At 54.1% G+C, this 57,671-nt stretch carries 51 protein-coding genes, 2 tRNA genes and 1 other annotated feature (2 of these 54 cut by a window edge); of the genes, 24 read left to right on the top strand and 29 right to left on the bottom strand.

From position 1 onward, the window contains the following. Window positions 1–1,453, top strand: partial view of a recombinase family protein gene (locus GKG36_RS04730; protein ID WP_005927564.1) — the 3' portion only. The gene continues 56 nt to the left of window position 1, outside the view; 1,453 of the gene's 1,509 nt are visible here — the last part of the coding sequence; its start codon lies beyond the left edge, outside the window; it ends in the stop codon at window positions 1,451–1,453. A gap of 75 nt (window positions 1,454–1,528) precedes the next feature. On the opposite strand, the gene GKG36_RS04725 is transcribed toward GKG36_RS04730, so the two are convergent. From GKG36_RS04725 to GKG36_RS04695, 7 genes are all read right to left on the bottom strand, one after another. Continuing rightward, complete coding sequence (locus tag GKG36_RS04725) at window positions 1,529–2,281, bottom strand: DUF4866 domain-containing protein (protein ID WP_154259461.1); 753 nt, start codon at window positions 2,279–2,281, stop codon at window positions 1,529–1,531. A gap of 74 nt (window positions 2,282–2,355) precedes the next feature. Next, window positions 2,356–2,517: a hypothetical protein gene (locus tag GKG36_RS04720; RefSeq protein ID WP_154259459.1), complete on the bottom strand. Its 162-nt coding sequence runs from the start codon at window positions 2,515–2,517 to the stop codon at window positions 2,356–2,358. A 159-nt stretch (window positions 2,518–2,676) separates the two neighbouring features. Beyond that, entirely contained in the window at window positions 2,677–3,933 is a 1,257-nt protein-coding gene (locus GKG36_RS04715; RefSeq protein WP_154259457.1) for an AAA family ATPase, read from the bottom strand. A gap of 14 nt (window positions 3,934–3,947) precedes the next feature. Further along, entirely contained in the window at window positions 3,948–4,592 is a 645-nt protein-coding gene (locus GKG36_RS04710; protein ID WP_154259455.1) for a relaxase/mobilization nuclease domain-containing protein, read from the bottom strand. Next, entirely contained in the window at window positions 4,567–4,806 is a 240-nt protein-coding gene (locus GKG36_RS04705) for an antitoxin (RefSeq protein ID WP_242963100.1), read from the bottom strand. Before GKG36_RS04705 ends, GKG36_RS04710 begins: the two co-directional genes overlap by 26 nt. A gap of 370 nt (window positions 4,807–5,176) precedes the next feature. After that, window positions 5,177–5,374 carry a helix-turn-helix domain-containing protein gene (locus GKG36_RS04700; RefSeq protein ID WP_097779353.1) on the bottom strand — a complete coding sequence of 66 codons (198 nt, stop codon included), beginning with the start codon at window positions 5,372–5,374 and terminating at the stop codon, window positions 5,177–5,179. A 197-nt stretch (window positions 5,375–5,571) separates the two neighbouring features. Beyond that, complete coding sequence (locus tag GKG36_RS04695; RefSeq protein ID WP_154259451.1) at window positions 5,572–7,461, bottom strand: hypothetical protein; 1,890 nt, start codon at window positions 7,459–7,461, stop codon at window positions 5,572–5,574. Between the two features lie 235 nt (window positions 7,462–7,696). Here GKG36_RS04695 and GKG36_RS04690 point away from each other — a divergent pair, with 235 nt between their 5' ends. From GKG36_RS04690 to GKG36_RS04660, 6 genes are all read left to right on the top strand, one after another. Next, window positions 7,697–9,481, top strand: coding sequence for a hypothetical protein (locus GKG36_RS04690; RefSeq protein WP_154259449.1), 1,785 nt, complete (start codon window positions 7,697–7,699; stop codon window positions 9,479–9,481). 23 nt (window positions 9,482–9,504) lie between these two features. Beyond that, complete coding sequence (locus GKG36_RS04685; protein WP_154259447.1) at window positions 9,505–10,617, top strand: ATP-binding protein; 1,113 nt, start codon at window positions 9,505–9,507, stop codon at window positions 10,615–10,617. A gap of 106 nt (window positions 10,618–10,723) precedes the next feature. Continuing rightward, window positions 10,724–11,011: a hypothetical protein gene (locus GKG36_RS04680; protein ID WP_154259446.1), complete on the top strand. Its 288-nt coding sequence runs from the start codon at window positions 10,724–10,726 to the stop codon at window positions 11,009–11,011. 407 nt (window positions 11,012–11,418) lie between these two features. Continuing rightward, window positions 11,419–12,699, top strand: a complete 1,281-nt coding sequence (locus GKG36_RS04670; protein ID WP_173012886.1) for a zinc-ribbon domain-containing protein — start codon at window positions 11,419–11,421, stop codon at window positions 12,697–12,699. 304 nt (window positions 12,700–13,003) lie between these two features. Continuing rightward, window positions 13,004–14,107 (top strand): ATP-binding protein, encoded by a 1,104-nt coding sequence (locus GKG36_RS04665; protein ID WP_154259444.1) that lies wholly within the window; start codon window positions 13,004–13,006, stop codon window positions 14,105–14,107. Then, entirely contained in the window at window positions 14,097–14,603 is a 507-nt protein-coding gene (locus GKG36_RS04660) for a hypothetical protein (protein WP_154259442.1), read from the top strand. The genes GKG36_RS04665 and GKG36_RS04660 overlap by 11 nt, the downstream gene beginning before the upstream one ends. A gap of 342 nt (window positions 14,604–14,945) precedes the next feature. Here GKG36_RS04660 and GKG36_RS04655 read toward each other — a convergent pair whose 3' ends face one another. The 5 genes from GKG36_RS04655 to GKG36_RS04635 all read right to left on the bottom strand — a co-directional run bounded on the left by GKG36_RS04655 (window position 14,946) and on the right by GKG36_RS04635 (window position 18,380). After that, on the bottom strand, window positions 14,946–15,629 hold the full coding sequence (locus GKG36_RS04655; RefSeq protein ID WP_154259440.1) for a helix-turn-helix transcriptional regulator: 684 nt from the start codon (window positions 15,627–15,629) through the stop codon (window positions 14,946–14,948). Continuing rightward, window positions 15,610–16,149, bottom strand: a complete 540-nt coding sequence (locus GKG36_RS04650) for a DUF3990 domain-containing protein (RefSeq protein WP_173012895.1) — start codon at window positions 16,147–16,149, stop codon at window positions 15,610–15,612. Before GKG36_RS04650 ends, GKG36_RS04655 begins: the two co-directional genes overlap by 20 nt. Before the next feature lie 16 nt (window positions 16,150–16,165). Beyond that, window positions 16,166–17,305, bottom strand: coding sequence for an XRE family transcriptional regulator (locus GKG36_RS04645; RefSeq protein WP_243145072.1), 1,140 nt, complete (start codon window positions 17,303–17,305; stop codon window positions 16,166–16,168). Window positions 17,306–17,634: 329 nt separating this feature from the next. After that, window positions 17,635–17,710: transfer RNA gene (locus GKG36_RS04640), tRNA-Val, on the bottom strand. 67 nt (window positions 17,711–17,777) lie between these two features. Continuing rightward, the gene (locus GKG36_RS04635; RefSeq protein ID WP_154259434.1) at window positions 17,778–18,380 is read right to left on the bottom strand and encodes a TetR/AcrR family transcriptional regulator; all 603 of its coding nucleotides are present in this window, start codon (window positions 18,378–18,380) and stop codon (window positions 17,778–17,780) included. 249 nt (window positions 18,381–18,629) lie between these two features. Here GKG36_RS04635 and GKG36_RS04630 point away from each other — a divergent pair, with 249 nt between their 5' ends. Together GKG36_RS04630 and GKG36_RS04625 are read left to right on the top strand one after the other, a co-directional pair. Beyond that, window positions 18,630–20,729: an MMPL family transporter gene (locus GKG36_RS04630; RefSeq protein ID WP_154259433.1), complete on the top strand. Its 2,100-nt coding sequence runs from the start codon at window positions 18,630–18,632 to the stop codon at window positions 20,727–20,729. A gap of 7 nt (window positions 20,730–20,736) precedes the next feature. Next, window positions 20,737–22,647 (top strand): hypothetical protein, encoded by a 1,911-nt coding sequence (locus GKG36_RS04625; RefSeq protein WP_154259432.1) that lies wholly within the window; start codon window positions 20,737–20,739, stop codon window positions 22,645–22,647. A 280-nt stretch (window positions 22,648–22,927) separates the two neighbouring features. On the opposite strand, the gene GKG36_RS04620 is transcribed toward GKG36_RS04625, so the two are convergent. Together GKG36_RS04620 and GKG36_RS04615 are read right to left on the bottom strand one after the other, a co-directional pair. Beyond that, complete coding sequence (locus GKG36_RS04620; protein ID WP_154256270.1) at window positions 22,928–24,073, bottom strand: glycoside hydrolase family 88 protein; 1,146 nt, start codon at window positions 24,071–24,073, stop codon at window positions 22,928–22,930. Window positions 24,074–24,077: 4 nt separating this feature from the next. Then, the gene (locus GKG36_RS04615; RefSeq protein WP_154259431.1) at window positions 24,078–25,634 is read right to left on the bottom strand and encodes a glycoside hydrolase family 28 protein; all 1,557 of its coding nucleotides are present in this window, start codon (window positions 25,632–25,634) and stop codon (window positions 24,078–24,080) included. 215 nt (window positions 25,635–25,849) lie between these two features. On the opposite strand from GKG36_RS04615, the gene GKG36_RS04610 reads away from it, so the two are divergent. After that, on the top strand, window positions 25,850–26,668 hold the full coding sequence (locus GKG36_RS04610) for an AraC family transcriptional regulator (RefSeq protein ID WP_097773809.1): 819 nt from the start codon (window positions 25,850–25,852) through the stop codon (window positions 26,666–26,668). 84 nt (window positions 26,669–26,752) lie between these two features. Here the strand turns inward: GKG36_RS04610 and GKG36_RS04605 are convergent, their stop codons facing one another. The 5 genes from GKG36_RS04605 to GKG36_RS04585 form a co-directional block, all read right to left on the bottom strand. After that, on the bottom strand, window positions 26,753–27,610 hold the full coding sequence (locus tag GKG36_RS04605; RefSeq protein WP_097773851.1) for a carbohydrate ABC transporter permease: 858 nt from the start codon (window positions 27,608–27,610) through the stop codon (window positions 26,753–26,755). 10 nt (window positions 27,611–27,620) lie between these two features. Then, a complete protein-coding gene (locus GKG36_RS04600; RefSeq protein WP_154259430.1) occupies window positions 27,621–28,550 on the bottom strand; it encodes a sugar ABC transporter permease in 930 nt (309 codons plus the stop codon). Between the two features lie 204 nt (window positions 28,551–28,754). Further along, window positions 28,755–30,146: an ABC transporter substrate-binding protein gene (locus tag GKG36_RS04595; protein ID WP_154259429.1), complete on the bottom strand. Its 1,392-nt coding sequence runs from the start codon at window positions 30,144–30,146 to the stop codon at window positions 28,755–28,757. 601 nt (window positions 30,147–30,747) lie between these two features. Next, on the bottom strand, window positions 30,748–31,365 hold the full coding sequence (locus GKG36_RS04590; RefSeq protein ID WP_154259427.1) for a thymidine kinase: 618 nt from the start codon (window positions 31,363–31,365) through the stop codon (window positions 30,748–30,750). Window positions 31,366–31,615: 250 nt separating this feature from the next. Beyond that, on the bottom strand, window positions 31,616–32,257 hold the full coding sequence (locus tag GKG36_RS04585; RefSeq protein ID WP_005942917.1) for a redox-sensing transcriptional repressor Rex: 642 nt from the start codon (window positions 32,255–32,257) through the stop codon (window positions 31,616–31,618). 261 nt (window positions 32,258–32,518) lie between these two features. Between GKG36_RS04585 and GKG36_RS04580 the strand changes: the two genes are divergently transcribed. The 6 genes from GKG36_RS04580 to GKG36_RS04555 all read left to right on the top strand — a co-directional run bounded on the left by GKG36_RS04580 (window position 32,519) and on the right by GKG36_RS04555 (window position 42,778). Beyond that, a complete protein-coding gene (locus GKG36_RS04580) occupies window positions 32,519–33,199 on the top strand; it encodes an ATP-dependent Clp protease proteolytic subunit (protein WP_097780808.1) in 681 nt (226 codons plus the stop codon). A gap of 102 nt (window positions 33,200–33,301) precedes the next feature. Further along, complete coding sequence (locus GKG36_RS04575) at window positions 33,302–36,232, top strand: DNA translocase FtsK (protein ID WP_154259425.1); 2,931 nt, start codon at window positions 33,302–33,304, stop codon at window positions 36,230–36,232. A gap of 14 nt (window positions 36,233–36,246) precedes the next feature. Next, on the top strand, window positions 36,247–38,313 hold the full coding sequence (locus tag GKG36_RS04570) for a YgiQ family radical SAM protein (protein ID WP_097777240.1): 2,067 nt from the start codon (window positions 36,247–36,249) through the stop codon (window positions 38,311–38,313). Beyond that, entirely contained in the window at window positions 38,286–39,434 is a 1,149-nt protein-coding gene (locus GKG36_RS04565) for an MBL fold metallo-hydrolase (RefSeq protein WP_173012885.1), read from the top strand. Before GKG36_RS04570 ends, GKG36_RS04565 begins: the two co-directional genes overlap by 28 nt. A gap of 232 nt (window positions 39,435–39,666) precedes the next feature. Then, the gene (locus GKG36_RS04560; protein ID WP_097773801.1) at window positions 39,667–40,353 is read left to right on the top strand and encodes a methionine synthase; all 687 of its coding nucleotides are present in this window, start codon (window positions 39,667–39,669) and stop codon (window positions 40,351–40,353) included. After that, window positions 40,340–42,778, top strand: coding sequence for a homocysteine S-methyltransferase family protein (locus tag GKG36_RS04555; RefSeq protein ID WP_173012884.1), 2,439 nt, complete (start codon window positions 40,340–40,342; stop codon window positions 42,776–42,778). The genes GKG36_RS04560 and GKG36_RS04555 overlap by 14 nt, the downstream gene beginning before the upstream one ends. Window positions 42,779–43,424: 646 nt before the next feature. Here the strand turns inward: GKG36_RS04555 and GKG36_RS04550 are convergent. Together GKG36_RS04550 and GKG36_RS04545 are read right to left on the bottom strand one after the other, a co-directional pair. Then, entirely contained in the window at window positions 43,425–43,973 is a 549-nt protein-coding gene (locus GKG36_RS04550; RefSeq protein WP_154259423.1) for a phosphatase PAP2 family protein, read from the bottom strand. 212 nt (window positions 43,974–44,185) lie between these two features. Further along, window positions 44,186–45,145 carry a carbohydrate kinase gene (locus GKG36_RS04545; protein WP_154259421.1) on the bottom strand — a complete coding sequence of 320 codons (960 nt, stop codon included), beginning with the start codon at window positions 45,143–45,145 and terminating at the stop codon, window positions 44,186–44,188. A 205-nt stretch (window positions 45,146–45,350) separates the two neighbouring features. Here GKG36_RS04545 and GKG36_RS04540 point away from each other — a divergent pair, with 205 nt between their 5' ends. After that, window positions 45,351–46,652, top strand: a complete 1,302-nt coding sequence (locus GKG36_RS04540; RefSeq protein ID WP_154259420.1) for an MATE family efflux transporter — start codon at window positions 45,351–45,353, stop codon at window positions 46,650–46,652. Between the two features lie 3 nt (window positions 46,653–46,655). On the opposite strand, the gene GKG36_RS04535 is transcribed toward GKG36_RS04540, so the two are convergent. Continuing rightward, complete coding sequence (locus GKG36_RS04535) at window positions 46,656–47,501, bottom strand: AraC family transcriptional regulator (RefSeq protein WP_005942868.1); 846 nt, start codon at window positions 47,499–47,501, stop codon at window positions 46,656–46,658. 124 nt (window positions 47,502–47,625) lie between these two features. Here GKG36_RS04535 and ugpC point away from each other — a divergent pair, with 124 nt between their 5' ends. Next, a complete protein-coding gene (gene ugpC / locus GKG36_RS04530) occupies window positions 47,626–48,741 on the top strand; it encodes a sn-glycerol-3-phosphate ABC transporter ATP-binding protein UgpC (protein WP_120079914.1) in 1,116 nt (371 codons plus the stop codon). A 116-nt stretch (window positions 48,742–48,857) separates the two neighbouring features. On the opposite strand, the gene GKG36_RS04525 is transcribed toward ugpC, so the two are convergent. Genes GKG36_RS04525 through GKG36_RS04510 form a run of 4 tightly spaced genes read right to left on the bottom strand, consistent with a single transcriptional unit; the run spans window position 48,858 to window position 51,365 of the window. After that, the gene (locus GKG36_RS04525) at window positions 48,858–49,757 is read right to left on the bottom strand and encodes a LysR family transcriptional regulator (RefSeq protein ID WP_154259418.1); all 900 of its coding nucleotides are present in this window, start codon (window positions 49,755–49,757) and stop codon (window positions 48,858–48,860) included. A gap of 12 nt (window positions 49,758–49,769) precedes the next feature. Beyond that, window positions 49,770–50,468, bottom strand: a complete 699-nt coding sequence (gene tsaA, locus GKG36_RS04520) for a tRNA (N6-threonylcarbamoyladenosine(37)-N6)-methyltransferase TrmO (RefSeq protein ID WP_154259416.1) — start codon at window positions 50,466–50,468, stop codon at window positions 49,770–49,772. A gap of 12 nt (window positions 50,469–50,480) precedes the next feature. After that, window positions 50,481–50,699, bottom strand: coding sequence for a hypothetical protein (locus tag GKG36_RS04515; RefSeq protein WP_005942855.1), 219 nt, complete (start codon window positions 50,697–50,699; stop codon window positions 50,481–50,483). A 48-nt stretch (window positions 50,700–50,747) separates the two neighbouring features. Further along, window positions 50,748–51,365 (bottom strand): LexA family transcriptional regulator, encoded by a 618-nt coding sequence (locus tag GKG36_RS04510; protein ID WP_005942852.1) that lies wholly within the window; start codon window positions 51,363–51,365, stop codon window positions 50,748–50,750. Between the two features lie 196 nt (window positions 51,366–51,561). On the opposite strand from GKG36_RS04510, the gene GKG36_RS14805 reads away from it, so the two are divergent. Together GKG36_RS14805 and GKG36_RS04500 are read left to right on the top strand one after the other, a co-directional pair. Next, the gene (locus tag GKG36_RS14805) at window positions 51,562–51,924 is read left to right on the top strand and encodes a helix-turn-helix transcriptional regulator (RefSeq protein ID WP_005942847.1); all 363 of its coding nucleotides are present in this window, start codon (window positions 51,562–51,564) and stop codon (window positions 51,922–51,924) included. After that, the gene (locus GKG36_RS04500; protein ID WP_005942844.1) at window positions 51,896–52,132 is read left to right on the top strand and encodes a hypothetical protein; all 237 of its coding nucleotides are present in this window, start codon (window positions 51,896–51,898) and stop codon (window positions 52,130–52,132) included. The genes GKG36_RS14805 and GKG36_RS04500 overlap by 29 nt, the downstream gene beginning before the upstream one ends. 55 nt (window positions 52,133–52,187) lie before the next feature. Here GKG36_RS04500 and GKG36_RS04495 read toward each other — a convergent pair whose 3' ends face one another. Continuing rightward, window positions 52,188–52,355 (bottom strand): FeoB-associated Cys-rich membrane protein, encoded by a 168-nt coding sequence (locus GKG36_RS04495; protein ID WP_044953787.1) that lies wholly within the window; start codon window positions 52,353–52,355, stop codon window positions 52,188–52,190. Window positions 52,356–52,534: 179 nt separating this feature from the next. On the opposite strand from GKG36_RS04495, the gene GKG36_RS04490 reads away from it, so the two are divergent. After that, window positions 52,535–52,611, top strand: a tRNA-Val gene (locus tag GKG36_RS04490). Between the two features lie 248 nt (window positions 52,612–52,859). Here the strand turns inward: GKG36_RS04490 and GKG36_RS14935 are convergent. Next, complete coding sequence (locus GKG36_RS14935) at window positions 52,860–52,994, bottom strand: hypothetical protein (protein WP_279237633.1); 135 nt, start codon at window positions 52,992–52,994, stop codon at window positions 52,860–52,862. 110 nt (window positions 52,995–53,104) lie between these two features. Continuing rightward, window positions 53,105–53,986 (bottom strand): LysR family transcriptional regulator, encoded by an 882-nt coding sequence (locus GKG36_RS04485; protein WP_154259414.1) that lies wholly within the window; start codon window positions 53,984–53,986, stop codon window positions 53,105–53,107. Between the two features lie 165 nt (window positions 53,987–54,151). On the opposite strand from GKG36_RS04485, the gene GKG36_RS04480 reads away from it, so the two are divergent. From GKG36_RS04480 to GKG36_RS04470, 3 genes are all read left to right on the top strand, one after another. Next, entirely contained in the window at window positions 54,152–56,167 is a 2,016-nt protein-coding gene (locus GKG36_RS04480; RefSeq protein WP_154259412.1) for an FAD-dependent oxidoreductase, read from the top strand. Between the two features lie 74 nt (window positions 56,168–56,241). Further along, window positions 56,242–56,511, top strand: coding sequence for a hypothetical protein (locus tag GKG36_RS04475; protein WP_154259410.1), 270 nt, complete (start codon window positions 56,242–56,244; stop codon window positions 56,509–56,511). 254 nt (window positions 56,512–56,765) lie between these two features. After that, window positions 56,766–57,021: a binding site (T-box leader), on the top strand. A gap of 80 nt (window positions 57,022–57,101) precedes the next feature. Next, window positions 57,102–57,671 carry the 5' portion of a bile acid:sodium symporter family protein gene (locus GKG36_RS04470; RefSeq protein WP_097777253.1) on the top strand. 375 nt of this gene lie beyond the right edge of the window, so the window shows 570 of its 945 coding nt (coding positions 1–570); it begins with the start codon at window positions 57,102–57,104; its stop codon lies beyond the right edge, outside the window.

The raw sequence follows: 57,671 nt of genomic DNA, 5'->3' as shown, positions 1-57,671 counted from the left end.
CAGTATCAGCATTGAAAGTCAGATTGACTTTTGCAAGTATGAATTGAAAGGTGGGAGCTGCCGGGTATTCAAGGACAAAGGCTATTCCGGTAAAAATACGGATAGGCCGGAGTTTCAAAAGCTGTTGGGCGAGATCCGCAAGGGAAAGGTCAGGCGGGTCATCGTGTATAAACTGGACCGTATAAGCCGCTCTATTCTGGACTTTGCAACGATGATGGAGCTGTTTCAAGAGTATGATGTGGAGTTTGTATCATCCACAGAAAAGTTTGATACTTCGACCCCGATGGGCCGGGCCATGCTGAATATCTGCATTGTATTCGCCCAGCTTGAACGGGAGACAATTCAGAAGCGTGTCACAGACGCCTACTATTCCCGGTGTCTGAAAGGTTTCCACATGAGCGGACAGGCACCATACGGTTATCAGTTAGAGCCTACTGTGGTAGAGGGTATCCGTACAAAGAAAATGGTTGCCGACCCCGTAGCCGCCGACCATGTTCGGCTGATGTTTGAAATGTACGCTGAACCGGAAACCTCCTTCGGAGATATTACCCGATACTTCGAGGAACATGACATAAAAATTTATGGAAAATCCATGTTCCGTACATTTCTTTCCCAGCTTTTAAGAAACCCCGTTTACGCACAGGCCGATTTGGAGCTGTACGAATTTTTCAAGAGTCAGGGTGCAGCGATTGTCAATGACGCTTCTGACTTTGCCGGAACAAACGGCTGCTATCTCTATCAGGGGCGGGATGTGAAGGAGGACAAGGACAGGTGCTTAAAAGACCAGATACTTGTTATCGCTCCCCATGAAGCACTCATTTCCTCTGACACATGGCTGAAATGCCGGAAAAAACTTATGGCAAATACCACCTTCCAGCAGGGACGGAAACCGAAGAACACTTGGCTGGCCGGAAAAATCAAATGCGGGCATTGTGGGTATGCTCTGAAAGCCACCCATGTACCAAACAGCACCGGATATTTCCGCTGTACCAAACGGACGGAAAACAAAGGCTGTCCGGGCTGTGGGAAAATCCGCAAAGAAGAATTTGAGCAATTCATTTTCTCGGCCATGCAGGAGAAATTCAAAGACTTTCAGATACTCCACGGCAGGGAGGAAAAAGTCAATCCGAAACTGACAGCCTATCAAGTGGAACTGGCACAGGTGGAGGCAGAAATTGAAAAGCTGCTGGACACGCTGACCGGAGCCAATGCGACCTTGCTTGCCTACGCTAACAAAAAAATTGAAGAACTGGACACCCGACGCCAGACCATTTCAAAGGCAATCGCCGAATTGAGTGTTGAAACCATATCGCCCCAGCAGATAAAGAAGTTATCCTATTATCTCGACAACTGGGACAGCATAGATTTTGACGACAAAAGAAAAGCCGCCGATGGTTTGATCTCTACGATCAAGGCCACCAGCGACCGTGTTCAGATAGAGTGGAAAATCTGACATTTCCGCTCTATCGCCCCTCATTTCTATTTTATCTTGTTTGTACCCCTTGTACACCGATGTTTTACAGGGCGTTTACTCGCCGTAAACGATCTTGGTGGCAGTTTCCACATGGCGTTCCAGCCGGTCGGCAAAGTGTTCCAGCGGCAGAAAAACGCCAAGTTCATCGTAGCGGGTTCCGCCGTCCTTGAGCGTATCCTGTCCATAGTAGACCACGGAACGGGGCAGTGCGTGCTGCAGCTTCATCTGGATATCCCAGACGGTGGAGTAGGCCTCCGCTTCCGTTACCTTCTGCTTCACGGTGTCCGGCAGTTCGTAGATCAGCAGCAGCCCCAAATGCTGGTTGTAGTGGTACTCCACCACATCCATCGATCCTTCGTCGTAGCCGTGATACTTGCAGTAGCCGCTGGCAAGGTACATTTTTACCTTTTCCTGCTTCTGGAACACCCGGATGAACCGGTCGTATACTTTGCTGCTCACGGCAAATTCGTTGTTCGGCAAAAGAACGCCGGCATCATCCGTCAGGATCACCGGGTTCGGCTGACCATCGGCGTTGAATTTGAACGGGATCAGGGCAGCGTTCCGTAGCAGGTCAAACATACTGTGCTGGCAGATCGCCATCAGAAAGGCAGACAGATCCTTGTTCTCGTAGGCATTGAACAGTGCTGCGGCAAACTGCTGTGCACTCACGGCCGGCGCATCCAGTACGTCTGCCATGTCCAGCGAGTCGTTGAAGGTATCCATCAGGCGGTGGCAGGCTTCTGGATTTTTCAGGATCTCCCCGAACAGTGCCTCTGCCTTTTCTTCTCTTGGAAATATCGTTGCCATCAAAAAGACCCTCTTTCTGTTTATTTCCAGCTACCTATTATAGATTCATAATGCCCAGCTGTGAAATACTGCTTTCATATTGCTGCTATATGCAGAACACTTTTTACACATTTTCCAAGTGCCTGTACAATGGACGCTGCAATCATGAAATTGCACGAGGGAAATGTTTTTCCTTCTGCTCGCATTGCGAGTATCTGTGGTTCTAATTCTTTGATTTTGGTATATTTTCTGGACATAACAAAACCTCCTCGTGTAGTTCTATTATCCTACACGGGGAGGTCTTTTGTCTATTGTCTACTTTTTACGGACCGGTTCAGCCTTTTGGCTAAATAACTCTGGTCTTTTTTGTTGGGGCGTGTGCAACAGCCCCGTGTTATCATTTTGAATAATAGGTTTTAGATACAAGATTCCCGAATTTTTGCAAGATCACTGTTCAGAAGCGTTTCATGTTCCAGAAGACCATGCTGCACAGCAAGCAGAAATTCCTTATTATTATGAAGAATCTTATAGGCTCTGCGGTAAAGTTCTTCCAGTTTTGCTGATTTGATGGCTTCATTATAAGAAAGTCTCTGCTCGGACATTCTGTTGTCCCCTGATTCAATTCCTACGAAGCCACCACCTGCAAAGTGACACTGCCAAATATCCATGAGCTTATCTGCTTGCTCTATATCGGCCGATGCCTGAATATCCATAACACCATAGATCAGAGACACACCCGCTCTGCCTGCCAATGTTTTGGTCACTTCATCCAGAAATTCCTCCTCATTTTGTGCATAAGTAGCACAGCCATTTGCCATACCACCGATTACACCTTGGCTTCCGCGAACCGTGACAATTCCAATGCTTCCGGGGTGAAGAACTTCTCCGACCACTGCATGGGCTGCTTCATGTACTGCAATCTTCTGCAACTCTGAGGAGTCAGTTTCCTTATCCGTTTTTTGGAGTTTATATACCACCTGAAGAAGAGCTTCTGTGATATCTTCCTTCTGGATGTGCTCATGACCTTGATAGACACTGTTCAGCGCAGCAAGGTTCATTACCGTTTCCAGTGTAGCACAGCTTACCTTGGGCATAGCCTTGACGATATCTGAAATCAGTACATCCTCTGCCAAATCTTTATCCCTGAGATAGTAGCTGACAATGTTCTCTGCATTCTCTCCAATCGGAGGTTGCAGATAGATCACATAATCAAATCTACCCGGTCTCAACAGGGATGGTGGCATATACCTTGTATCGTTAGTAGTAGCAATCACAAAAAGATCTGTATCCTTTGCATCATCAATACAGGCTTGCAGACAAGCCCATTCCGGCGCATAGGGAGAATTCGATTCTACATAGAGGTTCAAATCTTCTAGGAGCAGTATACTAGGTGCTTCCTCCTTTGCCATAGCAAATACAGTCCTTAATTCATCCAGAAAACTGTTTTCCTGACTGGTTTTACGAAAAACAAAGGGCTTCCGTTCGGACTCTTCCATCAGGATAGATGCCAGCAGACTTTTTCCAAGACCAGGATCAGATTCCATCAGCAGCCCTCTTGGAATAGAAATGCCCTTTCTTTTATAAACCTCCGGTCTTTTTAGAATATCCAGAATCTGACGCAGAATCTCTTTCGTAGATTCGTAGCCGATAACTTTTTCATCAAACTTATCCATTGTATTCTCCCTTCTTATTTGCGCTTTGATTTTTTGTTCTGATTCATTTGACCTTTTGCTGTCAGAGAAATGCTTCCGTATCGAACGATATCATCGCCATACAATGCAGCTTCTCTTGACTGTCTCATTTGGATATTATTTTGAAGCATCTCGTCAAACTCAGATTTCCATTGATTTGTTACCGTTACAAGCATATTCCACTCAGATTCCCATTGAATATGAAACATATTCTGTGTTTGAAACGATACTGCACAAACTACAAAATGAATATGTACATTAAATCTATCCGCATGAATTCCATAGGCTGTAATATAACCTTTCTTCGCATAGATACTTGCTATTCTTTCTGCTAGAGATACTACATCCTGTGGCAAAATACAATCTGTTGCTGCGAAGGAAACAATGCGGTGTTTTGCAAACTGCGGAATACCTTTATGTCTTCTCCTGACTTCAAAAAGCATCAGATGATAAACTGAACTCGGATCACACAAATATTCATTGGGAATCATCGCTGGCTGACAACCTGCTAAGGTATTTGTTACAGTATTCGCTCTTTGACTATCTTCTGCTGTTTTATCTAATCTAAGAATATAATGCAGTAACCGTTTTAAATCTTCCAAAGTTTCATACTTCTCATTTTTGAGTTCGATATAACACATATCTATGAACCTCCTCTTTTATCCCTTCCAGATCTTTTTCACTCGCATAATATCCAATATTAGATATAATTTCATCAACAAGGTCTGCATCTATTTTGGTAAAATAGATTGCGCTCTTAAATACTTCTGTGGCATTTTTACCAGTTTCATTCATTCTCTGTTGTAAATGAACTTTATCTTCATCTGTTAATCGTATACTAAAGATATTTCCCATTATAATCACCTTCTTTCTATCTATAGATTTCATAAAGATAAATTAATATCATTGAAAATATAGATGAGAATTTATAGAATAAAATATTATTTATGACGGCATCCGCCTCCCCCTCCTAGCAAGAATAGCCAAATGTATATACACTACACATTCGGCTGCTCTTGTGCGACTGTTTGTACTACAACTATTCCATTCAGCCGCTTTATCCTAATGTTAGTGTCATTAATAAAGATTAACTTTCACCTTCCTTCTGCTCTATACATTATTTAGCATTAACATTGGATTACCCGTATGTACATCACTCCATCAAGCACTACTTTCAGGCAATAGAAAACCCACATGGAACATCATCCATGTGGGCTTTTTCATGTTACCACCCAACTGATTTCAGGTGGGATTCTTGTATAATATATTCCTGTACCGCTCTCTTAGGAATCCTCCAAGATCGGCCGATCCTCATGGCCTTTATCTTTCCAGACTTCAAAAGCTTATAGGTAGTGTTCATACCGCATCCCAGCATATCAGCAACTTCTTCTGGAGTGATCAGAGTGTCATAGCAATCAAACATAACGGCAAATCCTCCTTTGGTGGGTTACTATAATGTTGCCGAAGGTCAAATCACACCAGATACAGAAAAAGGGCGACCACTTGCGTGATCGCCCTGAATTTATGTCAAAATACTATTATGTGTCTCTTGTTCCTACACTTTCAAAAAAATTTTGCTTGAAAATTCCCATTTTCTTGATATTAGGGAGCATTTAACGCTCAAATTTTTTCAGAAGTGTAGGATGCAATACGCTTTTCTGCTTGTACAGCTTCATATTTAAGCAGTTTTCCACCATCCGTAAGTTCTGGTTCCCATTCCCAATAATACATATAATCATTGCCCTTGATACAGTTTTTTATTTTTCCTAATCTTATTGTCCATCTTATCTTGGCTCTTCCGAAGTCATTTGACCCAGCCATAAGTAGTTTCATTATAACCTTATAGTCCACTTCTGTGTCTAATGATTCGCTTTCTACCTCCGGAATTTCAACTCCATTTTTCTCCATCCAGTTTTTCATCAGCTGCGGATTTTTCCATCCACAAATAGCCTCTATACGACCCGATTTCCAAACACGCTCATATCGAAAATCTTTTACCCTAATACTCTTCTTTGTTTTTCCAAATACTTTTAAAAGCCTTTCCCAATTGTCGTCCACTCCAAGTGGCTTTAGCCTAAGCGTTTTTTCCTCTACTTGAAGTAATTCTTGTTCTTTGAGTGCCTCAGTAAATTTATCTTGTTCTTCCTTTTGGTTCTCACTATTCTGTACAATAATAAATCCATTGTGCAATTTACTTACTATACTTTCGATAGGGCCATTCAGTTCATATTTGGTCGGAGGTACTTCATCAGCACAATAATATTGCGGTATCACATCAAAATCAAAATCAGGGGCTTTGTATAAAATATCCCGGTTTAAAAAGCACATATAAATAGCCGAAATTGCATCATCCGAAATACGTGGTTTCACCTCTTCCGAAATAAGAAATGTTTTTTCTTTTTTATCTAAGAAAGAAAAGTAATAGTCCCAGTATTCATCAATATAGTTACCGAGAATTCTCTCCGCCTCTTGTATTGCCTGCCAATAGGTCGCGCTCCCTTTTTTGAACTTTAAATTTTCATATGCATATTCCACAAGAGCAACCGCTACCATATTTAAATATCGGCCATACTGGCACATGAATGCAGCGCCTTCATATTTTTCAATGATTTCGTCCAAATAGAATGCCATTGGATAGCAAGATTTATGTATAATCAATCTTGCAGTTCTTTGATCTATTTTTTCTTTTCCTATACGGTTTAATTTTTCGCAGTGATATATATTCTCACGTGCAAAATATAAGACAACGGTTTCGCTATGATTTCCTTTTTGAGAAAGATCTACTTTACTCATTTTTTCAATAGCTACACATAAGTCCTCGCATCTATCTTTCAATCGGCTTTTTTTCTGTTTTTCTAGGCTTCCTGTGTCTGATTCATCAAATATTTCTTTTTCTTTTTCTGCCAGTCTTAAAACATTCCAACTTACGCTGTCACGATTTTCTTCCACAATATGCTTTGTTGCAGCGCTAAACAACGGCGTCAAAAATTCCTTTACTTTCTCGTTTTTCTTCATTGTGGGAATAAACTGGTACGGGCATATCAAGTTAAATGGAAATTCTTCCGTATGATTCATTTTTATCTGTTCCACTTTTTTTGTTTTGCTCGCCAAGGCACGCACTCGTCTTTGATATGTCTCGTACCCTTCCCCATCTTCATCCCAATCAAAAATTTTCTTTTTAAATTCTGAAGCCGATATATTTCGTGCTGTTAAATACCTCAATGACATCATCACACATCCAATTGCATTGGCTTGAAGTATCTTGGGCGGATTGCTATCGCTTTTACAATGCATTCTAAAATAATGCAGCATTGGCCAGTTTCCCTTTTCCATATCTTTCAAAATCGCTTTGACCGCATTGACTTCATTGTTTTCTTCATGACTTAAAGTCAATTCCAACGGTAATTCTTTCGCATACAATCGAAAGCTAAAACGCTTGCATCTTTCCAGCTCATCGCGAGTTTCCTCCAGTTGCTTTTGATTTTCAAACAATACCATTTTCTCAATCATTTCATCTCTCCAAAAGTCGGCCTTTTACATCATTTTGATACTTTTCTCATTTTCGGTCACGAAAGCTCAAATTTGTTTTTCTTCAAAAGTGCTAAAATTTAATTAGAAAGATCACAGTATCTTTCCCTCCAGTCTGCACCTTGACAACCGCATAGCGGGCAGTTGACCCCGAGACCGACCGGACAAACTGCCTGCCGTCCGCCAACTCACCTCATAAGATAAGAAAGGATACTTTATGAATGCTTCAAACACTAGCGGCATGATCAATGCTCTTCAGAATCTTGATGGAACACCCTATAATCCGCCAGAAGAAGTCAGTTCGACTCTTCCTAAAAGAAATTGGACACAAACAGTTACCACAACGCAGGATGTTACACAACGTCCAACTTACTCACAACGTCCAATTTACTATAATAGTCCTGTACCGCCATCTACTCCCTCGCACCAATCACAACAGCCATCATCCTCTCAATGCAATCCTCTTGATGCAAACGCTCAAGAGCTTCAAGCGGCATGGGAGAGTGACGCACAAAAAGCCTACAGACAGAAGGCACTCAGTTTCGAAAACTTTGGCTTAACTACTGATCCTCAGGGCCATCTAGTCCTCTTGTACAGTAACAGCATCCATACTATTGAAAAGCCTTTTAGTGCTTGCCGAAATCTTCGGGCACAAAAAATTGTAGAGCATAGCACCCAAAAAGAATACATCAAATATACGTTTGATACTCCTACCGGAGAACACAAAGAAGTTATAGTTGATGCAGCCTGTAATGCCGTTCATCGCTATACTTTGCTGCAAGACCACGGTTTTGTAACTACAGCAAATTTTTCACGCGCCATTTGCGCGGAGTTGATGGCTCGTTATACCGCACCTATGCTCAATTCTGTTCCTCCGCTGATAAAGTACTCTCCCGGCTGGTATTCTTCTAAAAACTCATGGGGTTTTCAAGAAAGTAACTGGGTTGATCTTAACACGGTGCTTTTTAGCTTTACTCTCCCGTCCACATCTGACATGGTGATGTATCAGTTGCTATCGCTATATGCCGTCCTACAGGGACGTTTATCTCCCGAGTTATGGATCAGACGCCCGTTCTGTGTACTGACGCATAACCGGCATCTACACACAGATTTGAACCTTGACGAATCATCTCGCGTATTTAAAAAAGAGTTAGAAAGCTTGATCGACCGCCCTCTTGTATGGATTCGCGCTGAAAACATCAACTTCAATGAGTCTTCCAGTGCCTATAGTCGGGACAAAAACTATCAAGCGCTGATGAATTCTATGCAAAGCGATCAGAGACACCCCGTATATATCGTGGTGTCTCAAGACTTAACACCTCGGCAGCGAATATTTTGTTTACCAGTACAAAATTTCTCTGACCACTGCGTTAGAACCAATTCGCTCAATTCAATTGGAGATCTGATAAAGCTGATTATCGGGAACTCCGATGCATTTGAAGCTCAAATCGATAAAGTTTACACAGAATTTTTTGACGAACTCGGAGAAGACTGCCCCGTTCGACAGGAAATTTCCGTACTAGCCGCGATTGCTGCTGTCGTACAGTGGTATTTTTCTATCAGAGACCCCAGTCAAAAAGGGGTAGTTGCACGTTCCCATAATGAATGCCTTACCCTATATATTCAATACTGGGAGAGGTTCAATGGAGATAGTATCAACAGTTTATTCCGGAATGCACTCTATGCAGCCCGGCGAAGTGATATGATTTGTTTTCGTCCACTCGAAGATGTCGATAGCAGTTTTGACTGTCAGAAGGAGATTCTATATGATGATACCTATTATTATACATCGACTGCCCTTTTGAAGAAAATCATTAAGGTGCAGCTGCGATCCTATATGCCGTCCGACGTGCTCAATCGTCTGAAAACTGCCGGGGTTCTTTCGGGATCAGTCCCCAAAACGCTCACCTTTGCACCAAATGAATCAAAGGATTTTCGCTTTCGAACACTTCTGAGAAGTAGCCTACATCAACCCGGAAGTCGTGACCTTGTTGAAATCTAAAAATAAAAAGGAGTTTGATTATTATGTCTATGCTATCGCAAACCTACATAGGAAAGTACTATGAGGGCAGCCAAGAACTATCCGTTTCCACAAAAAGTATCCCCGGACAGGATAACGATTCTTATGTCATCCTCGGTGAATCCGGCTACGGAAAGAGTGTTGCTGCCCAAAGTATCGTGCTGCAAAAGGCTTATCAGGGACATCGCATCCTCGACCTCAACATTCATAACACCTCTTCATCCGAGCACATCTTTCCAATTCTCAGAAAGGCATTTGAACAACTGTCCTCAAAAATTGATGCATACAACACGCCAATTCCAACAACGCTCTTCAATCCACTACGCTATGCGGATGGAACTACGGAATCATCAGCAGATTTGAGTTATACGCTTTCCAATATTATAACCAAGTATATCAAATTGAGCCGCACGGAAACAGCTGCTTTTTCCGATAGTTTGGAATATGTAATCTCAAACCTCGACGATAATCCGGATATCTTTCCAGCAATTCTTAAAACCCTTGACGAATTTGACACGAAAGCATCAAGAAGTGCATCTGCTCATCTTGCACCGCTCCTGCGGCACAATGTCTTCCGAAATCAACCGATTAAACGCCATTCTGGAATCGAAATTATCAACCTAAGCAAATTTCCACCCCTCTTCCAGAAAGTGATTGCTGACTTGCTTCTGTTCGATGAATTTCGCACTGCATCACAGGGAGGACAACCGCCACGCTACATCTACATAGATGAGATGCAGAACCTCTCCATCGACAAGGACTGTTATCTTGGCAAAATCCTGACAGAAGGAAGAAAATACTCTCTGAATGTGATCCTTGCCAGCCAGAGTATCCGTGAGTTTAACGCGTCCGAAAGAACAATGCTCTGCCAAGCAAACCACAAACTTCTCTTTCACCCTGCTCTCCTAGAAGTAAAGTATTATGCCGAGCTTCTCGCATCTCCACAGCATCGGGCTGAGATTTCTGACCTTTTACGGAATCTGGAGGTTGGGCAGTGCGTTTTTCAAGGCCCTATCTATATTGGAGAAGACTCCAAACCAACTCGCGCTCCTATTTGTGTGAACATCAGTCATCTGGAAGATATTGCATCGGCTTCATTGTCGAAATCGAGCACCTGATTCCATTGCCAGCATTCAAAGGCAGAAATTTATAACCAAGTGTTCTTGTAATATAAGTAAAGCTTTAAATGCTTCGCTTGTCAATCATTTTTAAGGAGGATTTGTCATGAACATCCCAGATGGATTTTTTAACGATCCTGTCTCCCTAGAGTATTCTGATCTGCTATCAACTATGAGGCCCGCCATCTATTTTACAGCGCCTCCATGTTGCCACTCCGGCGATTGTGGATACATCGATTGTAGTGCTATCACGCTGCGTGACCAGAGTCTATTTTTTAACTGTGGCTATGTCAGCCCCCCTTTAAACGCCCAATATGAGGTGGTACAACCTGATTTACATTCTTTGGAGCGTTATGACTTCTCAAAAATGCCAGATCTTCCCTGGTACCCTTAATCGCCCTTTAAGAGTCCTATATCTGAGAAAGATATTCTTACTTTGAAGCCGCCTGTGCTTTCCATCATTTTACGAAAGGAGAGAAAAATTATGGTTAATAAGCCGCAGGATTTTCTTACACTAACAGGTGCTGCACGTCGTGCACGGAGCGAAGGGTATGATATAACATACCACAGTCTCCGCAATCTCGTAGCCGCCGGTTACATAAGTCACGTACCGAACGGATCACGTATCTACATCTTTTACCCAAATTTGGTAAATTTCATCCAGAATGGTCTCACAGCTGAACAGAGCCTGGAGTACCAGCTCTCCCGCGCCCGTAACTAATTCGACCATCCGCCCTCGGCATCCTCCAAATGCCGGGGGCATTTTTGAAGCAAGTTCAAAGCAATAGGAGGTTCAATTCTATGTTCTGTGAAAATTGCGGTCATCAAATCTCAGATACCGCTAAATTCTGCTCTGCCTGCGGTCATCCCGTTGGCACAGCGCCATCCCCCGGTGCAGTAGCTCCACCTGCCGTTCCAGCCAAACGAGAATCGCCCCGGCTGAAAGCCTCGTCTGGCAATGGCAGCATCACACGAATGTCCGGAACACGCCGGAAGCCATGGCTGCTCCGAATGCCAATCCCTGATCCTCACACCGGAATTACAGTCATGAAGGCTGTTGGCACCTACGTCACCCGTGAAGAAGCAGAAGCTGTCCGCGCAGAGATGATGAAGCGTCCGGCTACACCCTATCAGGACTCTACCCTGCAGGACTGCTTCCGGATGTTCAAAGAGTCCCGTGAATATAAGGGCCGGTCCGATAAGGCTCGCGAGCTCTATGACATTGCGTGGAAATATCTCCGTCCGCTGTGGCACTTCAAAATTGCCGCCCTCTATGCGCAGGACTTTCAAAACATCTTAGACAAGATGGCCGATAACGGCCTGTCTCAAAGTATGTTGGAAAAAGAGCGTACTCTTATCAGTAAGCTGTATCGCACAGCCATTGGCTGGCGTGTCGTGGATGCCAACCTTGCATCTGTCCTGAAAGTCGAAGGACGCAAATCTCCGGAACGCGAGATTTTCACGGACGAACAGGTGACGCTGATCCTGAGCCAAAAGAACACGCCCACCGGGCAGATGGTAATTGCTCTTCTGGCCTGCGGAGTGCGTATCTATGAGCTGCTGCACTTCAAACACGAAGATTTTCACCGCACGGAATCCGGTGCTTATCTGATCGGCGGCTGCAAGACCGAGGCCGGACGCAACCGCATCATTCCCATTCTCGACTTTGGCATTCCGGTTTTTGAACATGCGTATGCCACCTCTGTGGAAAATGGTCCGCTCTTTCCCAATGGAAAAGGCGGTTTCTGGAATGAGAAGAACTGGCGTAATCGCAAGTTCTATCCTTTCCTGGAGGAAATCGGCATCCAGCCGAATCCTTACGACGAAAATGGTAAGCGCAAACCGGAGTTTGCCGGGAAGCTTGCCACCTATACGCCCTACACCACCCGCCATACCTACGCCAGCCTTTGTGACCGCGCAGGCGTCAACAAGGATATCCTGAAACGCGCTGTCGGGCACACGCCCAAATCCAAAACGTTAGATGAAGTCTATCTCCATCCGAAAGCGACCCAGATGATCGAAGCATTTGATAAGGCCAATCAGCTGGTCAATGATGAAGTTCTGACCACAACGAAGGCATAACAACTTCAAAGAGAAAAGCTGCCGATCCGTGAGAATCTTTCTCTCATGGATGGCAGCTTTCTTTTTTGCACAATTCACTTTCGAGTACTCTGCTTCATTCTTGCTTACCTTTGCGCCCGATCCAGAACAGTAATCACCGTTTACAGGCACCATTTGCAGGTAACCTAGAAAACAGAATAATAGCACTCCGATGCCGACAAATCTGTTTTCGACACTATATTCGACGATTAATCCGTTGCAATCACAGGTCATCCGTGGTATCATTAGTTCGTAGGATTCAATGTAATGGAAAGCTGGTGTTCAAATGATTGTTTTAAACCTTACTTTAGATCGCATTTACGGATTCAATGATTTCAATATCAATTTTACCTATCCAAAGAAAATCGTTAATTCCATCATCGAAGCTGAACATTTGGCTGGTAGAGAACGCTTTCGTTATAAAAAGGCCGTTATTTTGATGGGGGCAAATGCAACCGGAAAAACCAGTCTCGGTAAAGCTCTTCTCCGTATTTTCGGATACATTTCCTCTGGGAATTCTTCGCTTTTATATGATATGGTTTCCGGTGAACATGGAACTTTTTGTATCGATTTTGTCAACGGCGATTATCGCTTGCAGCGCATCTATGCCACTATTATTCCTGCTAAAACTACAGTAAATATTCGCTATGAAACCGCTGACATTGGCACCATGGACTCTTACGAGAAGTGCATTGACAAGCTGACTGATCATACTACTGAAGCTACGCAAACACCCACATCCCTAAAAAATTGTGTTGGCAGCTTCCAATATCGTTTTGCCTATCCCGAAATCGAAAAATCGCTTAAGCTGACAACAGACAACAAAAAAATTCTTCTAAAAACTCTTCAAGCCGTAATTGGCACGCTTGATCCCACACTTCAAGATGTCCAACTATCTAAGGATTTAAAAGACACTTTTATTATTCGCCGCAATGACACTGAAATCATTATTCAGGAAGGAAAACTGCTAAACCGTGATGTTCTATCCAGCGGAACGGCCGAGGGCATTGATGTTGCCATGTTCCTAGCCTCTATGGTTGCAAAAGAAGGCAGCTTCTATTATTGCGATGAACACTTTTCTTATATTCAGAGCGATATCGAAAAGCGTATCTTCGGCATCATGTTAAACCAGCTTTCTAATGATGAGCAATTGATTTTTACCACTCATAATACGGATATGCTTGATTTGAATCTGCCAAAGCATAGCTATATTTTCTTAAGAAAGCAGTTGGAGAATAATGATTATAAAGTTTCTGCCATCTCCGCATCTGATGTCTTGAAGCGCAACACAGATTCCTTACGCAATGCAGTAGAAAACGATGTGTTCTCTTCTCTGCCTCAGGATTCCCTATTGGATGAACTGGAAATGAGGTGGGCTAATGAACAGTAAGTGCATCTACTATGTTGAAGGCCCCTGTGAACAACAGCTGATTGCCGCGTTAAAAGAGAGTCCTGCAAAACTCGTTCCCGGAAAAGTAAAGGTCTTTAATGTTGTTCAAAACCTAATTCCAAAATCGCAAATGCTTTCTATACAAACTGGCACCATTGTGATATTGGTTTTTGATACGGATGTTCCTGTCACAGCTAATCTCCAGAAAAATCTAGAATTACTTCGTCGCTACTGCGGAAAGCTGCGAATCGTCTTCTTGCCACAGGTCTTAAACCTAGAAGATGAACTTACTCGCTGTACAGATGTAAAATCCGTTACAGAACTTACCAAGAGTAACAGTATCAGAAACTTTAAAACCGACTTTTGTAAACTAAAAGTCAAGGATTGTCGTGCTATGTTGGAGCGACATGGTCTTGATGTCACAAAGCTCTGGACAACAACTGTTCCCTCTGCATTTTCTTTTATTGAAGGCAATAGCAACCAAGCCAAATTGTAAGGAAGTGTTTCACACAAGTTCGACAGGTCGCTCTGCTTCCCAGAACGACCGCCCTATCTGCGCTTTCCTTTCCTTCACGACTGCATTGTTTCCAAGAATGAACCCGAAAAATGTACGATTATGACATCAATGGGAAAAGCATCAATAGAAATCCGCCGTAATCATAACAACTTCAAAGAGAAAAGCTGCCAATCCGTGAGAATCTTTCTCTCATGGATGGCAGCTTTCTTTTTTGTTTGCACAATCTGTGTCAGGTCTCATCGCTTCATTCTTATTTATTGCAATTCAACTTTTTAATGCAACGGCAACAGCGTTGAATTGCATATCGCAAATATGCTGTTTTCATGTTGCACTACTTTCTTGCCTTGCGATAAAATTCAGCGGTGGAACTTTCTCCATCAGATCCTCCACGTTGCAATTCAGCGCACGCGCAAGGCGAAGCAGCGTTTCTGCTTGTGCTTTGTTGATGTCCTTCTGTCGCTGTTCGTACTGCTGGATGGTACGCACAGGCACATCAGCCTGTCCTGCCAGTTCCGATTGGCTCAATCCGGCCAATGTGCGCATGGCTTTCAGGTTTGTTTCCGGCTTTGCCGCACGGTACAACTCGTTCATCTTGTCTACAAACTGCCGTACATCCATCTCGTGGTAGGGCGTATACAGCAGCCGCACTTTCGTGATAGACACTGCCTGTTCAATCTCTGCAAAACGCAGACTGGTCAGCCACTGGTAATAGGCAAGAGCCCAACCTGTCCAGTATTCCGGGCTGCGGTCGTAGGCATACGAGGGTTTCTGCATAGGCACGGCTTCGCCCGCCTGCTCCAGTACAGCGCGGGCAAGTTCTACACCGGACAAGCCCACCAACACAGAACAATCCCCCTGTTCAAACCGAAAAGCCATCTTACTGATAAGAAACCACTGCCATGCCGTCTCCAACGGATAATGCAGATCGTTGACAAGATAATCCAACATCCGGGCAAGATTTTTCTGTGCAGCAGAAAGATAGCTTTTATCGTAAGCGTGGATCATTGGGCTTCATCTCCTCGTCGAGAATCGTGGTAATATAAAGGTCTCCCCTCTGACGGCGGTTGCGCTCCACGTCAAGATATTGGCGGCGGGCTGTCTGGTCACGGAAGGCCTTTTTCTTATACCATTCTTTAGAGTCTGCGGTCTCATAGCCGAGAAATTCCAGCTGTTCAAAGGCCGCTTTGCTTTTCAGCACGAACTGCTGCCCCAGCTTGCCCAAGCGCATGGCATTGCACAACTGGCGGTAAGAGATTGCGCCGTTGATAAAATCGGATGCAAAGGAAAAATAGCTGTCATCTGCCCTGTAGCCAATGATGATATCTGCAGACTTATAGTCGAGGTGAAAAGTGTTTATCAGGTATTCTTTGGCTTCTGCGGCCAGCGGGGCAGAAGTATCGAATTCGCGGTTCTCCAAAAGAATCGTCAGCCAATGCAGCATCGTGTAACCGGGAGCGTTCAAATCCAGAATGGTCAAACCGTCGCATTCGATTTTATACCGGTTAGCGTAGCCATTGTGGTCGATGCCAACGCCCCACTTTTCACCCTAAAAGTACTCTTGCTCTGCGCTGTACCTCTTTTTCGATCATCTTCAAGCGATTTGGCGGCAGATTATAACGTGTCGCTCTGCGGTCAAAATGGAAATCCAGCAGCTTATGGAGCATCGCACGGTGACGAGGTTTCATTGCGCTCTTTGCAGCTGCAAAGAAATCATCATATGCAAGCGGAAGCAGTGTGCGGGCATATTCATCAAATGCTTTCTGGTTGTCCCAAAGATCCGTTCCGCCCAGACTGAACAGCGAGTTTCCGTGGTCAAACAGCGGAGCGGGTGCCGCAATCGTGTTGGTCTTATTATCCACCAACACACCAAAATTTCCATAGTGGCGGTCTGTATTGCAGATGATTGCATCAAAGACCAGCATATCTTCCAGCGCATCCACAAAGTTCTGACCTAACGTCTGATAATACGCAAAAATTGCTTTTATTCCGCCTTTGGACACAAGCTGTCCGATGGGAATATAAGAATACTCTTTGCTGGTGAACAGCTCACACTTGGAACAAAGCGTCTTTTTCAGGTCTTTCGTCAGAGTGTAGCGAATCGCATTCACGCCCATCACCTGTGCAACTTGATAAGCGTACAGTTCCGAGTATGGTTCAAACCCCAGATTGCTGAACCCTGACGTGCCACCTTTATAAAGATAGATTTTTCCGTTTTGCCTGCGCCAGCATTTGGGCAGCATCCCGTTGGTCGAGAACTCCGGGCAGGACGCAAGCGAAGTTCGTATGCTGCTGCCATATCCTGTAAAGGCAATTGCGGCCAGCACCTGACTGAATCGGTTATCGTAAAGATTTACTTTTTCAAAAGTATCCCCGGAACCCTCTGCATCTACCCAAAAGCAATCATTGAGTGAAAGTCCTTTGCAGACGGTGATAATTCCCAGCGGACGATTCAAAGAAAGCCCCACCTTAGAGAGCAGAGCATCTACATACGCTCGGTTCTTCGGAATTGTGCGATGCCGCAGCCAGCGTTCTACACCATCTTCTGATACAGTCAGGTTCAAAGGTAAAAAGGAACGGTTTTCTTCGTAGACCTTTATAATATGGAGGTCAGTATCTGCACTGTCCATGTTTGCTTCAAAGGTAAGCAGTGGCAAATCAAAATGCCTGATGGTGTAGCGCACAGCGATTTCTCCTTTCATCCATGATCTTTTTCTTTATTATACGGCATCAGAATCCGAATGAAAAGCACCGTCGTCATTCTGTACAAAATTCAAGGATAAAATTTTACACCCCAAAATCTGCAAAAATCGGGTTTTCAGAGCCATTTTGCCGTTCCTCTCCGAATTTTGCTACAGATCTGCTACAAACTTGCTACAAACGACTGAAAAGGGGGCCTCCCACACGTTTCATTATCAATATGCAAAAGTGAATCCGCTTCACTTTTGCATATCAAAAAGCACGTAGATACAAGAAAAAGCCGCTTATCTTTTCAGATAAACGGCCTTGCATTTGGTGGACGGTACAGGACTCGAACCTGTGACCTCCTGCACGTCAAGCAGATGCTCTACCAGCTGAGCTAACCGTCCATAAGTCATATCGACTTGAATAGTTTACCACAGCCTGTGCAAAAAAGCAATACTTTTCTGTGATTTTTTATTTTTCCGCCTTCAGCGACCTGCGGACGATATCGTACAGCACCGGCTTCATGGCTTCAATATCATCGGGTTTGCCCTCCAGCACGCTGGAATAGCACACCGACATGCACATGCTGCCCAGTGCCGTGATGCGCTGGTAGATCTCCCGCTCGGTGCGGCCGGCCATTTCCGGGCTGGTCAGCACCACATTCAGCAGCTTGCGCATCAGCGGCTCGGCTTCGCGGCTGGCTTCGATCTGGTCCAGCCCCGGCCATATGAAGTTGTGCTCCAGAAACTTGAGCACCAGCGTATCCTTCCGTAGTGCTTCGATGATGTGGTCGATCACCGCCACCATCTTGTCCGGGAAGTTTTCGAGCTCTGTCTGCTTTTCCACCGCTTCGCACGCGTTGCTCAGCAGCTGGTAGCTCACCCGGCCCAGCAGCGCCTGCATCACCGCACCTTTATCCTGAAAATACAGATAAAAGGTGCCCTTGGCCACCTTGGCCCGGCTGGTGATATCCTCTACGCTGGTTTTTGCGGCACCTCGCTCCAGAAACAGATCATAGGCTGCCTCCAGCAGTGCCCGGCGCTTCTCCTGCTTTTTGCCCTCCACGGTACCCATATTCCCTGACGATTCCTCTTTTCCGCTCGGTTTCATTCGCTCATTTGTGTTGTCTCAATCATTTTAGCAGTCCTTTCCCGATAGTGCAAGTCAAAAAAGCTATACAATTTCAGGCAGTTGATAAGAAAACTGACTTCTGGTCATTTTTGTACTTGACACCCGGTTTGTCATGGTTATAATAGTGTTTGCTTGGAAATGACCACCAGTCATTTTACTAAGATTTTTAACCATTTTCTATGGAGGGTTCTCATGAAAAAGATCGCACAGGGCATTGTGCGGCTGCGCAAGCTGATCCTGACAGTAGCATTCCTGCTGTTGATCCCTTCCGCAATCGGCGCAATTGCTACCCGCATCAACTATGACATCCTCACCTACCTGCCGCAGGATCTGGACTCCATGATCGGCGAGGTAGCCCTTGAGGACGATTTCCATCTGGCCTCCACCGGTATGATCACGGTAGAAGGCTTACCCACAAACGAACTGATCGCCATGAAGAAGAACATCGAGGCTGTTCCCGGCGTGACCCAGACCTTCTGGCTCAGCGATGTGATCGACCCCAGCATCCCCACCGAGATGCTGCCCGCCGATGTGCAGCAGTTCATGTTCGGCAAGAACGATTCCACCATGCTGATCGTCCGCTTTGACGCCCCCAGCGCCAGCGACGAGACCATGGAAGCCGTCGCTCAGATCGAAAAGCTGCTGCGCAAGGACTGCTTCTTCGGCGGTATGAGCGTTATCCTGCAGGACACCAAGGCACTGGTCAATCAGGAAATGCCCATGTACATCCTGATCGCCGTGGGTGCCAGCCTTCTGGTGCTGTTCCTTTCGCTGGAAAGCACCATCACCCCGCTGCTGTTCATGCTGGGTCTTTTGTTCCCCATTGCGTACAACTTCGGCACCAACATCTTTCTGGGCCAGATCAGCTACATCACCGAAGCGCTGGCCACCGTGCTGCAGCTGGGTGTCACGATGGACTTCTCCATCTTCCTGCTGCACCGCTATCAGGAAGAGAAGGAGCTGCGCTCTTCCAACGAGGAGGCCATGACCAGCGCCATCTGCAAGACCATGACTTCCATCTCTGCTTCCAGCCTGACCACCATTGCAGGCTTCCTTGCACTGTGTGCCATGCGCCTGACGCTGGGCCGCGATATCGGCCTTGTCATGGCAAAGGGCGTTGCCCTCGGTGTCATCTGCACCGTGGTCATCCTGCCCTCCCTGATCCTTACCTTTGATAAATGGGTGGAAAAGTACAAGCACCGCACCGTGATCCCCAAGCTGAAAAAGCTCAGCTACTTTGTCTCCAATCACTCGGTGCCCATCGTGGTTATCTTTATCCTCATCCTCATCCCCTTTGCCATCGCGCAGAACAAGACCGAGGTCTACTACACTCTGTTCGACTCCCTGCCGCAGGACCTGACCGGCATCGTGGGCACCAACAAGCTGGGCGAGGACTTCGGCATGACCACCAGCCACTTCATTCTGGTGCATGACGATCTGACCGCCACCGAGGTGAGCGACCTGTGCGATGAACTCAAGGACGTGGATGGCATTACGCAGGTCGTGAGTCTGGATTCCATCACCGGCCCGGGCTTCCAGACCGAGCTGCTTCCCGACAGCATCATGGAGATCCTGCAGTCCGGCGGCTACAAGCTGATCCTTGCCAACAGCTCCTATAAGACCGGCACGGATGCCATCAACAACCAGCTGGACGAGATGATTTCCCTCATCAAGACCGTTGACCCCGAGGGCGTCATCACCGGCGAGGGTGCCATGACCAAGGACCTGATCGAAGTGGCAGACGTAGACTTCAAGAACGTCAACGTCTGGTCCATCATGGCCGTTCTGGTCATCATCGCCGTTTCCTTCAAGAGCATTTCCATCCCGGCGCTGCTGGTGGCCAGCATTGAAGCCGCCATCGCCATCAACATGGGCATCCCGTACTTCACCGGTACGCAGCTGCCCTTCATTGCAAGCATCGTCATTGGCACCATCCAGCTGGGTGCTACCGTGGACTACTCCATCCTGATGACCACCCGTTACCACGAGGAGCGCGCCTTTGGCCGCACCCCGAAGGAAGCCGCCCAGCAGTCGCTGGAGCACTGCAGTCAGTCCATCCTGACCAGCGGCCTGACCTTCTTTGCCGCCACCGTCGGTGTGGCTGCCATCAGTAAGATGGAGCTGCTGAAGAGCATCTGCCTGCTGATCTCCCGCGGCGCACTGATCAGCATGGTGGTCATCCTGGTGATGCTGCCCGCAGCCCTGATGCTGTGCGACTGGATCATCCGCCACACCACCCTCAAGTGGATGGTACCCGAATCCGCCAACGCCAAGAAGTCTGAAAAGGAGTAATTACGTTATGAAAAAATCGCTTCGTTTCGCCAGTGCGGCGCTGGCTCTCACCCTCGCCGCAGGCTGTGCAATGCCCGCATTTGCAGCTGGTAAGAGCAGCTTTTCCAAATCCGAGACCGTCTATGCTGTGATGAACGGCGACGGCTCCATCAAGAGCACCACCGTCAGCGAGCACCTGTACAGCGCCTCCGGCCTTGCAAACGTCACCGACAAGACCACCCTGACCGACATCCAGAACACTGAGAGCGATGCCGAGTTCACCCAGAACGGGGAAGAGCTGGTGTGGAACACCAACGACACCGATGTTTACTACAAGGGCAATACCGACAAGGCCCTGCCCATCGATGTGAAGGTGACCTACGCTCTGGACGGTCAGGAAGCCGCCCTTGAGGACATCATTGGCAAGAGCGGCCACCTGACTGTGACCGTCAACCTGAAGAACAACGAGACCGGCACCGTGAACGTGAACGGCAAGGACCGCACCATCGTCACTCCGCTGATCACCGCTGTGGGCGTCATTCTGGGCGGGGATGCTTCCAACGTGACCGCAGAACACGGTATGATCGAAAGCGCCGCCAAAAGCAGCGTTGCCGCCTTTGTCACCCTGCCGGGCGTGAAGGATTCCCTGTCCGGCTTGCTGCCCGATGAGGTGAACAGCATCGAAGACTATCTGCAGGACACCGTGACGGTGGAAGCCGATGTGGAAGACTTTACCTGCCCGCAGGTCATGGTAGCCTGCGCTACCAGCACGGCCGCTCTGGGCACGAGCAACGTGTTCGACCTGAGCAGCATCAACGACCTGACCGACGGCATCAACCAGCTGAACGATGCCATGAGCCAGCTCATGGACGGCGCTTCCCAGCTGGTGGACGGCACCTCTCAGCTGGCAGGCGGTGTTCTGGCCCTGCTGGACGGTGCCAACACCCTGAACAACGGTGCTGCCGCTCTGGACGACGGCCTTGGCCAGCTGACCAACGGTCTGGACACCCTGAGCGCCAACAATGCAGCACTGAACGCCGGTGCGCAGCAGGTGGCGGACGGTGTGCTGGCTTCTGCCAACAAGACCCTGAAGGAAGGCGGCCTGATCGACGAGGACATGACATGGTCGAACTACGAGGCTGTGATCGACAACATCCTCACCATGAACGATAAGACCCTTGCTGCCGGCCGCAAAAAGATGGTGCGCACCATCTGGGAGCAGGCTCCTAGCTTCAAGGACAGCCAGCTGGATCTGGCCCTGTATCTGTCCGCGACCAAGACGAACCACGATCTGGAAGCAGCCCTCAAGCTGATGCAGAACTTTGACGCTTCCATGCTGACCGGCGCTCTGGAGATGGTGACCAATGCCGATGCAAAGAACACCGCCAAGGCCGAGCTGAAGTATCAGGTGGAGAACAGTCAGGATATGGCCGATGTCCGCGCCCTGAAGACCAGCCTTTCTCAGATCCAGTTCTTTGTTTCCAGCGTGAACCAGTACACCGCAGGCGTGCAGACCGCTGCGGACGGTGCCCACTCCGCAAAGGATGGCAGCGCACAGCTGGCTGCAGGCACCAAGACCCTGTATGACGGCGTGAACACCCTGAACACCGGTGCAGGTCAGTTGAATGACGGCGCAGGCCGGCTGAACGACGGTCTGAACCAGTTCAACGAGGAAGGCATCTCCAAGCTGACCGGCGCGCTGGATCAGGATCAGCTCCATGGCCTGAAGACCGTGCTGGACGAGATGACCGACCGCCTGAACGACTACACCAGCTTTGCCGGTGCACCGGACGATGCCGAGAGCAGCGTGAAGTTCGTCTACAAGACCGCTGAAACCGTGGCTGCTGCTGACACCACTGCAGCCGTGACTGAGACGGTGAAGGAAGGCAATATCTTTACCCGCCTGTGGCAGCGCATCGTGAACCTGTTCAAGTTCTGATAAGACATCTTCGAGAATTCATGTTGAACCTCTTTCCATAGAGAAGGGGCTGTTGCAAAACAGCCCCAACGAAAAAATGAGATAGACTTCCCCGAAAGGGGCTGCCTATCTCATTTTTTTTTGAGATCTGCCTTTGAGTTTTCAGCGTTCTGCCCGTTTTGTACGGTGAATGCGGCTGTTTTCAACATTTTAAAGAGACGCTGTTTTGCAACAGCCCTGCGGGCGATGGAATGGCCCGACTCGTGTCCGGCAAGAAAGCTGCCCGCCCACGATATGCAGTTTACTTGCGTGCGATCATTTCGGTGTAAGCCAGCACCAGCGGGCCGACACCCTTGGCATCGTTGCAGACCACCGGCTCGCTGAAGTAGTAGGCCAGAGAGCCGTCGCGGTGATCCTTGCCGCCAAGACCCGCCACCAGGCAGATGCCGTCCAGCTGCAGACTGCCATCCGGGTTCTTGGAGAGGTACTTGTCGCAGGTGCCGTAGAAGGCCTTTTCGGCCCATGCGGCCATGCGTTTAGGCAGGTAGCCCAGACGCACGCCCTTGAGCACGGCGTAAGCGAACAGAGCGGTGCCGCTGGTCTCGAGGTAGTTGCCCTCCACACCGGGGTGGTCCATCACCTGCCAGAACATGCCGGTCTCCTCGTCCTGGAATTTGTGCACATCCTCAATGGTCTGCTTGAGCATTGCCATGATGCCGCGGTACTCATTGTACAGCTGCTCGTCCATCCGCTCCAGCACATCTACCATCGCCACCATGAACCAGCCCATGGCACGCAGCCAGAAGTTGGGGCTGCAGCCGGTGACGGGGTCGGCCCAGTACATCTGGCGGCTCTCATCGTAGCCGTGGTAGTACAGGCCGGTCTTTTCGTCCCGCATGTGCTTTTTGATATTCATGAACTGTTTGTAGCTGTCGATGCAGCCCTGCATCTTATTGAAGCGGGTCTCGTATTCCATGTAGAAGGGCTGGGCCATGTAGGTGCCGTCCAGCCACACCTGCCACGGGTAGATGTCCTTGTGCCAGAAATTCCCCTCTTTGGTGCGGGGCTGGGTGGCCAGCTGGCTGCGGATGGTCTCGATGGCCTTGCGGTACTTTTCATCCCCAAAGATATCGTACAGGGTGAACAGGTTTTTGCCCTGATTCACGTTATCCAGATTGTACTCCTTGGGGTCGTAGGTCTTGATGGAGCCATCCTCCTGCACGAACCAGTCGATGAAGTTCTTGGAAAAGCGCAGGTACTTCTCGTCGCCGGTGGTCTTGTACAGGCTCAGGCAGGCCGTGATCATGCAGCCGTCGATGTAGTTCCACTTGTTGGGCTTGCCGCTGCGCACCTTCTCGATGTTCCACATGGGTGCTTCGGCGCTGGAATTGGCGATCAGGTAGTCCACGTAATCGCCCAGCATGGCAAGAATTTCTTCATGGGTCATGGTATCAGTCCTCCTCAAAATGGCCGACATTTGCAAAGTGCAGGCGTTCGCCCTCGTAGCCCTCGATCTTCACGTTGTGCAGGTCGATCTCCTTGACGTTCTCGGCGTAGATGGCCAGCTTCTTCACCAGAGGGCGGTTATCCGCCATAGCGGCCTGACCGGCCTCGGCATTGGGGTCAAAGGTGATCGTGACGTTCTTCATGGAAACGCGCTCAATGGGCTGCTCCGGCAGGCCGTCGAAGTAGCATCCCGCGAACTGAGCGTCGGTGGCGACGATGTCCTCCATGGTCAGGCTGCCCAGCTTCGGGGTGTACTCGTCCACGGGCATGGCATCGCGGCACTGCACATAGGGGCCGTGGCCGTCCGGGTCGCAGAAGTAGAACATGTTGATGACGAAGGGTGCCTTGACACCGCGCATCTCCACGTTGCGGAACACCAGCCCGTCGATGACGGCGGTGTTGCCGCGGCCACGGCGGGTCTTGACGCGCAGGCCGCGGTCGGTGTGGTCCATCAGGCACTGGGTGACCACCATATCCTTCACACCGCCGCTCATCTCGCTGCCAATGACGATGCCGCCATGGCCTTTGTCCAACAGGCAGTTGCGGATAACGGTGTGCTCACAGCTCTTTTTCAGCTTCATGCCAAGGAATACCTTGCTGGCCTTCATGGCAATGCAGTCGTCGCCCACATGGATGTTCACGCCGATGATGCGGATATATTCGCAGCTTTCGGGGTCGATGCCGTCGGTGTTGGGGGCATTGTAAGGATTGTTGATGTTGAAGTTCAGCAGGTCAAGGTGCTTGACAAAGATGGGGTGGATCGTCCACGAATAGCTGTTCTGCACCGTGATGCCGTGCAGGCAGATGTTCTCGCTGTCCACAGCAGCCACAGCGCGGGGCCGCCATGCGATGCGCTTGATCTTGGGCGTTACCCACCAGTCGCCGTTCTCGGCATCGCAGTCCAGCGTGCCCTCGCCGGTCACAACGACATCGTGCACCTGCGTGATGTTCAACAGACCCGCAAAGCTGCTCAGGGGATTGCCCTCCCAGCCGGTCAGGTAGTATTCATCCACCTCGTTCTCGCTGGGGATCACGCCGGGCAGGATGGGGTAGTGGGCGCGGTCATTGTCGCCCAGCAGCACAGCGCCCTTTTCAAGATAGAGGGTGGTGTTGCTTTTCAGGAACAGGCTGCAGGTGCGGTAGCGGCCTGCGGGCACGTACACTGTGCCGCCCTTGGGGCAGGTGGAAAGAGCCGCCTGCAGCTTGAGGGTGTTGTCCGTGGTGCCGTCGGCCACCAGACCGTAGCGGGAAGCATCCACAAAGAAGGTCTCGGCCTCGGTGGTAAAGGTGCAGGTCAGGCTTTCGCCCTCGGCCTGCACACCCACCGTGTACTCCGTGCCGGGCAGCAGGGAGAACAGGGAGAACACGTTGGTCTGGCAGGCTTCGTAGACGGTCTTGCCGTTCAGGGTAACGGTGAACGGGTGGGCCGGACGATAGCACAGGCCGTTTTCCAGCTCGAAAACAGCGCTGCGCGTCATGGAACGGATAAGCGACAGATTCATGGGAGAACCTCCTGATGGTTTTGTCTTGCCCGCAGGAAGCGGACATGATATGATAAAGATTAGAATGAAGGGAACCCCTTCCGTCGAACCCTCGCGGGTTTGCCACTTCCATCCGTGATGGAGGCTTTGGCATACCGGAAAGCTTTTCCTCTTCGCCAGAGGCTCCCTCTTTGAGGGAGCTGGCGCGGCATCAGCCGCGACTGAAGGAGTTACCTATGAGATCAGAACGTGAAAAGATCACCGGCAAGGTGGCCGCTGCCACCCTGCGCCTGAATATTGGCCGCTACGAGCTGCCGCCGGATGAGGACACCTGCTATCTGCTGCTGGTGTCGGAGGGCAGCGTCACGCTGGAATACGAGGGCGGGAATGTGCTGGTAAACCCCGGCAGCGCCGTGCTGCTTGGCCCCGGCGGCTGCCGCTTTGCACAGACCGGCAGCGCCGTGCCGCAGATCGTGGGGTGCCACTTTCCGCTGGGGATGCTGCATGATTTGAAAAACACAGCCGGGCGGGATTTCGGCCGCCTGTTTGCGCCCGGGGAGCGCACAGTGCTGTATGCACCGGTGCAGTGGCAGAGCCGCATCCGTACCCTGCTGGAAATGATGGCCAGCGCCAGCACCGAGCAGGATTACCCCGGCCCGCTGTACCTGCTGCTGATCCTGCACTATGTGGAGCAGGAGTGCATTGCCGAGAGCAGCGCTGTGGCGCGTCCCCACAACGAAACGGTGGAGCAGATCTGCGCCTACCTTGCGGCCAATTACCGGCAGAAGTTTTCCCTCACCGAGGTGGCGGCGCAGTTTTATCTTTCGCCCTACTACCTGAGCCGTTTGTTCCGGCGGGTAACGGGCCAGTCCATCGTGGATTACATCAACAACCGCCGCATCGAAGCGGCCCAGAAGCTGCTGGAAACAACTGAGCTTTCCATCAGTGCGGTGGCCGAGCAGACCGGCTTTGCCAGCGCCGCCCATTTCCGCCGGGTGTTCCGCGAGGTGATGGGTACTGGCCCACTGCAGTACCGCAAAGGACATAAGAAATAAGAAACACCCCCTGCGCCATCTACGGGAACGGCACAGGGGGTGTTTGTTTGTATCAGATGATCTTATGCTGTGCGGGGAAAGGGCTTAGCCCTTGACGGCACCGGCAGAGATACCTTCAACGAACTGGTCCTGTGCACAGAAGAAGACGATCAGCTGCGGCAGGATGGAGATGAGGGACAGAGCAAGGATCTTGTTCCAGGCGAAACCGGTATCACCGTCCATGGACAGCTTGACGAACAGGGACATCGGGTACTTACCGGGAGTGCTGACGTAAAGCAGCGGACCCATGAAGTCGTTGCAGCTCCACATGAATTGGAACAGTGCGCAGGACACCAGAGCGGGGCCAAGCATGGGCACGATGACCTTGTACAGGGTCTGGAAGGAGGAGCAGCCGTCGATGGCAGCGGCTTCGTCCAGATCACGGGGGACATTGCGCATGAACTGCACCAGCTGGTAGACGAAGTAGGTCTCGGTCGCAAATGCGCAGTGCACCCAGATAGCCAGATAGAAGGGGCTGTCCAGCCAGCCGAACTTGTTGTACAGCAGGTACTGCGGCACATTCAGAACGACCTGCGGCAGGAACAGGGTGGCCAGCATGATGTTGAACATCAGCTTACGGCCGGGGAAATCGAAGCGGCCAAAGCCGTAGGCAGCCACACAGGCGGAGACCACCGTGCAGATCACCTTGGGGATGACGTAGCTGTAGGTGTTCAGCATGGCCTGCAGGATGTTGATGGAACCGCCGAAGTTGTTCAGTGCGCCGCGGTAGCCATCCAGAGTGGGGTGCTTGATCCACAGGCTGATGCCTGCAAAGATCTCGCTGTTGTCCTTAAAGGTAGCACTGATCATCCACAGCAGGGGATAGATCATGATGATGCCGACCAGGATCAGGACGAAATACTTGAAGAAGGTCGCGATTTTGTTCGATGCTTTCATTCCCATACTGGTCACCTTACCTTTCGTCAGAGTAGTAGACCCACTTCTTCTGGCTGGTGAATGCAATGATCGTCAGGATGCAGACGATGATGAACATGATCCATGCCAGAGCGGATGCCATACCCATGTCATAAGACTTGAATGCGTAGTTGTAAACCAGCAGAGAGATCAGCGTGGTGGAACCACGGGGGCCGCCGTTGGTGATGATGTAGGGGCCATTGAACTCCTGGAAAGCCTGGCAGATCTGAGTGACCAGATTGTAGAAGATGATGGGGGTGATCATCGGAACGGTAATGGAGAAGAACTGACGCCACTTGCCGGCACCATCAATGGTAGCGGCTTCGTACAGGTCTGCAGGCACGCCCTTCAGAGCGGCCAGGAACAGCACCATGGCGGAACCAAACTGCCAGATACGCAGGAAGCAGATGATCCACAGCGCGTAGCTGGGGTCAGACAGCCACTCGGGGCCCTGCACCAGACCAAAGGTGACAGCGCGCAGCACGGTGTTGAGCAGGCCGTCCACGCTGAACACAGCCTTCCACAGAACGGCGATTGCAACAGAGCCGCCCAGAATGGAGGGAATGTAGTACACAGTACGGAACAGGTTGACGCATGCAATCTTGAAGTTCAGGATGTATGCGATGAACAGCGCAAAGACCAGCTTCAGAGGCACGGTAATGAAAGCGTACTTGAAGGTGATGATCAGCGCCTTGGTGATCTTGGTGGTGGTAAAGGCCGTGATGTAGTTGGCCAGACCAACGAACTTGGTGCCGCTCTCGAAGAAGTTCATATCGGTGAAGCTGTAGTACAGCGACTGACCGAAGGGAACTGCCTTAAAGACGACGAAGCCGATGATCCAGGGGATCAGATAAAACAGACCCTGATATTTGTCCAGCCACTTCTGGAACGGGGTGCGCCCGACGGCGGGTGCATTGCTTTCTTTCATCTGGGAAATCCTCCTTTTTAAGGAATTTCGGAGCATGAGACGGACGAAGGGGTAACAGACTGGATACAGCTTTGTCAAGATTTTGTAATATATCTCTGACAAAAAAGGGGCATCTGCCGGTCGGGCGGCAGGTGCCCCTCAGGTTCAGTCAAAGGGTGCCCTTTTCTGTGCGTGACCGCACACGGCGGCACTCAAAAATGTAACTTAGCCGATGGTGTAGCCAACAGACTCCATGCCATCCAGCAGGGTGTCAACAACGTCTGCACCGGAAACGCCGTCGTAGTCAACGGTGTCGAACACTTCCTGATAGATGCCGGTGCCGGAAGCCTTCAGGTCGTTGTTCTCGAACAGGGGATCCAGCTTGTTGGTGGTGAAGGCCATGACCTTGGCGTTTGCCTCAGCAACCAGATCCTTGACAGCGCCGGCAGCCTGAGCAGCAGCCAGACCAGCCTTGGAAGCGGGGATGCCGCACTCGGAACCCATGATGGAAGCGCCCTTCTCCTCGTTCAGCAGGAAGTTGATCAGGGTAGCAGCCTCGGCAACGCACTTGCTGGTCTTGGTGATGGCCAGACCCATGGAGACCTTGGAGAAGCCGCCGTTGTTGTCGCCGAACTTGATCTCTTCGCCAACGGTGAAGCCGTCCTTGTTGGCATCATCCAGAGCGGAGGAGTACTTGGAAGCAGCGGAATCCCACTCGAAGATGCCTGCGATCTTACCGGTGATCCACTCGTTGGACTGGTGGGTAGCGGTATCAGAGTTTGCGGAGTAGTAGGTCTTCAGGTTCATCATGACGTGGCCATCCACCAGGCTCTTGATGAAGTCGATGCCCTCAGCGATCTCGTCCTCGGTGTAGTTCAGGGTAGAGGTGACGGGGTCAGCCCAGTCCTTGCCGTACTTGGACTCGAGGTAGAAGACCATCAGGATCATACGGTCGTATGCGCCCAGATGCATGGGGTAGTAATCGTCGCCCAGCTTCTCCTTGAATGCCTTGCCGGCAGCCATCAGATCATCCAGAGACTTGGGAACTTCGGTGATGCCAGCCTTGTTGAAGGTGGTCATGTTCCAGAAGAAGATACGGCCGGTCATGGAAACGGGCACGCACTGCTGGCTGTTTGCAACGTAGCAGGCGTCCATGGCAGCGTCATCCCACTGGGTCAGATCCAGGAACTTGGAAACAGTGTTCAGGTCCACGAACTTGCTGCCGTCGGCAGAGTAGTTGTACAGCCAGTTCCAGTTCACCTGGCACACATCCTGTGCGTTGCCAGCGATGAAGGCAGCTGCCATCTTCTCTTCCCAGCCGGACCATGCGGCGAAGGTGGGTTCGATGGTGATGTTGGTGTGCTCAGCCTGGAACTCCTTGATGGCGTTCTGGTAAGCCTCGTGACGGCTGTCGCCGCCCCACCAGCTGATGGTCATGGAAACAGGGCCGTCAGACAGTGCCAGGCTCTCGTCTGCAGAAGCAGCGGGAGCGGAAGAAGCGGTGGAAGCAGCAGAGCTGGATGCGGCAGAGTTGCCGCCGCAGGCAGCCAGAAGGCCGGCAGCGCCCACAGCGCCGGTGACCTTCATGAAATCACGACGAGAAATTGCCTTGCTCATTTTCGTTCTCCTCCTAAATACAGAAAACATCATCTCGCACGGGGGTTCTGCACATACCCCGTTGTATACAATTATGATAACAAAACAACAACCAAAAAGAAAGACGCAAATTGCAGATATCTAAACAAAAAACGTACAAATATTGCTCTTGTTTCCGCGCAAGAATTGACGCCTTCGCTGAAATGAATAAACTTGGCTCGAAAAACTGTGCAACATGTATACTTCGCTATTTTGCATAGAAAACTGGGATGCATCATAGGAGGAACGTCGAACTTTGCAATAATTTTGTAAACATTCCGTTTCAGAACGTAGAATCGTTGCATACATTGTGGACGAACAACAGCTAAAAAAGCCCGGATGGGAGCCTTTAAACTGATATATCAATAGCGCAAAAAATGTTCACTCTGATATATCAATTGTTTGCGGCGGTCCCCCGGCACTGGTCTGCGGGCATGGAAATCGGTGCTTCTTCGTCCTTTTGGGGGGTGAAAAAGCGCCGACAGCGACATATTTTGCGCTGCTGCGTGGACTGCGCCCATAGGCCGGGGATAAAAAAGAAAGGCCGCCGTGTCGTTGGACACAGCGGCCTTGTATACAAGTTTCAGTCAGCCTGCGAAGCAGTTTTTTCGGCGTAGAACGCGCGCTTTGCCTTGAAATAGCACTGGGGGCACATGCTCACGTACTGCACATCGTTTTCCAGATCGATGGCCACCTGCTCGCCCTCAAAGACGAATCTGCCGTTCACTCTGCGGCAGTTGCAGATGGCCTTGCGGCCGCAGGTGCAGATGGTTTTCATTTCCTCGATGGTGTGGGCCAGCTCCAGCAGCCGGGTAGAGCCGGGAAAGCCCTTGAGCGAAAAATCTGCCCGCAGGCCGTAGCAGATCACCGGAATGTTCAAATCCACCGTGACCATGAACAGCTGTTCTGCCTGCTGCGCAGTGAAAAACTGGCTCTCGTCGCACAGCACGCAGGCCAGCGGCGCACCGTCAGCGTTGGCCGTGCGCACGGCCTCGAACACGTCCGTCTCCGGCGGGATCAGCAGATCAGCCTTGCGGCGCACGCCCAGACGGCTCACCAGCTCACCGCCGCCCTTGGTGTCCACCTGTGGCTTGAGGATCAGCACCCGCATCCCCTGTTCTTCGTAGTTGTGGGCTACCTGCATCAGGGCGGTGCTCTTGCCGCTGTTCATCGCGCCGTAACGGAAATACAGTTTTGCCATTTGAAAAACTCTCCTTACAGAAAGAACCCTCTCAGCCAAAGCCTGACGGCTTTGCCAGCTCCCCCGATGGGGGAGCTTTTCTGCATCTTCCGGGCAGGCTGTCCTTCGCCGGAGAAGCAGAAACTTTCCCGTCCCCACTCATAAAGCTCCCCTTTCGGGGGAGCTGTCGAGCGTATGCGAGACTGAGAGGGTTCAGCGGCATCTCAGGCTTTGACTGAGAGGGTTCTCTTATTACTTACAATAGGTACGTTCAGTCCTGATTGCGCAGGCGGTAGCCAAGGCTCATCAGGCTGTCGCCCAGATGGACGTTCTCCACCACCACATCGGGATACGGCACAGAGAGGTCATAGTGGGAGAAGTTCCAGAAGCCCTCGATGCCCAGATCCACCAGACGGCCGCTGACCTGTTCCGCACCGTCGCGGGGCACACAGAGCACTGCGACCTTGGGGTGATGCTCGGCACAGAAAGACTCCAGCTCGTCGATATGGCGGATCTGGATGCCGCTGATCTCCTTGCCCACCTCGCTCTGTGCCACATCAAAGGCGGCGATCAGGCGGTAGCCGTTGGTATCGGTGGTGATAAAGCGGCTCACTGCCTTGCCCAGACGGCCGCAGCCGATCAGGATGGTGGGCAGGCGGTCGCCGTTGCCGAACAGCAGGCCTTCCAGAATGGAGAGCAGGTTTTCCACCGAGTAGCCGATGCCCTGCCGGCCATTCACATCGCCGATGCAGTTGAAGTCCTGCCGTACCTGCGAAGCGGTGGTGCCCATCTGAGCAGCCAGCTCGCGGGAAGAAATGCTGTTGATGCCGTCTGCCTGCAGAGAGCACAGATAGCGGTAATATTTGGGAAGACGCTTGATAACGGGAAGCGAAGCCCTTGCAGGAGTGTTCATAGAATACTTTCTCCTTTCGCTCTATCGCAGTACTTGCCGCAGCTGCCTGCTTTACAGATGCGGCACAGAGAAACCCCGATCCGTTTACGGGTTCATATTGCAGATATTACAGTCAATTATTTAAAGTATACTGCACCGATGGAGAATGTCAAATCATTCTCAAAAAATTTTTATGAAATGTTACCGCTTTTTTGCTGCAGCGGGTCTGCATAGCCCGGCACAGGCTGGGGAATGCTGACAGAAAACGCAGGAGGAAAGCATATGAACGATGAAACGCAGCTGACCGACGCGCGTCGGCTGGAAAAAGAAGAGATCGAAGATCTGGGCACGGTCACGCTGGCCCGCGGGGAGCATGTGATCCACTGCCTGACCGTCATCGGCCAGATCGAAGGCCATTCGGAAGCGCCGCAGGGCCAGAAGACCACGAAGTATGAGCATGTCATCCCGCAGCTGGTGGCCGCGCAGGAGGATCCTCGCATCGAAGGCCTGCTGGTGCTGCTGAACACGGTAGGCGGGGATGTGGAAGCAGGCCTTGCGCTGGCGGAGCTGATCGCCAGCGTGTCCAAACCCAGTGCAACGCTTGTGCTGGGCGGCGGGCACTCCATCGGCATCCCGCTTGCCGTCAGCGCCCGGCGCAGCTTCATCGTGCCCACAGCCACCATGACCGTGCACCCGGTGCGGCATTCCGGCGTCATTCTGGGGGTGCCGCAGACCATGCGCAGCTTTGAGCAGATGCAGCAGCGCATCACCGGCTTCGTAGCGGCCCACAGCGGCATGACTGAAAAACGCTACACCGACCTGATGCTCCACACCGGCGAGCTGGTGATGGACATGGGCACCGTGCTGGATGGACGCCGGGCCGTGAAGGAAAAGCTCATTGATGAGCTGGGCGGGCTTTCGGATGCGCTGGCGTGGCTGTATAAAGAGATTGAACGCAAATGAAGGCCGATTTTGTACAACAATAGGTTTGCCATTTCCTTCCCTGCGTGGTACAATAATAAAATCAAATAGTGTGTCTACTACAAACGCGGGGAACAAAGAAACATGGCAACAAAAAAACGTAAAACGACAACACGGCGCGCAGCATCGCGCAAAAAACGCGCAGAACAGCGGCTTCCGGCGGGGCTTGGCACCCTGTTTGCAGGCCTTTTGCTGGTGGTGCTGGCCTTTGTGGAGGGAGATTCGGCATGGAAGGCCCTGCACGATGTGCTGTTCGGACTTTTTGGCTGCGGCAGCTTTGTGCTGGGCACGGCAGTGTGCTGCCTTGCTGTGCAGTATACCCGGGGCGAAGACCTTCTGCCCAAGATCTTCAAGCTGGTTCTGGGGCTGGTGTTTGCCTGCGGCACGGTGATCGTTTTTTCCGATATCCAGCCGCAGGGCATGTCGGCATTTCAGATGACGGCTGCCTGCTACGCAAACGGCGTGAATGCATGGATCGGCGGCGGTGCGCTGGGTGCACTGCTGGGCGGCAGCCTGCTGCTGCTGTGCGGACGGCCTGCGGCAACCCTTATCATGATCGTGCTGGCACTGTGTGTCAGCCTGTACATTTTTGATCTGACCCCGGCAGAGGTGTGGCAATGGCTGTGCGCTGCGTTTGGCGGCGTGCACGCAAAGGGTGCGGCCATGGCGCAGCAGAGCGCAGCCCGCCGCGCTGAACGTGCCGCTGCCCGCGCGGCAGAAGCCGAGGCTGAGGAAGACTACGACGAAGCAGAAGATGAATACCGGGATGAGGAAGATGCCGAAGAGGAGATGGAAACTCCGGCTTTCCGCATCGGTGTGCCGGACTGGCTGAACGGCATCCGCCACTGGGGCCACAAGGTGACCGAAGAGATGGAGGCGGAGGAGCCGGAGGCCGCCCCGCAGCCGGAGCCGCCCGCAGATACTTCCGGCCAGCCGCTTGCCCAGCCGGAGCCTGCCGCCCCGGCCATCACGCCGGTGCAGGTACGGGTATCCCGGCCCCGGGCTTCCTTTGACGTAGACCTTGGCCCCGACCACACTGAGGTGAAGGAGGGCGGCAGCGAACCCATCGAGCCGCTCATCGTGGGCCCGGGCGGCACCTTTGGGCAGAACCCGCTGCGCCCGGCCCCCAGACCTGCCCCGCAGCCCATCGTACAGGACACAGTGGAGACCGATGCATCCGATTTCTTTGCAAAGGCTGCACAGCCGGTGCAGCCTGCGGCAGCGGAAAGTTTTGATACTCCGGTCATGACCCCGGCAATGCCGACGGCCCAGCCGGAAAGCCCGGCAGCGGCAGTCACGCCGGAGATGCCCGCCGTGCCCATCCAGCCCGCAGTCCCGGCGGCACCCGCCCGGGTGAGCGCCGAAAACGCCGTTGCCATGCGCGGCACACCCGACGAGGACGGCTGGATCAGCATTACCAGCGAACCGGTGGAGGAAAAGGATATCAGCACGCTGGTGGCAGCGGCAATGGAAAAGCCTGCCGCTTCCGAGCAGGCCGCGGCAGCGGCCCCTGTGGACGAGACCGAACCGGTGGATACTTATCAGTACCAGTATCCGCCCATTGAGCTGTTTGAAAAATCGCAGGACGAGACCGACCCCGGCGCGCAGGAAGAGCTGAAAGCCAACGCCCAGAAGCTGGTGGATACGCTGGAAAGCTTTGGCGTGCGCACCCGTGTGCTGGATATCTCCCGGGGCCCCTCCGTCACCCGGTACGAGGTGCAGCCCATGGCGGGTGTCAAGATCAGCCGAATCACCTCGCTGGCAGACGATATCGCCCTGAACCTTGCGGTGGCAGATGTGCGTATGGAAGCGCCCATCCCCGGCAAGCCTGCCGTGGGCATTGAGGTGCCCAACCACAAAAAGACCCCGGTGTATATCCGCAGCGTGTTCGAGAGTCAGAGCTTTTTGCGCATGACCTCACCTCTGGGCATTGCGCTTGGCAAGGACATTGCCGGTGTGGCACAGGTGGCAGACCTGTGCAAGATGCCCCATCTGCTCATTGCAGGCAGCACCGGCAGCGGTAAATCCGTGTGCGTGAACAGCATCATCATGAGCCTGCTGTTCCGCTCCAGCCCGGAGGACGTGAAGCTGCTGCTGATCGACCCCAAGGTGGTGGAGCTGGCCGAGTACAACGGCATTCCCCACCTGCTGATGCCGGTGGTCACCGAGCCGAAAAAGGCCGCAGGTGCCCTTGGCAGCGCGGTGCAGGAGATGGAGCGCCGCTATCATCTGTTTGCAGAGAACAATGTGCGCGACATCAAGTCTTTCAACAAGCTGGCCGCAGAACGGCCTGATCTGGAAAAGATGCCCTACATCGCCATTATCATCGACGAGCTGGCCGACCTGATGATGGTGGTGGGCAAGGATGTGGAGGACTCCATCTGCCGCATCGCCCAGAAGGCCCGCGCCGCCGGTATGCACCTGATCGTAGCCACCCAGCGCCCCAGCGTGGACGTGATCACCGGCCTGATCAAGGCCAACATCCCCAGCCGCATCGCATTTGCAGTGTCCAGTCAGGTGGACAGCCGCACTATTCTGGACGGCTCCGGTGCCGAAAAGCTGCTGGGCATGGGTGATATGCTGTTCATGCCCGTGGGTGCGCCCAAGCCTACCCGTATTCAGGGCACTTTCGTGCGGGATGAGGAGATCAGCCGTGTGCTGGACTTCATCAAGCAGAGCGGCACCGTGCAGTATGACGAAGCCATGATCGAAGCCATGGAAAAGCACGCCATTCAGGACGGCAAGAAGGGCAGCAGCGGCGCGGACTCCGACGAGGATCCCGATACCGACCCGATGTTCAAGCAGGCCGTGGAGGTGGTCATCGATGCCGGTCAGGCCTCCACCAGCCTGCTGCAGCGCCGCTGCAAGCTGGGCTACGCCCGTGCGGCCCGTATCATGGACGAAATGGAACAAAAAGGCATCATCGGACCCTACGAGGGTGCCAAGCCCCGCGCTGTGCTTATCAGCCGCCAGCAGTGGCTGGAAATGCAGATGAACCAACCGGATGAAACATAAAGATAAGGAGCATTATGGACAACTCTTCCCCTAAGATCTACACCGAATTTCTTCCCATCAGCCGGGCCGATATGGAGGCCCGCGGGTGGGAGCAGCTGGACTTTGTGGTGGTGGGCGGCGACGCCTATGTGGACCACCCCAGCTTTGGCACTGCCATCATCAGCCGTCTGCTGGAAGCCGAGGGCTATAAGATCGGCGTGCTGGCCCAGCCACGTTACACCGACTGCGAGGACTTCAAGCGGTTCGGCAAGCCGAAGTACGGCTTCTTCATCGGCGGCGGCAACGTGGACAGCATGGTCAGCCACTATTCCGTGGCAAAGATCCCCCGCGCCGAGGACGAATACTCCCCCGGCGGCAAGGGCGGCGCACGCCCGGACCGCAGCGCCACCGTGTACACCCGCCTTGCAAAGCAGGCCTATCCCGACCTGCCGGTGATCCTGGGTGGTCTGGAAGCTTCTCTGCGCCGCTTTGCCCACTATGACTACTGGCTGGACACCGTGCTGCCCAGCATCGCCGAGGATTCCGGCGCGGACATCATCAGCTTTGGCATGGGCGAGCACCAGACCGTGGAGATCGCCCGCCGCCTTGCCGCCGGGGAGCCGGTGGAGAGCATCACGGACGTGGACGGCACCTGTTACATGACCGACTTCGACCATCTGCCCGAGCGCTACGTGGAGTGCGCAGGCTTTAAAAAGGTGGCGTCGGATAAGACGGCGTATGCCAAGGCCTGCCGCATCCAGATGGACAATCAGGATGTGGTCAGCGGCCAGATCATCGTGCAGAAGCAGAGCGAAAAGTATCTGGTGCAGAACATCCCCGCAAAGCCGCTGGTGCGCGGGGAACTGGATAAGGTCTACGCCCTGCCCTACACCCGTCGGTATCATCCCATCTACGAGAGCATGGGCGGCGTGCCCGCCATCCGTGAGGTGCAGTTCTCCATCATCCAGAACCGCGGCTGCTTCGGCGGCTGCAACTTCTGCGCCATCCAGCTGCATCAGGGGCGGCGTGTCACCAGCCGCAGCGCGGACAGCATCGTGGCAGAAGCCGAGCGCATGACCCACGAGCCGGATTTCAAGGGCTACATCCACGATGTGGGCGGCCCCACCGCAAACTTCCGCTTTCCCTCCTGCAGGGAGCAGATGCTGCGGGGCATGTGCACCGGCGGCAAGCACTGTCTTGCCCCCACCACCTGCTCCCACATGATCGTGGACCACAGCGACTACCTGAAGATCCTGCGCCGGGTGCGGGAGCTGCCGGGCGTGAAAAAGGTGTTCATCCGCAGCGGTATCCGGTTCGACTACCTGATGGCCGACCCGGACGACACCTTCTTCAAGGAACTGGTAGAGTACCATGTGTCCGGCCAGCTGAAGGTGGCTCCGGAGCACTGTGCTCCCAACACGCTGGCCTACATGGGCAAGCCGCCCATCGAGACCTTCAACAAGTTCAAGGATAAATTCTATGAGCTGAGCAAAAAGGCCGGCAAAAAGCAGTATCTGGTGCCCTATCTGATGTCCAGTCACCCGGGCAGCACCCTCAAGGATGCAGTCTATCTGGCAGAATATCTTTATAAAAACCACATGCGCCCGGAACAGGTGCAGGATTTTTACCCCACCCCCGGCACTGTGAGCACCTGCATGTTCTACACCGGCCTTGACCCCTACACCCTGAAGCCGGTGTTTGTGGAAAAGACCCCCGAGGGCAAGGCGCTGCAGCGGGCGCTGCTGCAATACTACGAGCCTCGCAACGCCGAGAAGGTAGTCAAGGCGCTGAAGATGACCCACCGGGAGGACCTGATCCCCCTGCTGGTGCCCGCCGCAGGCCGCCGCGCCGTGCAGCGCTCTGCCCGCCGGGCCGAAGCCGCCGATGTGACGATCCACAATGACGGCACCTATACGGTGCGCCCGAACCAGAAGGGCCATAACGGCAAGCCTGCCCACGGCCAAAGCCGTGCCGCTGCACCGACAGGCCGTGCGCCCAGCCCCGGCGCACGCTTTGCGCCCCATTCGGCACCCGCGCGCAAGCCAAAAAACGATCAACAGAAAGAGAACACAACGTGGAAAACTGGAAAGAAGAAAAAGTAAACGCGCCTAAGAAAGGCCTGTGGCAGCGCCTTGCTGCGCTGGCCGCTGCCGCCGCACTGGTGCTGAGCCTTGCGGGCTGCAGCGGGCTGCCGTCCGTCCCGGGCGGAAGCGCCGATGTAGTGCCGAACCCGTCCGCTTCTGCTGCGGCGGCTGTGGATACAGTGGACGCACCCTTGGAGGTGCATTTCATCGATGTGGGTCAGGCGCTGAGTGTGCTGGTGGAATGCGACGGACAGTTCATGCTCTACGACGGCGGCAATGTGGACGACGGCAGTCTCATCGTCTCTTACCTGCAGAGTCAGGGGGTGGAACAGCTGGAATATGTGTTCTGCTCCCACGCGCATGAGGATCATGTAGGCGGCTTGGCTGCCGCACTGGCCTACTTCCCGGCGTACCATGTGTACAGCCCGGTGGCCGATGCCTCCACCAAGTGCTTTCAGGATTTTGTCAAGTACACCCAACAGCAGGGCCTGCAGGTAGAAGTGCCCGCCGTGGGCACGATGTGGCCGCTGGGCGGCGCTACCGTGACCATGCTTGGCCCGGTGGCACAGTACAGCGACACCAACGATACCTCCATTGTGCTGCGCATCGACTACGGCTCCACCAGCTTCCTGCTGACCGGCGACATGGAAAAGACTGCGGAGACCGACCTTGTGAACAGCGGCGCGAACCTCAGGGCCGATGTGCTGCAGGTGGGCCACCACGGTTCCAGCACCTCCACCAGCTACCTCTTCCTGAACGCGGTGCTGCCGGAAATGGGCATCATCTCCTGCGGCGTGAACAACAAGTACGGCCACCCACACGAGGAAACGCTGAGCATCCTGCGGGATGCCGGGGTGGATGTGTACCGCACCGACCTGCAGGGCACCATCACCATTGGCAGTGACGGCCAGAACTACACCGTGGGCACCGAGCACTTTGCGGCAGATTCCGTGCTGAACCCCACCGACCCGGCGGCATCCAGCACGGCCCAGCAGGCGTACATCGGCAATGTGAACAGCAAAAAGTTCCATCTGCCTACCTGCCCGAACCTGCCGGCAGAGAAGAACCAGATCCTCTTCTCCAACTATCAGGAAGCCGTGGAAGCAGGCTATACGCCCTGTTCCAGCTGCATCAAATAAAGAACGAACTCTCCCAGTCTGCTTCACAGACAGCCCCCTCTGGGATGGGGCCTTTGGCAAAAACGAAAAGATTACCTTTTCGACAGAGGCTCCCTCCTTGAGGGAGCTGGCACGGCGTGAGCTGTGACTGAGGGAGTTTTCTTTTATCCGCCGCTCTGCGGGATTGATAAAATCCCACAGGTGCGGTATACTTAAGACCACTTTATTTCAAAAAAGCAAGGAGGTGCGGCGGATGATCGGTGCACCGCAGCCGCTGGTGCTGGCAAAACCGGCGGCGATCGATACAGCACAGGCAGCGCGGTATTTCGGGGCCAGAGGGGAACCGGACGACCGCACCATGACCCTGTTGGAAACATGCGCCATGCCGCTGCTGGCGGCGGCAACGCCCCGGGCGGTCTGGCTGGAAGCGGACACGGCTGCCCTTGCCGAAGCAGGCATCCTGCGGGGTGGGGATGTGATGAAGCATCTGGAAAATTGCCCGCAGGCGGTGCTGCTGGCCGTGACCCTTGGCCCCGGCGTGGATGCACAGATCCGCCGTGCCGGTGTGGGAGATATCGCGGCGGGCGTTGCGTCCGATGCGCTGGGCAGCGCGCTGGCCGAGCAGGCCGCAGACGCAGCCGAAGCAGAGCTGCGCCAGTGGGCCGCAAAAGAGGGAAAGTATTTGACCGGGCGGTTTTCGCCCGGCTACGGTGACTGGGATATTGCAGTACAGCCGCTGGTGGCAAACGCACTGGATACGGTGCGCCGGGCGGGCCTGTGTGTGACCGATACCAACCTGATGACCCCGCGCAAGAGCGTGACGGCCATTCTGGGGGTCAGCGGCCACCCGGTAAAGGGAAAACTGGCCGGGTGCGGCCACTGCGTGCTGCGCACCCGGTGTGAGTATAGAAAGAGGGGAAAGACCTGTGCAAGCGAGTGAACTTTTCAAACAGAGCAATACCGTCCTGCTGGACGGCGGCATGGGCACCATGCTGCAGGCTTCGGGCCTGAAGCTGGGTGCAAAGCCGGAGGAGCTGAACATCACCAATCCGGAGCTGATCGAGAGCATCCATGCCAAGTATGCCGCTGCGGGCAGCCGCATCGTCAACGCCAATACCTTTGGCGCATCGGCCCACAAGCTGGCGGGCAGCGCCTACAGTCTGGAAGAAATCATTGCGGCGGGCATCGCCAACTGCAAGCGCGCCTGTGCGCCCTACGGTGCCCTGACCGCGCTGGATGTCGGCCCGCTGGGAGAACTGCTGGAACCCAGCGGAACGCTGGCCTTTGAGGATGCGGTGAGCGAGTATGCGCGCATCGTCCGGGCAGGCGCTGCCGCCGGGGCCGACCTCATTTTCTTTGAGACCTTTACCGATCTGTACGAGCTGAAAGCCGCTCTGCTGGCAGCAAAGGAAAACAGCGGCCTGCCTATCTTAGTCAGCATGAGCTTTGAAGCCGGCGGGCGCACCTTTACCGGCTGCACGGTGGAAAGCTTCGGCGTGACCGCCCGTGGCCTGGGTGCCAACGCGGTGGGCATCAACTGCTCACTGGGCCCCAAGGAGATCTTTCCCATGGCAAAGCGTCTGGCAGAGGCTGTGCCCGGCGACTTTCCGGTGTTCGTCAAGCCCAATGCGGGCCTGCCCCGGGCCGACGGCAGCGGCTACGATATCACCCCGCAGCTCTTCGCCATGGAAATGAAGCCCTACCGGGACCTGCATCTGTTCGCGGCGGGCGGCTGCTGCGGCACCACGCCGGAGTTCATCAAGCTGCTGAACAGCGTTTTTGCAGGCTGCGTACCCGGCCGTCCGGCCCACAAAATGCCCTCGGTGCTGTGTACGCCGGTGGATTTCGTCAACGTGGACGGCATCACGGTGGTGGGTGAGCGCATCAACCCCACGGGCAAAAAGCGCTTCCAGCAGGCACTGCGGGAAGAGGATATGAACTATGTTCTGGAGCAGGCGGTCAGTCAGGTGGAGGCCGGGGCTCAGGTGCTGGACGTGAACGTGGGCGCACCCGGCGTGGACGAGCCTGCCCTGATGCCCAAGGTGGTCAAGGCCCTGCAGAGCGTCACCAGCCTGCCGCTGCAGCTGGATTCCTCCAATGTGCAGGCACTGGAAAACGGCCTGCGCGTGTACAACGGCAAGCCCATCGTCAACTCTACCAACGGCGAGCAGGAAAAGCTGGACGCGATTCTGCCCCTGTGCAAAAAGTACGGTGCGGCCATCGTGGGTCTTGCCATCGATGAGCGGGGCATCCTGCCCGCCGCCGAGGACCGGGTGGCCATTGCCCGCCGCATCACGGAGGCGGCTCTTGCCGTCGGCATCCCGCGGGAGGACATCTACATCGACTGCCTGACCCTGACCGCCAGCGCCCAGCAGAAGGACGTTCTGGCCACCGTGCAGGCACTGGAAGCCTGCAAGAAGGAGCTGGGGGTGCGCACCATTCTGGGCGTGTCCAACATCAGCTTTGGCCTGCCCTGCCGCCCCTATCTGAACACCACCTTCCTCACCATGGCGATGTATGCGGGCCTTGACCTCGCCATTATGAACCCTTCCAGCGAGGAGATGATGGCGGCGGTGTATGCTTACAACGTGCTGACCAACCGCGATCCGCAGAGCACGAAGTACATTGAGCGGTATGCCGACCATGTGCCCGCCTCGGTGGCCCTCAAGCAGGCCGCGCAGACGGTGCCTGCGGCTTCGGCATCCGCATCCGGTGAGAGCGCAGAGCTTACCGGCCCTTACGCTCCACTGATGAAGGCGGTGGAAAAGGGCCTGAAGGGCGATGCCGCCGCCCAGACCAAGGCACTGCTGGCCGAAAAGCAGCCGCTGGAAGTGGTGGACGAAGCGCTGATCCCGGCGCTGGACATCGTGGGTGCCAAGTACGAGAAGGGCACGCTGTTCCTGCCGCAGCTGCTGCAGGCTGCAAGTGCTGCCCAGAGCGCTTTTGAGGAGATCAAGAACGTCATTGCCCAGAAGGGCGAGGGCAGCGCCAGCAAGGGCCGCATCGTGCTGGCCACCGTCAAGGGCGATGTGCACGACATCGGCAAGAACATCGTCAAGGTCATTCTGGAAAACTACGGCTTTGAGGTGATCGATCTGGGCCGTGATGTGCCGGTGGAGACGGTGGTGAACACCGTGCGGGAAAAGAATGTGCATCTGGTGGGTCTTTCCGCCCTGATGACCACCACCCTCAAGAGCATGGAGGAGACCATCGCCGCCCTGCACGAAGCGGGCCTGGACTGCAAGATCATGGTGGGCGGTGCCGTGCTGACCCCGGAATATGCCGAGAAGATCGGCGCGGACTGGTACGCCAAGGATGCCAAGCGCAGCGCGGACATCGCCAAGGAATTTTTCGGGGCGCAGTAAAAGCATGAATGCAGGCCAGTAGGAAGCTTTCTCCGCGAACAGCCCGGGACTCCAGTCCCACCCCAGCGGACGGTCTTCGGAGAAACTTCCGGCCCGCCGCCCCGGTAAGCTGGGGCCTCCTTTGAAAACACCTGAAAATCTATTTGCAAATTGTTCAAAAACTCCACAAAGAAATGCCACGATTGTCTGGTAGTATAAGGGTGCAGTCAGGGAGATGCAAAGACATCTCCCCAAAGCCGACAAGGGCTTTCACCTGCGGGGGCTGGTGCATCTGGCACAGCCCAGCAGGTACTTATTAAAACACTGTCCCCCGCCTATGCCAGGCAATCGCCAACGACGGCGGACAGACTACCAAATCCCTCCTGATCCGCCGCAAAGTTCGGGAGTTCTCATACCGCAGCCAGCACCGCTTTATCCTCCTTTCCACGGTGCTGGCTGCTTTTGTTTTTACCTGAATGCAAGAGAACGATTGGGAATAGCCGCCGCGTGCGCTTTGGCTGTTTTAGCGGAAATTCTATTATAATTAGTTGAGCCTCGGAAAAATCTGCGGATTTTTCCGAGGCTCTTTTTCACGAATAGGATCGAAGCGATATACTTCATCTGAATGTAAAAAGCAAAGCAAGAACGAGTGCGAGACGAAATTGGTTTATACAGTTCGTTTTACTTCACTGCGTTTCGCCCATTTGTTGCTGATCTTATCTGCCAGCATGGAGCCGCAGGCCCCCAATGCAAGGCCCAGTGCTACGCCGCCCAGAATGTCGGTGGGGAAATGCACATACAGGTACATCCGCGTGAAGCCGATGAACCCGGCCAGCACAAGAGCCGGGACGCCGAGCCTGCGGTTCTGCAGCCAGAGCGCAAAGGCAGCGGCAAAGGCGGAGGATGTGTGTCCGGAAGGAAACGACCAGCCATGGGGCCGGGCCACCAGCGTGAGCATCTCCGGCCGGAGGTCGCAGGGGCGCGGGCGTGCGAACAGCGGCTTTAAGGCGCAGTGGCCCGCCAGCATATAAAGGCCCAGCGCCAGCGCCATGGCCAGCCCGGCCCGGCGGGTGCGCCGGAACGCCAGCAGCACCGCCGTGAATGCGATCCAGATCTCGCCGCGGGCACCGGCCTGATCGAAAAACACCGCCAGTGCATCCAGCACCGGACAGCGCAGAGCCTGCAAGGCATCCAGAAGGGTAAATTCAAAGGACATGGATAAAGCCTCCCTGCTTGTTGTTTTTGCCCTTATGGTAACATGGAACCGGGCAGAGAATAAGAACAAGGCTTGTACAAAGGATAAACAAATCTTAAACCGGCAGAGAAGATGTCGGAAACAAGACAAAACTGGAATATAGAGACACAATACTACAAATTGTAAATAGAAAAGAAGCCCTGCGGTGCTGGACGCAGGGCTTCTTGCATCCTTTACTGCATCTGGTCAAGGGTGGGATAGCTGTCGATGGCACCATTCGTCTGCACGCTGATGCCGCAGAACTGGTTGGAAAAGGCAAGGTATTCGTTCAGCTTTGTTTTGCTGAGCTTTGCCAGTTTTTCCAGTGTCACGCCGTCACGTTCCAGCTGCCACAAAAACGAGCCGATGAAGCCGTCGCCTGCGCCGGTGGTGTCCACAGCCCGGACTTTCCGGCAGGGGGCAAAGCCGTGGGCGGTGCGGGTATAGGCGTGGGCACCGCTGCTGCCGCAGGTGTAGACCACCAGCTGCACATCACCCACAAGCAGCTGCGGCAGGGCGGCTTCGATGTCCGCAGTGCCGGTGAGAAATTCCAGCTCTTCATCCGAAATTTTGAGGATGTTGGAAAGCGGCAGGAACTGCAGCACGGTCCCGCGCAGCATGTCGCGGTCCGGCCAGAGGGGGAAGCGCAGGTTCGGGTCAAAGCTGACGATAGCACCAGCTTCGCGTGCGGCGGAGATGGCCGCAAGGTGGGCGTAGCGCATGGGGCTGTCCACCAGCGAGACACTGCAGAAATGCAGGGCAAAGGCATCGGCGAACCATGCAGGGTCGATCTGCTCCGGAGAATAGAGCAGGTCCGCCGAGGGCTTGCGGTAGAAGCTGAAGGTGCGGCTGCCGTCCTCTTCCAGACTGACGAAGGCAAGGGCCGTGCTGGCCTTATCGGTAAAGGCCAGATGGGAGAGGTCGATGCCGCAGGCTTCCAATTCCCGGGCGATCTTGTGGCCGAAGGGGTCGTCGCCCAGCTGGCTCAGAAAAGTACTTTTGCCGCCCAGCCGGGCAAAGGCGGCGCACACGTTGGCCGGTGCGCCGCCAGTGCGCGGGCTGAACGAGGAAACCTCGTCAAAAGAACAGCCCACCCTGGACGGGATCATATCGATGAGTGCTTCGCCAATGGAAAACAGTGTGCTGCCGGACATAGAGAACCTCCCAAATTAAGATGCTGGTAATAAAAGACTTCCCCCGGCGAGGGGGATGATTTTGTGACCGCTCCCAGTGTAAGGGCCAGAGCCCGGGCTGTCAATGCTTTTTTGCGCGGTACAGGGCGTTTTTGTGTTGACTTGCATTTTGGGGTGTGCTAAAATATGCCGGTATGCGTAAAAAATGCCATGAAAGGGAACTTGGATGAACCTGACAAAACAGTTCTTTAAATATGTATCACAGAATATCTTCGGCCTGCTGGGTACCTCGTGCTACATTCTGGCCGATACCTATTTCATCTCGCAGGCGGCGGGTACCGACGGCGTGACCCTGCTCAACCTCTGCCTGCCGGTCTACAACTTCATCTTTGCCGTCGGCTCCATGGTCGGCCTTGGCGCGGCCACCCGCTACGCCATCCTCAAGGCGCAGGGAGACGAGCGCTGCCAGCGCTATTTTTCCAATGCTATCTTCTGCGCCTGTGTGCTCAGCGTGCCGTTCCTGCTGGTGGGCATTTTTGCGCCCGGCGGCCTTCTGCGGCTGATGGGCGGTGACGCGGGGATCATGGCGCTGGGCATCCCGTATGCCCGCATCTTCCTTATGTTCACGCCCTTCTTCATGTGCAACTATATCGTGTCGGCCTTTGTGCGCAACGACGGCGACCCCTCCCTTGCCATGGTAGCTACCCTGAGCAGCAGCCTGTTCAATGTGGTGTTCGACTATATTTTCATGTTTCCTATGGGTCTGGGGCTGGCCGGTGCGGCGCTGGCCACCGCCGTGTCTCCCATCATCAGCATTTCCATCTGCAGCCGCCACTTCTTTAAGAAGGAGAACAGCGTGCAGTTCGTGCGCCAGCGCCCCTCGGCAAGGCTGCTGGGCCAGAGCTGCCAGCTTGGCATCTCCGGCTTTGTGGGTGAGATGTCCTCCGGCGTTACCACCACCGTATTCAACTTCCTGCTGCTGGGTCTGGCGGGCAATGTGGCCGTGGCGGCCTATGGCGTGGTGGCGAACTTTGCGCTGGTGGCAACGGCCATCTTCAATGGTGTAGCACAGGGCGCACAGCCGCTGGTGAGCGAGTGCTACGGAAAAAGCGACAAGGCCGGTGCCAGAAAGCTGCTTATCCTGGGCAGCTGCACCGCACTGGTGCTGGCAGCGGTGCTGTACGGCATCATCTTTGGTGCTACCGATGCACTGGTTGACGTGTTCAACAGCGAAAGCTCCGCCCGGATGGCGCAGTTTGCCCACATGGGCATGAGGCTGTACTTTGTGGGCTACTTCTTTGCCGGGTTCAACATCGTGGCGGCGGGCTATCTGAGTGCGACCAACCGCCCGGTGGAAGCCTCCGTCACCTCCATCTGCCGCGGCATGGTGGCCATCGTGGCCTGCTCGCTGGTGCTGAGCCGCCTGTTTGGCATGAATGGTGTGTGGGCAGCGTTCCCGGCATCGGAACTGCTCACCGCAGTGCTGACCCTGTTTTTGCTGCTGCGCGGTAAAAAGCAGACCGCATAGCCCTTAAATATAAAGCTCCTGTTCGCGCAGAGATTCCTCGGGCGAAAGCCCACTCTGCGCGGCGTGACCGGCCATTGCCCGCCACTGTGCGGGGGATTGGCCGGTTTCTTTTTTGAACACCCGGCACAGGTAGTTGGCACCGGAAAAGCCGCACAGGCTGGCTACCACGTCCAGTGTGTACTCCCGGTGGAGCAGCAGCCGCTGGGCTGCTTCAACGCGCACCGTGGTGAGGTATTTGCCCGGCGGCACGCCAATGGCTGCGGTAAAGGTGCGCACTAGATGGCTCTTGGACACGCCCAGCCGTTCGCTCAGCTCCTCCACGCCGTAAAGGCCCGCGTAGTTTGCGCGGATGTCCTCAATGGCGGCCTGCACCAGCGGCGGCAGGGCGGACGCGGCACTGTCGGCATCGGCCAGCTCACACAGCAGTGCGTAGGCCAACTGGCTGCGGGCACGGCTGTGGGCGGCCTTTTCCTCAGCAAGGCGGTCCATCAGTTCGGCAGCGGCCGGGCAGGAGCCGCCCTTGGCAAGGAAGGGCAGTTCGTGCAGTCCGGCCAGAAACTGGGAAGCCGCCTGCCCGGTAAGCTGGACGCAGAGCAGATGGCAGATGCTTTCCGGCACAAGGGCCAGCGGGGCACGGCTCAGGATCAGGTGCCCGGCAGGCACGGACTGCGGCGGCAAAATGAGCGCTGCACCCAGCGGCAGCGGCCCGGCAGCAGGTACGGATGCAGAGCACTGGCCGCTGGACACAAGGCACACCCACAGTCCTTCGCCGGAGAGGGTGAGGGGGGCAGACAGCTGCAGATCCTGCACGGAAGCGGGAAAAGCGATGGTGTTCCAGTCAAAAAGCAATATCTGACACCTCTAATCAATAAAATGCTATTTTATATCACAAAATTATCTGCTATTATAGTACCAACGAATGAACACGCCGTCAAGAGCGTGGGAACCTTAAAAATTATGGAGGCAAACGACTATGGCTTCGATCAGCTGCCAGCACATCTATAAGATCTATCCGGGTGCTACCGCTCCCTCTGTTACCGACTTTAACCTGGAGATCCAGGATAAGGAATTCATCATCTTCGTCGGCCCCTCTGGCTGCGGCAAGTCCACCACCCTGCGCATGATCGCCGGTCTGGAGGAGATCTCCAAGGGCGAAATGTACATCGGCGGCCGTCTGATCAACGACGTTCCCCCGAAGGATCGTGATATCGCAATGGTGTTCCAGAGCTACGCTCTGTACCCCCACATGACCGTTTACAAGAACATCGCTTTCGGTCTGGAACTGCGCAAGACCCCGAAGGACGAGATCGACAAGCGCGTGCACGAGGCTGCTAAGATCCTGGAGATCGAGCACCTGCTGGACCGCAAGCCCAAGGCTCTGTCCGGTGGTCAGCGTCAGCGTGTTGCTCTGGGCCGTGCAATGGTTCGTAACCCGGCAGTCTTCCTGCTGGACGAGCCTCTGTCCAACCTGGATGCTAAGCTGCGTACCTCCATGCGTACCGAGATCATCAAGCTGCACAAGAAGCTGGCTACCACCTTCATCTACGTTACCCACGACCAGACCGAGGCTATGACCATGGGCGACCGTATCGTTGTTATGAAGGACGGCATCATCCAGCAGGTCGATACCCCGCAGAACCTGTACGATATGCCTTGCAACATGTTCGTTGCTGGCTTCATCGGCAGCCCCCAGATGAACTTCCTGGACGGCACCCTGATCAAGAAGGGTGAGCTGTACGGTGTTGATCTGGGCGGCGACGTGATCCCCCTGCCCAAGGAGAAGACCGCAGACGGCAAGCTGGATGCTTACGTCGGCAAGAAGATCAAGATGGGCGTCCGTCCCGAGGACATCGACGACGAGCCCGAGTTTATGGCAAAGCACGCTGACTGCCAGCTGGATACTCAGGTGGACGTCTCCGAAATGATGGGCGCTGAGATCTACCTGTATCTGGAGTACAAGGGCAACAAGATGACCGCTCGTGTGGCTCCCACCTCCAAGGCACGCAACGGAGACACCGTCCGCGTTGCATTCGATCCCCACAAGGTCCACCTGTTCGACATCGAGACCGAGCTGACCATCCTGAACTAATATTTAGCGACGATCATTTTTGATCCTCCTATCATAAGAAAAACCGCCGAAGGAAAGCCTTCGGCGGTTTTTCGTTTGTGTGTTCAGCTTTGCGCTTCAATGGACCCGTGCTCTTTTCATTTGCTGGCAGTGCTGGGCGCGGGCTGGCGCACCAGCTCGATAAAGGCTTTCATCTGAGGGGTCAGCCATTTGTCACGGTGATAAAACAGCTGACGATGCATCTCCACGGTGCAGTCCGGCACATTCAGCCGGGCAAGACGACCTGCGGCCAGCGCCGGACGCACGATGTACTCCGGCAGGAAGGAAAGACCCATGCCCTGCTCCACCATCTGGCACAGCAGCGCAGCGCTGCCCAGCTCCAGATAAGGGTGGATGGCAAGGCCGCGGGCGGCAAGGCACTGATCCAAAGCGTCGCGGTAGCTCATGCCGCGCTCAGTGAGCAGAAATTCCTGCCGGGGCAGCTCTTCCAGCGTAACAACTTCCTGCCCGGCAAGCGGGTGAGCCGACGGTGCAATAAAACACACCGGCTCCGGCACATCCGCCGCAAGCACCAGATTGGGCTGCAGCAGGGGCTGGTCCAGCGTATAGGCCAGATCGATCTGATTTGTGCCCAGCATCTGCAGCATCCCGTCGGCAGTGGCGGTGCACAGCACCAGCTCCACCTGCGGGCACAGGGCGTGGTAGCGTTTGAGCAGACCGGGCAGGAAGGTGGAGCACACCGAATCCGCCAGCGCGATGCGCAGACTGCCGCTGATCTGCCGGGCGGGCTGCAGGGCAGCCTGCGCCTGCTGGGCCGTGGCCAGCAGGGTGCGTGCATAGCCCAAAAAGGTCTGGCCCGCATCGGTGAGCCGCACGGTCTTGCCCACGCGGTCGAACAGCGGTGCGCCCAGCTCTGCTTCCAGCTGTGCAATCTGGGAGGACACCGCCGACTGGGAATAGCCCAGCTGCCGCGCAGTGCGGGAAAAGCTGTGCAGCTCGGCGATGTGCAAAAAGGTATTGATGTTCCGCAGTTCCATAAACGCTTCCTCTCAGCGGCGGGCGATGCCGGTCACGGTGAGCATCTCGCCATCCACGGTAAAATGCACCTCTACCGGGCCGAACTCCATGCCGTACACCCGCTGCGGGTCGTGCTGGTAGGAGGGGCGCGGGTCACCTGCCAGTACGCCGGTCAGGGCGGCGCGGTCGGCCTGCGGCACCTGTGCCAGCAGTTCGGGCGGGAACTGTACCTGCAGACGGTGGAACTGGGTCTGGCCGGTAAAGCCCTCGGCGGCATCCGGGTGGCAGTCGGCATAGGGGATGTAAGGCTTGATGTCGTAGATGGGGGTGCCATCCATCAGGTCGGCACCACGCACGATGAGCACCGGGCCAACGTCCGGCCGGTGCTCGATGCCTTCCAGACGCACGCTGGAAAGGCCCAAAGGATTGGGGCGGAACGGCGACCGGGTGGCGAACACGCCCATGCGGGTGTTGCCGCCCAGACGCGGCGGGCGTACAGTGGGGGACCAGCTGTCCCGCACCGCGCCGGAGAACTGCCACACCAGCCAGATGTGACTGAAATCTTCCAGACCGCGCACGGCATCGGCATTGCGGTATTCGGGCGTAAAGATCACCTCGCCGCGCAGCTCGTCCACAAGGCCGCTCTGGCGCGGGATGCCGAACTTGGTGGGAAAGGCAGTATGGATATGGGCAATGACCTTCAGGGTCATCTCTTCAGGTGCAGTGGGCATGGCGAACTCCTTTTAATAGATCTTTTTCAGGGGGCATTCCGGCGGGATGCTGTACCGTGCCCGGAATGCGTCCAGTTCCTGAGGCGTGCGAATGAGCTGAACGTCCTCAAAATGGCCATCCGGGGAGATGAAACCGGCCACCTGCTCCCCGGTGCAGATGCTGCACCGCAGTGCAGGCTGCTGGGTGGCGGGGTCGTAAGAACGGGCAGGCTTTTTGCGGGAGAAAAACATGAGAAGCCTCCTTCTTTTATGAAACGTGCCTGAAAGACTGCAGGCGGCTCACAGCCCCCGGCACAGGCCGACAGCGCGGCCCTCAATGTGCAGCTCTTCCAACTGCAGGCCGGTAAAGATCATGGGTGGGCAGACGGCGGCATTGTCCGCAAGCAGCATCACAGCATCACCCTGCCGGTGGAAGTGCTTGAGGGTGGCCTCGCCGCCAATGCGCACTGCGGCGATCTCGCCCTGCTCCACCTCCGGCTGGCAGCGAATGCATACGATGTCGCCGTCGCAGATGGTGGGAGACATGCTGTCACCGTGGCAGGTCAGGGCAAAGTCGGCGCGCCACGCGGCGGGAACGCCGATATAGCGTTCAATGTTCTGCTCTGCCGTGATAGGAGTGCCGCAGGCAATGGAACCGATCAGCGGGACCTGCGTCATGGCAGGCAGCGGCTCAAAGCCCGGCGGCGGACAGGGTGTGTCCAGCCCAAGCAGATAGGCAGGGGTGGTCTCCAACGCGGCTGCCAGCTCTTCCACCTTGGACTGCGGCAGGTCGTTGATGCCTTTTTCCAGCTTGGTAATGGAGGATTTGGACCGATAGCCCATGCGCTGGGCAAGCTCTTCCTGCGAAAGGCCCAGTTCTTTGCGGCGCAGATGCAGACGGGTAGAAAGCTCAGACATGCGAAACCTCTCTAAAAAAACGTATGGTTGTTCCGTAAAAAGAATGCTGTTACCAGAAGTATACCAAAAAATTGCATTAAAATCAACTTTTTTCTGCGAATTTGCAAAAATGGGTTGACACTGAATCAATGCAGGAATATACTACAACTAAAGATTGTGGAACGGCATTGCCGATACGAAAAAAGGAGAGCGGAATATGGCAAATACTGAAATGATCCGGGATTATATTCGCGCCAGTGGGTACAAGATGCAGTATGTGGCACGAGCCTTGAAGATCAGCCCCAATGCACTGAACCTGAAACTGCAGGGGCGCACACAGTTCAAGCTGAGCGAAGCAGAACGGCTGAGCGCGGTGCTTGGTCTGAGCATGTACGAGCGGGATCTCTGCTTTTTTGAAGAGCAGAACCGCCGCGAAGTGCTGGCACGCCGCGCGGATGAAAAGAGGAGGGCAGAACATGACAAGCGAGCAGAGAAATCAGACGCGGCTGGCACTGTACCGGTATGGGATGCGGCAGCGTGCACGAAGCCCGGTGGAGCGCAGCTGGTGCGCCGCCATTGAGGAGGGCCTTGCCTATTACCGGAAAAACGACCCGCTGCGTGCGGATCTGTTCGAGCTGCGCTATGTACAGCACCGCACGGAGGACGATGTGATCGATCAGCTGCACATCGGCCGTACTACTTACCAGAAAGCCCATCAGGACCTGCTGAGCACCATTGCCGTGTACGCGGCAGAGCGCGGGGTGTTTTACCGCGAGACGGAAAGCTGAAAGCAGAATGCCCCCGGACGCTGCCAGCAGGCAATGTCCGGGGGCATTTTTGAACTCAGGCTTTTTTGTTCGGGTCCTGTTTTTCGCAGTGGCTGTGGCAGGATGCACAGTTTCCGCCGCAGCCCTCGCCCTTCCAGCCGCCCTGCTTGGAGATCCACACAACGGCCAGTGCAAACAGAACGATCAGAACGATCAGCGTAATGATTCCACGAAGTGTCAGCATTTTTTGTACCTCTTTTCCCGGTGGGAAAGTTTCTGTGTTCAGTATACACGATTTGGCATCAAAGGGCAACCGGAAAGCGGATACAAAAAGTGTGATTTTTTTAAAATTAGGGCTTGCATTTTGGCAAAGGCCGTGCTATAATAATCACGTTCCAGTTCGGAACGCACAAAACAAAATATGGAGGATTAGCTCAGCTGGTTAGAGCACCTGCATCACACGCAGGGGGTCTGGGGTTCGAGTCCCTAATTCTCCACCATACAGTTCGTACTCGAACCCGATTCTTTGTGAAAAAGGGTTCGGGTGCGTTTTTTGTTTATCAGAAGTTTGCGTTTGCGACAGCAACAAACACCCCAGTGGGGTGTTTGAGCAACAGAATAGGCTACCAGGAAATCCCAAGTCGTATGACGTGGAATTTTTTGTTTCGATCAAGGACTCGAATGGCATCTACGTAAAAAATCCATAGCAAATGAGCCGGAAGCCTTCTGTAGATCAGAGGCTTCCGGCTCACTGCATATTCATGATAAAAGCAAAATTCCTGCCACCAGTACCATGTTGCAGGCAAAAAAACAGTGCGGGCAGTGCATCCACAAGGGCCGGCGAAAGAGTGAAATCGTCCGGGACAGGATCGTTTTGATTCATGTGATCGACCTTTGCATTTCTCCACGCAGCGCCGGAGAGACCTTTCTTGCTGAATTTCTGAAAAAAGTGCAGCGCTTTTGCGCAAGATCGTCAATGCGTTCTGTAGCATGTCACGGGTCAATATCCAGCTCACGCAGAAGCAGCCGGAGGGCGGGCGAGATGTTCTCGCGGTTCCACACGGCCCAAGCGGGAACGGTATCGTTTTCCAGCGGGATAAAAGTGAGGTTTTTGTTGGCGGGCAGCTGAGCCAGCACCGGCTCGGCAAGGATGGTATAGCCGCCGTAGAAAGCCAGCTGCAGCATCAACTCCTCCATGGAATACGCAAATTTGATGTTCTGCGGGTCGCTGCCGTGGCGGGTGAGGACTTGCGCAAACTGGTTCCACAACTCCCGGTCCATGGCGGGTACATAATATTGTTCGCTGGCAAGCTGGCTGCGGTGCAGGGACGCATAGCTGGACAGGTGGCTCTGGCGATTGAGCACTACGTACTGGCGCAGCTGGCCTACTTGAGCACGCAGCAGGGAGGGGGTATCCTCCAGCGGGACCAGCTCCAGCTGCAGGGCAAAGTCCAGCTTTTTCTGCTGCAGGCGTTTTTTCAGGGTGGGAAAATCCACCAGATGAAAGTGCAGCGGAATGGCAGGGTGCTGCTCCTTGAACAGCAACAGCTTTTCCAGAATGGGCAGATTTTCCATGCCGCTCATCATGCCGATCTCAAGCGGGGTGCTGCACTCGGCAGCAGCGGCGCGGGTGCGGCGGGCGGCATCTTCCGCAAGGTCGGTGATGCGCACCGCATACTCGTAGAATACCTGCCCGGCACTGGTAAGCGCCACCGAGTGCCGTGTGCGCTGGAACAGCTCGGTTTCAAGTTCTTCTTCTAGCAGCTTGATCTGCTGGCTGACCGCTGTTTGGGAAACATAGTGCTGCTGTGCCGCTTTGGAAAAGCTCAAATTCTGTGCCACCGCAATAAAATAGCGCATCTGCTGCAGGGTCATGACCGGCTCCTTTTTCTCTTAAAAAATGCTTATAACTTTTACTTCTAATTGTAAGAAGAAAGCAATATTTTTCAAGTGTGAGATATTGTGATAGAATTAACAACCGAAAGGAGCACACAGCTCTGCACATTGAGAAGAAAGAGAAAAACGAAAGGAACCACCAAGATGAAAAAGATCTCGCGCAAAAGCTTTCTGAAGCTGGCTTCTGCTGCTGCCATGAGCGGCATCACCGCCAGCGCACTGGCTGCCTGCAATGCTGCTTCCGGCAGCACGGCTGCATCTTCTGCCGCTGCAAAGTACACCCCGGGCACCTACACTGCCACGGCCAAGGGCATGAGCGATATCACCATGACCGCCACCTTCAGCGAGACAGCCATTACTGACATCCAGCTGGATCTGTCCGGTGAGACCGACTCCATTGGTCAGGCCGCAAAGGATGACCTGATCAAGCAGCTGCTGGAAGCTCAGAACAGCACCATCGACGGCGTGTCCGGTGCAACCATTACCAGCGATGCTGTGAAGCAGTGCATGAACGACTGCATCACACAGGCCATGGGCGGCACTGCAGTGTCTGCCCCGGAAGCTTCTGAGCAGGCTTCCAGCTGGCGCACCGCCCCGGAAGCCATCCCGGACAGTGAGATCACCAAGACCTATGATGTTGACGTTGCCATCATCGGTATGGGCTATGCCGGCCTGAGCTGCTACCGTGAGCTGGCCGAAGAGGGCAAGAACGTTCTGGTGCTGGAAGCCATGCCCCGCGAGAGCTGGTGGACGGTCGGCCACGATATCGGCCACATCAACTCGGACTACCTGCTGAGCCACGGTGTGCCCAAGGTGGACGAAGTGGAGTTTGTGAACAACTGGATGATGCAGACCCACGGCAAGGCAAACACCGCACTGGTGATGAAGTTTGCCAAGAACAGCGGCAGCACTGTGGACTGGTGGCTGGACAAGATCAACCCGGACACGCTGGCTAAGACCCGCATCCAGTTCTGGCCGGACAACGAGTACACCGTGCACCAGCTGAACAACGGCATGCACTACTACACCGGCACGCTGGAATGGTGGGAGAACTACTGGGAGAACCCCGCCAGCGGCGAGAAGAACAACAACACCGCCGGTCAGCTGGAGCTGAAGGACCTGAGCTGGGACAACTACAATTATGTGGAGGAGAATTTCTCTGACAATGCCACCGCTCTGTTTGGCACCAAGGGTGTGCAGCTGGTAATTGACGGTGCAAAGGTCACCGGCGTGATCGCACAGGACGGCGACGGCAATTACCTCAAGATCAACGCTAAGAATGGCGTTGTGCTGGCAGGCGGCGGCTTTGGCGGCAACAAGGAAATGATGGACGATCTGCTGCCGGACATCAAGCGTCTGTTCACCAAGGATGAGGACTTCTTTGCTCCCTTTGGCCGTGACGGCTCCACTATCCAGATGGGTGTGTGGGCAGGCGGCCGTCTGGAGGGCGACATCTCCACCATGAACTTCGACTCCATGACCGTGCCCGACTATCTGCCCGGCCCCCTGTGGGTGGACGAGAATGGCCAGCGCTTCCAGAACGAAGCCTTTGCCGGCCCGGAGATCAACGGCTTCTTCATGGCACGTGCAAAGCGCGGCAATATCACCTCCATCTACGACAGCACCTATGAGACCCAGATCCTGCGCGGCTTCCCCGGCCATCAGGCATTCGAGTACGACATGCCCGCTGTGGTGGAAGCCATGAAGGGCAACTTTGAGGCCGCAAAGGCTGCTGGTGCCGAGGGCGCCAACGGCTGGTACTGCGCCGACACCATCGAGCAGCTGGCCGAGTACATCGGTGTGGAGCCTGCAGCCCTTTCCGCTACTGTGGAGCAGTACAATAAGGTTTGCGCCGAGGGCTACGACAGCGACTTTGCCAAGGACCCGCACTTCCTGAATGCAGTTGCAAAGGCTCCCTTCTACGCCCATGTCACCACCCCGAGTCTGGGCTTTGCACTGGTGACCACCGGCGGCTTTGTGACCACCAATGACCAGCAGGTGCTGAACGAGGATTATCAGCCCATCGAGGGCCTGTACGCCTCCGGCAACACCTGCGGTATGCGCTTTGGTCCCGAGTATATCACCCCAATCCCCGGTGTGAGCATTGGTATGTGCCTGACGCTGGGCCGCGAACTGGGCAAATACCTGGCTGCAAAGTAAGCAGCTGCCTTCGTCAAAGCCTGATCGGCTGCAGTAAAGCCCCATAAGCAATAAAAGATCCCGTCCACTTCTGGGTGAACGGGATCTTTTTTGCGTATCAGACAGGGAAAAGCGGCTCAGAGGTCGTTCTGCTCCTGCCCCAGATTGTCGGATTCCAGGACGACACAAACTATGTTGCCATTGGCGGCGTAACGCCGGAGAACATCCCGGAGTTCCGCAAGGCGGGCTGCCTTGGCGTGGGCCTTGCCAGCAGCCTGATGCCGAAGGACAAGGCCGCCGCCCGCGACTGGGATGCCTGCGCGGAATACGTGCACATGCTGCTTACAAAAGCCAAAGGCGAATAAACCGCAGAAACAGCAAGACCGCTCACCCGAAAAGATGAGCGGTCTTTTGTTGTGTGATGGGATGGCATTGCCGCCGCCGACTCTTTAGACCATGGCTTCGCGTTATCCTGCCGGAGCAGTCGGTGCCGATGCCGTTCTGCTTTGTCTGCTGCGTGAACCACTTTCACTCCTGAAATGAACTGCATGAAAAATCAGAAGGCCCCATTCTATTGACTTTGCCTTTGCAGGGGAGTATACTCCATGTCACCAAGAATATTACGGCTATGACGAGAAAGAGTACCCGGAAGGAATGCTGCAGAGAGCTGCCGGTTGGTGCAAGGCAGTGCAGGGCATCCGTGGGAAGATCCTCTCCGAGCTTTCCGGCTGAATGGACGGTGTGCGCCCCAGTAAGCAGGAACGGCAGGCCCCCGTTATCACGGGCCGCGCGTTGTTGGACGTGCACTGAGTGGTCAGCGTTGTGCTGGCAATAAGAGTGGTACCGCAGAGGATATTACACGCCTTTGTCTCTTACAGACCGTAGGGGACAAGGGCGTTTTGTTTTGCGGATGCTTTTGTCCCAAAGCATGTCAGAAGGAAAAGGAGAAGCAATTATGAAAACACTGGAAAAAGTAAGCGACTTTGTGGGCAAGTACATGGCCGCCATCGTTATTGTGGTGGCTGCGGGTGCCCTGTTCTTCCCCGGCCCGTTCAGCGTGGTAAAGACGGCGTGGGTCAATAACCTGCTGGGCATCGTGATGTTCGGCATGGGCCTTACCCTGAAGCCGGAGGACTTCAAGGTGGTGTTCAGCCGCCCGAAGGATGTGATCGTGGGCTGCGTTGCACAGTTCACCCTCATGCCGTTTCTGGCATGGGCGCTCACGCAGGTGTTCCACCTGCCCACCGAGCTGGCCATTGGCGTGATCCTGGTTGGCACCTGCCCCGGCGGCACCTCTTCCAACGTGATGACCTACCTTTCCAAGGGCGACGTTGCACTGTCCGTTGGCATGACCGCTGTTTCCACCGTGCTGGCTCCGCTCCTCACCCCGCTGCTCACCCTGCTGTACGCTGGCCAGCGTGTTGACGTGAACCCCATGAGCATGTTCATGTCCATCGTCAAGGTGGTGCTGGTGCCCATCGCACTGGGCTTTGTGGTCAATCACTTCTTCCATAAATTCACCGAG

Origin of the sequence: Faecalibacterium sp. BIOML-A1 (assembly GCF_009679715.1) — a bacterium.
GTDB lineage: Bacteria > Bacillota > Clostridia > Oscillospirales > Ruminococcaceae > Faecalibacterium > Faecalibacterium taiwanense.
This window is presented reverse-complemented; position numbering and strand designations above follow the sequence as displayed.

Coding starts and splice junctions, on each gene's coding strand:
- GKG36_RS04725 (WP_154259461.1), bottom strand. CDS start 2,281: ATGGCAACGATATTTCCAAGAGAAGAAAAGGCAGAGGCACTGTTCGGG.
- GKG36_RS04720 (WP_154259459.1), bottom strand. CDS start 2,517: ATGTCCAGAAAATATACCAAAATCAAAGAATTAGAACCACAGATACTC.
- GKG36_RS04715 (WP_154259457.1), bottom strand. CDS start 3,933: ATGGATAAGTTTGATGAAAAAGTTATCGGCTACGAATCTACGAAAGAG.
- GKG36_RS04710 (WP_154259455.1), bottom strand. CDS start 4,592: ATGTGTTATATCGAACTCAAAAATGAGAAGTATGAAACTTTGGAAGAT.
- GKG36_RS04705 (WP_242963100.1), bottom strand. CDS start 4,806: ATGGGAAATATCTTTAGTATACGATTAACAGATGAAGATAAAGTTCAT.
- GKG36_RS04700 (WP_097779353.1), bottom strand. CDS start 5,374: ATGTTTGATTGCTATGACACTCTGATCACTCCAGAAGAAGTTGCTGAT.
- GKG36_RS04695 (WP_154259451.1), bottom strand. CDS start 7,461: ATGATTGAGAAAATGGTATTGTTTGAAAATCAAAAGCAACTGGAGGAA.
- GKG36_RS04690 (WP_154259449.1), top strand. CDS start 7,697: ATGAATGCTTCAAACACTAGCGGCATGATCAATGCTCTTCAGAATCTT.
- GKG36_RS04685 (WP_154259447.1), top strand. CDS start 9,505: ATGTCTATGCTATCGCAAACCTACATAGGAAAGTACTATGAGGGCAGC.
- GKG36_RS04680 (WP_154259446.1), top strand. CDS start 10,724: ATGAACATCCCAGATGGATTTTTTAACGATCCTGTCTCCCTAGAGTAT.
- GKG36_RS04670 (WP_173012886.1), top strand. CDS start 11,419: ATGTTCTGTGAAAATTGCGGTCATCAAATCTCAGATACCGCTAAATTC.
- GKG36_RS04665 (WP_154259444.1), top strand. CDS start 13,004: ATGATTGTTTTAAACCTTACTTTAGATCGCATTTACGGATTCAATGAT.
- GKG36_RS04660 (WP_154259442.1), top strand. CDS start 14,097: ATGAACAGTAAGTGCATCTACTATGTTGAAGGCCCCTGTGAACAACAG.
- GKG36_RS04655 (WP_154259440.1), bottom strand. CDS start 15,629: ATGATCCACGCTTACGATAAAAGCTATCTTTCTGCTGCACAGAAAAAT.
- GKG36_RS04635 (WP_154259434.1), bottom strand. CDS start 18,380: ATGGGTACCGTGGAGGGCAAAAAGCAGGAGAAGCGCCGGGCACTGCTG.
- GKG36_RS04630 (WP_154259433.1), top strand. CDS start 18,630: ATGAAAAAGATCGCACAGGGCATTGTGCGGCTGCGCAAGCTGATCCTG.
- GKG36_RS04625 (WP_154259432.1), top strand. CDS start 20,737: ATGAAAAAATCGCTTCGTTTCGCCAGTGCGGCGCTGGCTCTCACCCTC.
- GKG36_RS04620 (WP_154256270.1), bottom strand. CDS start 24,073: ATGACCCATGAAGAAATTCTTGCCATGCTGGGCGATTACGTGGACTAC.
- GKG36_RS04615 (WP_154259431.1), bottom strand. CDS start 25,634: ATGAATCTGTCGCTTATCCGTTCCATGACGCGCAGCGCTGTTTTCGAG.
- GKG36_RS04610 (WP_097773809.1), top strand. CDS start 25,850: ATGAGATCAGAACGTGAAAAGATCACCGGCAAGGTGGCCGCTGCCACC.
- GKG36_RS04605 (WP_097773851.1), bottom strand. CDS start 27,610: ATGGGAATGAAAGCATCGAACAAAATCGCGACCTTCTTCAAGTATTTC.
- GKG36_RS04600 (WP_154259430.1), bottom strand. CDS start 28,550: ATGAAAGAAAGCAATGCACCCGCCGTCGGGCGCACCCCGTTCCAGAAG.
- GKG36_RS04595 (WP_154259429.1), bottom strand. CDS start 30,146: ATGAGCAAGGCAATTTCTCGTCGTGATTTCATGAAGGTCACCGGCGCT.
- GKG36_RS04590 (WP_154259427.1), bottom strand. CDS start 31,365: ATGGCAAAACTGTATTTCCGTTACGGCGCGATGAACAGCGGCAAGAGC.
- GKG36_RS04585 (WP_005942917.1), bottom strand. CDS start 32,257: ATGAACACTCCTGCAAGGGCTTCGCTTCCCGTTATCAAGCGTCTTCCC.
- GKG36_RS04580 (WP_097780808.1), top strand. CDS start 32,519: ATGAACGATGAAACGCAGCTGACCGACGCGCGTCGGCTGGAAAAAGAA.
- GKG36_RS04575 (WP_154259425.1), top strand. CDS start 33,302: ATGGCAACAAAAAAACGTAAAACGACAACACGGCGCGCAGCATCGCGC.
- GKG36_RS04570 (WP_097777240.1), top strand. CDS start 36,247: ATGGACAACTCTTCCCCTAAGATCTACACCGAATTTCTTCCCATCAGC.
- GKG36_RS04560 (WP_097773801.1), top strand. CDS start 39,667: ATGATCGGTGCACCGCAGCCGCTGGTGCTGGCAAAACCGGCGGCGATC.
- GKG36_RS04550 (WP_154259423.1), bottom strand. CDS start 43,973: ATGTCCTTTGAATTTACCCTTCTGGATGCCTTGCAGGCTCTGCGCTGT.
- GKG36_RS04545 (WP_154259421.1), bottom strand. CDS start 45,145: ATGTCCGGCAGCACACTGTTTTCCATTGGCGAAGCACTCATCGATATG.
- GKG36_RS04540 (WP_154259420.1), top strand. CDS start 45,351: ATGAACCTGACAAAACAGTTCTTTAAATATGTATCACAGAATATCTTC.
- ugpC (WP_120079914.1), top strand. CDS start 47,626: ATGGCTTCGATCAGCTGCCAGCACATCTATAAGATCTATCCGGGTGCT.
- GKG36_RS04525 (WP_154259418.1), bottom strand. CDS start 49,757: ATGGAACTGCGGAACATCAATACCTTTTTGCACATCGCCGAGCTGCAC.
- tsaA (WP_154259416.1), bottom strand. CDS start 50,468: ATGCCCACTGCACCTGAAGAGATGACCCTGAAGGTCATTGCCCATATC.
- GKG36_RS04515 (WP_005942855.1), bottom strand. CDS start 50,699: ATGTTTTTCTCCCGCAAAAAGCCTGCCCGTTCTTACGACCCCGCCACC.
- GKG36_RS04510 (WP_005942852.1), bottom strand. CDS start 51,365: ATGTCTGAGCTTTCTACCCGTCTGCATCTGCGCCGCAAAGAACTGGGC.
- GKG36_RS14805 (WP_005942847.1), top strand. CDS start 51,562: ATGGCAAATACTGAAATGATCCGGGATTATATTCGCGCCAGTGGGTAC.
- GKG36_RS04495 (WP_044953787.1), bottom strand. CDS start 52,355: ATGCTGACACTTCGTGGAATCATTACGCTGATCGTTCTGATCGTTCTG.
- GKG36_RS14935 (WP_279237633.1), bottom strand. CDS start 52,994: ATGAATCAAAACGATCCTGTCCCGGACGATTTCACTCTTTCGCCGGCC.
- GKG36_RS04485 (WP_154259414.1), bottom strand. CDS start 53,986: ATGACCCTGCAGCAGATGCGCTATTTTATTGCGGTGGCACAGAATTTG.
- GKG36_RS04480 (WP_154259412.1), top strand. CDS start 54,152: ATGAAAAAGATCTCGCGCAAAAGCTTTCTGAAGCTGGCTTCTGCTGCT.